This window comes from Polaribacter aestuariivivens (assembly GCF_005885675.1).
GTDB classification, from domain to species: Bacteria; Bacteroidota; Bacteroidia; order Flavobacteriales; family Flavobacteriaceae; genus Polaribacter; species Polaribacter aestuariivivens.
Map to the genome: position 1 here is coordinate 634,386 of NZ_VANR01000001.1, position 57,671 is coordinate 692,056.

58 protein-coding genes (2 of these 58 cut by a window edge) are annotated in these 57,671 nt (G+C 28.7%); 20 read left to right on the forward strand and 38 right to left on the reverse strand.

Annotated elements, in window-relative coordinates; all coding sequences use genetic code 11:
- On the forward strand, window positions 1-1,332 hold the final stretch of the coding sequence (locus FDT66_RS02845; RefSeq protein WP_138534627.1) for an efflux RND transporter permease subunit. The gene continues 2,166 nt to the left of window position 1, outside the view; 1,332 of the gene's 3,498 nt are visible here — the last part of the coding sequence; its start codon lies off the left edge, out of view; the stop codon is at window positions 1,330-1,332.
- Window positions 1,333-1,398: 66 nt separating this feature from the next.
- Here the strand turns inward: FDT66_RS02845 and FDT66_RS02850 are convergent, their stop codons facing one another.
- Entirely contained in the window at window positions 1,399-2,049 is a 651-nt protein-coding gene (locus FDT66_RS02850; protein ID WP_138534628.1) for a hypothetical protein, read from the reverse strand.
- Between the two features lie 100 nt (window positions 2,050-2,149).
- Between FDT66_RS02850 and FDT66_RS02855 the strand changes: the two genes are divergently transcribed.
- Window positions 2,150-2,620 (forward strand): regulatory protein RecX, encoded by a 471-nt coding sequence (locus tag FDT66_RS02855; RefSeq protein ID WP_138534629.1) that lies wholly within the window; start codon window positions 2,150-2,152, stop codon window positions 2,618-2,620.
- A 199-nt stretch (window positions 2,621-2,819) separates the two neighbouring features.
- Here the strand turns inward: FDT66_RS02855 and FDT66_RS02860 are convergent, their stop codons facing one another.
- Entirely contained in the window at window positions 2,820-3,332 is a 513-nt protein-coding gene (locus FDT66_RS02860; protein ID WP_138534630.1) for a nuclear transport factor 2 family protein, read from the reverse strand.
- Between the two features lie 2 nt (window positions 3,333-3,334).
- Complete coding sequence (locus FDT66_RS02865) at window positions 3,335-3,964, reverse strand: hypothetical protein (protein ID WP_138534631.1); 630 nt, start codon at window positions 3,962-3,964, stop codon at window positions 3,335-3,337.
- A gap of 175 nt (window positions 3,965-4,139) precedes the next feature.
- Between FDT66_RS02865 and FDT66_RS02870 the strand changes: the two genes are divergently transcribed.
- From FDT66_RS02870 to FDT66_RS02885, 4 genes are all read left to right on the forward strand, one after another.
- Window positions 4,140-5,081 (forward strand): NAD-dependent epimerase/dehydratase family protein, encoded by a 942-nt coding sequence (locus FDT66_RS02870; protein ID WP_138534632.1) that lies wholly within the window; start codon window positions 4,140-4,142, stop codon window positions 5,079-5,081.
- Between the two features lie 60 nt (window positions 5,082-5,141).
- Complete coding sequence (locus FDT66_RS02875) at window positions 5,142-5,753, forward strand: thioredoxin family protein (RefSeq protein WP_138534633.1); 612 nt, start codon at window positions 5,142-5,144, stop codon at window positions 5,751-5,753.
- A 92-nt stretch (window positions 5,754-5,845) separates the two neighbouring features.
- Window positions 5,846-6,334, forward strand: coding sequence for an ABC transporter ATPase (locus FDT66_RS02880; RefSeq protein WP_138534634.1), 489 nt, complete (start codon window positions 5,846-5,848; stop codon window positions 6,332-6,334).
- The gene (locus tag FDT66_RS02885) at window positions 6,334-7,503 is read left to right on the forward strand and encodes a lycopene cyclase family protein (RefSeq protein ID WP_138534635.1); all 1,170 of its coding nucleotides are present in this window, start codon (window positions 6,334-6,336) and stop codon (window positions 7,501-7,503) included. The genes FDT66_RS02880 and FDT66_RS02885 overlap by 1 nt, the downstream gene beginning before the upstream one ends.
- A gap of 40 nt (window positions 7,504-7,543) precedes the next feature.
- Here FDT66_RS02885 and FDT66_RS02890 read toward each other — a convergent pair whose 3' ends face one another.
- The 8 genes from FDT66_RS02890 to FDT66_RS02925 form a co-directional block, all read right to left on the reverse strand.
- Complete coding sequence (locus tag FDT66_RS02890; RefSeq protein WP_138534636.1) at window positions 7,544-8,017, reverse strand: hypothetical protein; 474 nt, start codon at window positions 8,015-8,017, stop codon at window positions 7,544-7,546.
- A 170-nt stretch (window positions 8,018-8,187) separates the two neighbouring features.
- The gene (locus tag FDT66_RS02895) at window positions 8,188-8,850 is read right to left on the reverse strand and encodes a hypothetical protein (RefSeq protein WP_138534637.1); all 663 of its coding nucleotides are present in this window, start codon (window positions 8,848-8,850) and stop codon (window positions 8,188-8,190) included.
- 181 nt (window positions 8,851-9,031) lie between these two features.
- On the reverse strand, window positions 9,032-9,721 hold the full coding sequence (gene truB / locus FDT66_RS02900; RefSeq protein WP_138534638.1) for a tRNA pseudouridine(55) synthase TruB: 690 nt from the start codon (window positions 9,719-9,721) through the stop codon (window positions 9,032-9,034).
- A gap of 18 nt (window positions 9,722-9,739) precedes the next feature.
- A complete protein-coding gene (locus FDT66_RS02905; protein ID WP_138534639.1) occupies window positions 9,740-10,534 on the reverse strand; it encodes an undecaprenyl-diphosphate phosphatase in 795 nt (264 codons plus the stop codon).
- Between the two features lie 4 nt (window positions 10,535-10,538).
- The gene (locus FDT66_RS02910; protein ID WP_138534640.1) at window positions 10,539-10,781 is read right to left on the reverse strand and encodes a DUF3098 domain-containing protein; all 243 of its coding nucleotides are present in this window, start codon (window positions 10,779-10,781) and stop codon (window positions 10,539-10,541) included.
- A 4-nt stretch (window positions 10,782-10,785) separates the two neighbouring features.
- Complete coding sequence (locus FDT66_RS02915) at window positions 10,786-11,664, reverse strand: cell division protein FtsX (RefSeq protein ID WP_138534641.1); 879 nt, start codon at window positions 11,662-11,664, stop codon at window positions 10,786-10,788.
- 70 nt (window positions 11,665-11,734) lie between these two features.
- Window positions 11,735-12,136, reverse strand: coding sequence for a methylmalonyl-CoA epimerase (gene mce, locus FDT66_RS02920; RefSeq protein ID WP_138534642.1), 402 nt, complete (start codon window positions 12,134-12,136; stop codon window positions 11,735-11,737).
- Window positions 12,137-12,184: 48 nt separating this feature from the next.
- A complete protein-coding gene (locus tag FDT66_RS02925; protein ID WP_138534643.1) occupies window positions 12,185-12,589 on the reverse strand; it encodes a hypothetical protein in 405 nt (134 codons plus the stop codon).
- Window positions 12,590-13,059: 470 nt separating this feature from the next.
- On the opposite strand from FDT66_RS02925, the gene FDT66_RS02930 reads away from it, so the two are divergent.
- The 3 genes from FDT66_RS02930 to FDT66_RS02940 all read left to right on the forward strand — a co-directional run bounded on the left by FDT66_RS02930 (window position 13,060) and on the right by FDT66_RS02940 (window position 15,695).
- Complete coding sequence (locus tag FDT66_RS02930) at window positions 13,060-13,677, forward strand: hypothetical protein (RefSeq protein WP_138534644.1); 618 nt, start codon at window positions 13,060-13,062, stop codon at window positions 13,675-13,677.
- 624 nt (window positions 13,678-14,301) lie between these two features.
- Entirely contained in the window at window positions 14,302-15,054 is a 753-nt protein-coding gene (locus FDT66_RS02935; RefSeq protein WP_138534645.1) for a sensor histidine kinase, read from the forward strand.
- Window positions 15,051-15,695: a response regulator transcription factor gene (locus FDT66_RS02940; RefSeq protein WP_138534646.1), complete on the forward strand. Its 645-nt coding sequence runs from the start codon at window positions 15,051-15,053 to the stop codon at window positions 15,693-15,695. Before FDT66_RS02935 ends, FDT66_RS02940 begins: the two co-directional genes overlap by 4 nt.
- A gap of 75 nt (window positions 15,696-15,770) precedes the next feature.
- Here FDT66_RS02940 and FDT66_RS02945 read toward each other — a convergent pair whose 3' ends face one another.
- Window positions 15,771-17,183 (reverse strand): DUF5689 domain-containing protein, encoded by a 1,413-nt coding sequence (locus FDT66_RS02945; RefSeq protein WP_138534647.1) that lies wholly within the window; start codon window positions 17,181-17,183, stop codon window positions 15,771-15,773.
- A 15-nt stretch (window positions 17,184-17,198) separates the two neighbouring features.
- Window positions 17,199-19,949: a carboxypeptidase-like regulatory domain-containing protein gene (locus FDT66_RS02950; protein WP_138534648.1), complete on the reverse strand. Its 2,751-nt coding sequence runs from the start codon at window positions 19,947-19,949 to the stop codon at window positions 17,199-17,201.
- A gap of 142 nt (window positions 19,950-20,091) precedes the next feature.
- On the opposite strand from FDT66_RS02950, the gene FDT66_RS02955 reads away from it, so the two are divergent.
- A complete protein-coding gene (locus FDT66_RS02955; protein ID WP_138534649.1) occupies window positions 20,092-21,147 on the forward strand; it encodes an endonuclease/exonuclease/phosphatase family protein in 1,056 nt (351 codons plus the stop codon).
- A gap of 95 nt (window positions 21,148-21,242) precedes the next feature.
- On the opposite strand, the gene FDT66_RS02960 is transcribed toward FDT66_RS02955, so the two are convergent.
- Together FDT66_RS02960 and FDT66_RS02965 are read right to left on the reverse strand one after the other, a co-directional pair.
- Window positions 21,243-22,772, reverse strand: a complete 1,530-nt coding sequence (locus FDT66_RS02960; protein ID WP_138534650.1) for an Rne/Rng family ribonuclease — start codon at window positions 22,770-22,772, stop codon at window positions 21,243-21,245.
- 315 nt (window positions 22,773-23,087) lie between these two features.
- Window positions 23,088-23,378, reverse strand: a complete 291-nt coding sequence (locus tag FDT66_RS02965; protein ID WP_087521132.1) for an HU family DNA-binding protein — start codon at window positions 23,376-23,378, stop codon at window positions 23,088-23,090.
- A gap of 141 nt (window positions 23,379-23,519) precedes the next feature.
- Here FDT66_RS02965 and mutY point away from each other — a divergent pair, with 141 nt between their 5' ends.
- From mutY to FDT66_RS02990, 5 genes are all read left to right on the forward strand, one after another.
- The gene (gene mutY / locus FDT66_RS02970) at window positions 23,520-24,563 is read left to right on the forward strand and encodes an A/G-specific adenine glycosylase (RefSeq protein WP_138534715.1); all 1,044 of its coding nucleotides are present in this window, start codon (window positions 23,520-23,522) and stop codon (window positions 24,561-24,563) included.
- Between the two features lie 116 nt (window positions 24,564-24,679).
- The gene (locus FDT66_RS02975; protein ID WP_138534651.1) at window positions 24,680-25,114 is read left to right on the forward strand and encodes a single-stranded DNA-binding protein; all 435 of its coding nucleotides are present in this window, start codon (window positions 24,680-24,682) and stop codon (window positions 25,112-25,114) included.
- An 18-nt stretch (window positions 25,115-25,132) separates the two neighbouring features.
- Complete coding sequence (locus tag FDT66_RS02980) at window positions 25,133-26,461, forward strand: gliding motility-associated protein GldE (RefSeq protein WP_138534652.1); 1,329 nt, start codon at window positions 25,133-25,135, stop codon at window positions 26,459-26,461.
- On the forward strand, window positions 26,454-27,005 hold the full coding sequence (gldD, locus tag FDT66_RS02985) for a gliding motility lipoprotein GldD (protein ID WP_138534653.1): 552 nt from the start codon (window positions 26,454-26,456) through the stop codon (window positions 27,003-27,005). Before FDT66_RS02980 ends, gldD begins: the two co-directional genes overlap by 8 nt.
- Window positions 27,006-27,112: 107 nt before the next feature.
- Entirely contained in the window at window positions 27,113-28,669 is a 1,557-nt protein-coding gene (locus FDT66_RS02990; RefSeq protein WP_138534654.1) for a hypothetical protein, read from the forward strand.
- A gap of 47 nt (window positions 28,670-28,716) precedes the next feature.
- On the opposite strand, the gene FDT66_RS02995 is transcribed toward FDT66_RS02990, so the two are convergent.
- The 19 genes from FDT66_RS02995 to rplU all read right to left on the reverse strand — a co-directional run bounded on the left by FDT66_RS02995 (window position 28,717) and on the right by rplU (window position 44,024).
- Entirely contained in the window at window positions 28,717-30,486 is a 1,770-nt protein-coding gene (locus tag FDT66_RS02995; protein WP_138534655.1) for a MutS-related protein, read from the reverse strand.
- Window positions 30,487-30,491: 5 nt separating this feature from the next.
- Window positions 30,492-31,583, reverse strand: a complete 1,092-nt coding sequence (locus tag FDT66_RS03000; RefSeq protein WP_138534656.1) for a HesA/MoeB/ThiF family protein — start codon at window positions 31,581-31,583, stop codon at window positions 30,492-30,494.
- A 176-nt stretch (window positions 31,584-31,759) separates the two neighbouring features.
- Window positions 31,760-32,134 carry a c-type cytochrome gene (locus FDT66_RS13970; RefSeq protein ID WP_171032280.1) on the reverse strand — a complete coding sequence of 125 codons (375 nt, stop codon included), beginning with the start codon at window positions 32,132-32,134 and terminating at the stop codon, window positions 31,760-31,762.
- On the reverse strand, window positions 32,127-33,263 hold the full coding sequence (locus FDT66_RS03010; RefSeq protein WP_138534657.1) for an NTP transferase domain-containing protein: 1,137 nt from the start codon (window positions 33,261-33,263) through the stop codon (window positions 32,127-32,129). Before FDT66_RS03010 ends, FDT66_RS13970 begins: the two co-directional genes overlap by 8 nt.
- A gap of 81 nt (window positions 33,264-33,344) precedes the next feature.
- On the reverse strand, window positions 33,345-33,818 hold the full coding sequence (gene moaC / locus FDT66_RS03015) for a cyclic pyranopterin monophosphate synthase MoaC (RefSeq protein ID WP_138534658.1): 474 nt from the start codon (window positions 33,816-33,818) through the stop codon (window positions 33,345-33,347).
- Window positions 33,815-34,093 carry a hypothetical protein gene (locus FDT66_RS03020; protein ID WP_138534659.1) on the reverse strand — a complete coding sequence of 93 codons (279 nt, stop codon included), beginning with the start codon at window positions 34,091-34,093 and terminating at the stop codon, window positions 33,815-33,817. The genes moaC and FDT66_RS03020 overlap by 4 nt, the downstream gene beginning before the upstream one ends.
- A gap of 7 nt (window positions 34,094-34,100) precedes the next feature.
- Window positions 34,101-35,363: a molybdopterin molybdotransferase MoeA gene (locus tag FDT66_RS03025; RefSeq protein ID WP_138534660.1), complete on the reverse strand. Its 1,263-nt coding sequence runs from the start codon at window positions 35,361-35,363 to the stop codon at window positions 34,101-34,103.
- A gap of 1 nt (window position 35,364) precedes the next feature.
- Window positions 35,365-35,538, reverse strand: a complete 174-nt coding sequence (locus FDT66_RS13975) for a hypothetical protein (RefSeq protein WP_171032298.1) — start codon at window positions 35,536-35,538, stop codon at window positions 35,365-35,367.
- Window positions 35,539-35,832 carry a type II toxin-antitoxin system RelE/ParE family toxin gene (locus FDT66_RS03030; protein ID WP_138534661.1) on the reverse strand — a complete coding sequence of 98 codons (294 nt, stop codon included), beginning with the start codon at window positions 35,830-35,832 and terminating at the stop codon, window positions 35,539-35,541. It abuts the gene before it with no gap.
- The gene (locus FDT66_RS03035; protein WP_138534662.1) at window positions 35,819-36,061 is read right to left on the reverse strand and encodes a type II toxin-antitoxin system ParD family antitoxin; all 243 of its coding nucleotides are present in this window, start codon (window positions 36,059-36,061) and stop codon (window positions 35,819-35,821) included. The genes FDT66_RS03030 and FDT66_RS03035 overlap by 14 nt, the downstream gene beginning before the upstream one ends.
- 136 nt (window positions 36,062-36,197) lie before the next feature.
- Window positions 36,198-37,190, reverse strand: coding sequence for a GTP 3',8-cyclase MoaA (gene moaA, locus FDT66_RS03040; protein WP_138534663.1), 993 nt, complete (start codon window positions 37,188-37,190; stop codon window positions 36,198-36,200).
- A complete protein-coding gene (locus tag FDT66_RS03045; protein ID WP_138534664.1) occupies window positions 37,190-37,600 on the reverse strand; it encodes a hypothetical protein in 411 nt (136 codons plus the stop codon). Before FDT66_RS03045 ends, moaA begins: the two co-directional genes overlap by 1 nt.
- Window positions 37,600-38,013, reverse strand: coding sequence for a YeeE/YedE thiosulfate transporter family protein (locus tag FDT66_RS03050; protein ID WP_138534665.1), 414 nt, complete (start codon window positions 38,011-38,013; stop codon window positions 37,600-37,602). The genes FDT66_RS03045 and FDT66_RS03050 overlap by 1 nt, the downstream gene beginning before the upstream one ends.
- Before the next feature lie 93 nt (window positions 38,014-38,106).
- The gene (locus FDT66_RS03055; protein ID WP_138534666.1) at window positions 38,107-38,664 is read right to left on the reverse strand and encodes a YeeE/YedE family protein; all 558 of its coding nucleotides are present in this window, start codon (window positions 38,662-38,664) and stop codon (window positions 38,107-38,109) included.
- A gap of 46 nt (window positions 38,665-38,710) precedes the next feature.
- A complete protein-coding gene (locus FDT66_RS03060) occupies window positions 38,711-39,943 on the reverse strand; it encodes a 3-deoxy-D-manno-octulosonic acid transferase (protein ID WP_138534667.1) in 1,233 nt (410 codons plus the stop codon).
- Between the two features lie 233 nt (window positions 39,944-40,176).
- Window positions 40,177-40,899: a LytR/AlgR family response regulator transcription factor gene (locus FDT66_RS03065; RefSeq protein WP_138534668.1), complete on the reverse strand. Its 723-nt coding sequence runs from the start codon at window positions 40,897-40,899 to the stop codon at window positions 40,177-40,179.
- A 93-nt stretch (window positions 40,900-40,992) separates the two neighbouring features.
- Window positions 40,993-42,909, reverse strand: coding sequence for a sensor histidine kinase (locus FDT66_RS03070; protein WP_138534669.1), 1,917 nt, complete (start codon window positions 42,907-42,909; stop codon window positions 40,993-40,995).
- 124 nt (window positions 42,910-43,033) lie between these two features.
- On the reverse strand, window positions 43,034-43,294 hold the full coding sequence (gene rpmA, locus FDT66_RS03075) for a 50S ribosomal protein L27 (RefSeq protein ID WP_015481656.1): 261 nt from the start codon (window positions 43,292-43,294) through the stop codon (window positions 43,034-43,036).
- A gap of 40 nt (window positions 43,295-43,334) precedes the next feature.
- On the reverse strand, window positions 43,335-44,024 hold the full coding sequence (rplU, locus tag FDT66_RS03080) for a 50S ribosomal protein L21 (RefSeq protein WP_138534670.1): 690 nt from the start codon (window positions 44,022-44,024) through the stop codon (window positions 43,335-43,337).
- A 267-nt stretch (window positions 44,025-44,291) separates the two neighbouring features.
- On the opposite strand from rplU, the gene FDT66_RS03085 reads away from it, so the two are divergent.
- Both FDT66_RS03085 and FDT66_RS03090 read left to right on the forward strand, forming a co-directional pair.
- A complete protein-coding gene (locus FDT66_RS03085) occupies window positions 44,292-45,614 on the forward strand; it encodes a M16 family metallopeptidase (RefSeq protein WP_138534671.1) in 1,323 nt (440 codons plus the stop codon).
- An 18-nt stretch (window positions 45,615-45,632) separates the two neighbouring features.
- Window positions 45,633-47,681 (forward strand): M16 family metallopeptidase, encoded by a 2,049-nt coding sequence (locus FDT66_RS03090; RefSeq protein ID WP_138534672.1) that lies wholly within the window; start codon window positions 45,633-45,635, stop codon window positions 47,679-47,681.
- A gap of 106 nt (window positions 47,682-47,787) precedes the next feature.
- Here the strand turns inward: FDT66_RS03090 and FDT66_RS03095 are convergent, their stop codons facing one another.
- On the reverse strand, window positions 47,788-48,663 hold the full coding sequence (locus FDT66_RS03095; RefSeq protein WP_138534673.1) for a DMT family transporter: 876 nt from the start codon (window positions 48,661-48,663) through the stop codon (window positions 47,788-47,790).
- Between the two features lie 94 nt (window positions 48,664-48,757).
- Between FDT66_RS03095 and FDT66_RS03100 the strand changes: the two genes are divergently transcribed.
- The gene (locus tag FDT66_RS03100) at window positions 48,758-49,183 is read left to right on the forward strand and encodes a cation transporter (protein ID WP_138534674.1); all 426 of its coding nucleotides are present in this window, start codon (window positions 48,758-48,760) and stop codon (window positions 49,181-49,183) included.
- 68 nt (window positions 49,184-49,251) lie between these two features.
- Here the strand turns inward: FDT66_RS03100 and FDT66_RS03105 are convergent, their stop codons facing one another.
- Together FDT66_RS03105 and FDT66_RS03110 are read right to left on the reverse strand one after the other, a co-directional pair.
- Window positions 49,252-50,427, reverse strand: a complete 1,176-nt coding sequence (locus FDT66_RS03105; protein ID WP_138534675.1) for a hypothetical protein — start codon at window positions 50,425-50,427, stop codon at window positions 49,252-49,254.
- Window positions 50,428-50,541: 114 nt separating this feature from the next.
- Window positions 50,542-53,256 (reverse strand): TonB-dependent receptor, encoded by a 2,715-nt coding sequence (locus tag FDT66_RS03110; RefSeq protein ID WP_138534676.1) that lies wholly within the window; start codon window positions 53,254-53,256, stop codon window positions 50,542-50,544.
- A 450-nt stretch (window positions 53,257-53,706) separates the two neighbouring features.
- On the opposite strand from FDT66_RS03110, the gene FDT66_RS13980 reads away from it, so the two are divergent.
- Both FDT66_RS13980 and FDT66_RS03115 read left to right on the forward strand, forming a co-directional pair.
- Complete coding sequence (locus FDT66_RS13980) at window positions 53,707-53,877, forward strand: hypothetical protein (RefSeq protein ID WP_171032299.1); 171 nt, start codon at window positions 53,707-53,709, stop codon at window positions 53,875-53,877.
- A gap of 196 nt (window positions 53,878-54,073) precedes the next feature.
- Window positions 54,074-56,326, forward strand: coding sequence for an inorganic phosphate transporter (locus FDT66_RS03115; protein ID WP_138534677.1), 2,253 nt, complete (start codon window positions 54,074-54,076; stop codon window positions 56,324-56,326).
- A 42-nt stretch (window positions 56,327-56,368) separates the two neighbouring features.
- Here FDT66_RS03115 and FDT66_RS03120 read toward each other — a convergent pair whose 3' ends face one another.
- Window positions 56,369-57,671: the 3' portion of a patatin-like phospholipase family protein gene (locus FDT66_RS03120; protein ID WP_138534678.1), read on the reverse strand. Its footprint extends 899 nt past the window's final position; 1,303 of the gene's 2,202 nt are visible here — the last part of the coding sequence; its start codon lies off the right edge, out of view; its stop codon occupies window positions 56,369-56,371.

Below are 57,671 nucleotides of genomic sequence, written 5' to 3' on the forward strand. Positions count from 1 at the left end.
CTGCGTCAAAAAGTGCAAGAAGCATTAGTTGGTATTTATCCTGGAGTTTTAATTTCTGTTGAAAAAGATGCGAATGGACCACCTGCTGGAGCTCCAATTAATATTGAATTGAATGGTGAGGATTACGAAGAGTTAATTTTTACAGCAGAAAGAATGCGCGATTTTTTAAATACCCAAAGTATTTCTGGTGTAGATGAATTAAAGATAGATGTAAATAAATCAAAACCAGGAATGCAGGTTTTGGTAGATCGAAAAAAAGCAGGAGAATTAGGTGTTTCAACTGGTCAAGTTGGGCAACAATTAAGAGCTGCTATTTTTGGAAATAAAGCAGGTATTTATAAAGAAAATGGAGAAGATTATGATATTTACGTTCGTTTTAACGAAGATGATAGATATGACAAAAGTGCTGTTTTTAATCAGAAAATAACGTTTAGAGATCCTGCATCTGGTCAAATTAAAGAAATTCCTGTTTCTGCAGTTGCATCACAAACCAACAGTTCTGGTTTTAGTGCTATAAAACACAAAGATGTAAAAAGAGTTGTAACTGTATACTCTGCACTTTCTCCAGGTGAAACAGATGCTGGAGCAGTTGTGGCAAGAATACAGCAAGCCATGAAAAGTTTTAAAAATTTGCCTAAAGGAATTAAAATTGATTATACAGGTCAAATTGAAGAGCAAAATAAACAAATGGCATTTCTAATGGGTGCATTTTTTACGGGTTTAATGTTAATTTTCTTCATTTTAATTTTTCAATTTAATTCGGTTTCAAAACCAGGAATTATCATGTTAGCCATCTTTTTAAGTTTTATTGGTGTTTTTGGCGGATTGGTAATTACTGGAGCTCCTTTTGTAATTATGATGACCATGGTTGGTATTATTTCATTGGCAGGAATTGTAGTAAACAATGGAGTTGTATTGTTAGATTATGCTCAATTATTAATTGATAGAAGAAAAATAAAAGAAAATGTTGATGACGAAGATTATTTACCTTTAGATAGTTTATATGAAACTGTTGTAAAAGCAGGTAAAGCACGTTTAAGACCTGTTTTGTTAACTGCAATTACCACTATTTTAGGTTTAATTCCTTTAGCAATAGGTTTAAACATTAATTTCTTTACGTTATTTAGTGAGTTTGATGCAAATATTTATATGGGTGGAGATAATGTTGTTTTTTGGGGACCTTTAGCAAAAACCGTAATTTATGGATTGTTAATAGCAACCTTTTTAACGCTAATTGTTGTTCCTATTTTATTCTTTTTAATTACAAAATTAAAAATGAGAATTAAAGGACAGTTACCACATCAATTAAAGAAAAAAATAGAAACTGCTTAAATTTTATTAGCAAACATTTTAAATTAAAAAAGAGATAAAATTACTATGGTTTTATCTCTTTTTTATTTATAAATATCCATTTTTACTACCAATCCAAATATTACCTAATTTTTGGTAATAAGTAATTACTCCTTCTTCATTTGTAAACGTTCTGTAAGACGTTTTTCTTTTTTGTTTATACCATTTTAAAATATCACTTACTTCTCCATCATCTACCATTTCTATTTCAAATTTTACATCTTCTTCTGTAAAATAGCCTTCTTCATGAGCATAAATCCAATTAAATTCTGATAGTTTTTCTGATAATTTACCAAAATTTTGCAACGGAATTTCCTTTTGATTTTTAGGTCTGTAAAAAGAAATTTTATAGAAATCTAACAAACCATCAATAGCACAAACCACTTGCGATCTTTCTAAATTATTTTCAAACAACCATAAAACTAAATGGTAAGGCTTGTTTAATGTTTTTAGTTTTGCGTCCCAAGCATCATAAATTTCAATAAAACTATCTATAATTTTACTTCTAATTTTTCCTTTTGGTGTAGGAATTTCTGACCCCAAAACAGCAATATCACAAAAAGGATTTACCCAAAATTTACAATAGTTTCTTTTGGCTTTATCTAAATATTCTAAATCTAAATCTTTGTTATAATTTTTCCAATCTTCTATATCTTTTAATATTCTATTGTGACCTCTTATTTTTTTATATTTTATCATGTTTTTAAGTCAGTATTTTTTTCTGTAAAATCAAATATATTTTAAATTATTTAAAAAGAACATCAATATAAAAATTGATGCCTTTTTGTATGTTTGTAATATGACAAAAAAATCATTTACTATTGATGAAATTAAACGCAAGATAGAGCAATATTGCGTATATCAAGATCGATGTCATAAAGAAGTAGAGCAAAAAATACGCGATTACAACTTGATTCCAGAAGCTAGAGAAATGATTCTTTTGAGTTTAATGAAAGATAATTTTTTAAATGAAGAACGTTTTTCTAAAAGTTTTGCAAGAGGTAAATTTCGAATAAAAAGCTGGGGAAAACAACGAATTGTAAGAGAATTAAAATTCAGAGATATATCTGCCTACAATATTAAAACTGCTTTAAAAGAAATTGATGAAAGTGAATATATTGAAACCGTTTACAGAATTACAGAAAACAGAAATGAAGTAATTTCTGAACCCAATATTTACAAAAGAAAGAAAAAATTAATCGATTTTTTAATGCGAAAAGGTTATGAAAATGAGTTGATTTACAAGGTTGTAAATGAAATAGTTTCTTAATGTGTAATTATGTGTAATAACTCCAAAAAGTTAGCAAATAAGTTTAGCCCAGATTGAGTGGTTTGTTTGAGCTCTTTTTTATGCTGAACTCGATTCAGTATCTGTTACTCTAATTCATTTACTTTTTTAAAAAAGAAAGATGCTGAAATAAATTCAGCAAAAAAAAGCGAGTAACGAAAGCTGGAAATAGCTTCAAAAATTATTCATTAAATTTCTTTAAAAAAATAGCATCGTTTTTTTTCTTGGCATCAATAACTTTCTGAATATCGTCATTTGGAATTGTAACAGATAAAACGTAATGTTTAATTTTCCAAGAATCGTTCGTTTTTTCTAAAACTCCAGAACCTCTACAAGTTCCCATCCAAGTATTTAACAACTCATCAAACCAAACAATATTTCCTGTTTTGTGTACGTAAATATTACGCTGTAAAGTAGTAAAACTCCAAGCTTTTCCTCTATCAAAATAAGGTTTACTAAAAGCTGCGAATTGCTCTTTGGTCCAGACTTCTTCAGCAGCAGTTCCAATATAAATTGAAGTATTATCCAAAGCTCCAAAATAGTTTTCGAAATTTGCTTCTGAAGCTGCTTTGTGCCAATTTATCAAAAATGTATTTACTTCATTTTTTATAGATATTGTGTTAACCACTTTTTTTGAAGTTGCACAATTGCTAAAAAATAAAATCGTAAAAAATAAAATGCTTACTTTTTTCATAGTTATTGCCCTGTTTTCTTTAAACCGTCATCTAATACGTCTTTTTTTCTAAGTTTTTCTTCTAACCTTAAATCTATTGATTTTTTAGATATATCATCCATTTTTGTGGTATCTAATCCAATAAAATCTACTTTTACATCAATTTCATCTTCAAATCTTTTTTTGGCTAAAATGGTATTTATTTTTGTGTTTACGCCTGAAAAAGCAAGTATCGTTTTATCAACTTGAGCATTTACTTCAGAAGCTTTTATTGCAGGAATAAGCGTTAAATCTGCCAAACGTAAACTTTCATTTTCTAAAATATTTACACGTGCTTTAAAAGCAGGCACATCAAATAAAACCGGTATCACACTATCTTTTAAACTTTTCACCAAATCTTTTAATTCTAATGCATTACTCAACGCTTCATTTGGAGAAATTTTTTCAAATTTTACGAAAAAAGAGTCTATCGCTTTTAACTCTTGCCAATCTTCTACTTCTTTCAAAAAAATTGGACGCACTTTGGTTGCAGACTTATGCTCTTTCACTACACTCATTAAAGGTTTTGGCTTTTGAGCAGCAGCAGTTTCTTGCTTATTGTTACCGCAAGAAATAATAAAAAAACTAAATAATAGTAAGATGAAATATTTCACAATAATAATTAAAATGTAAAAATACGTAATTTAAAAGTACACTAAAACATTTTAAGAAAATACTAATAAACTAAAAAAACTAACTTTAAAATTTAAGTAATAATTAGTGAAACGAATATTTTTTACGAATAATTAAATAATTACCTTTGTTATTGATTTTAATTGAATTGTAAACATGAGTGAAACCATCTTAATTTTAGGTGCAAGTGGGCAAATTGGAAATGAATTAACCCAAAAACTACGTGCTATATATGGAAACGATAATGTAATTGCTTCCGATATTAGAGAAGGTAATAAGGAAATGATGGACTCTGGTCCGTTTGAAATTATTGATGCAACAGACAAAGAAACCATTTTAAAAAACATACAAAAACATAAAGTTTCGCAAGTTTACTTACTTGCTGCAATGCTATCTGCAACTGCTGAACAATTTCCACAAAAAGCGTGGCATTTAAACATGACATCGCTTTTGGCTGTTTTAGATTTAGCAAAAGAAAAACATATTAAGCAAGTATACTGGCCTAGTTCTATTGCTGTTTTTGGTCCAACTACTCCAAAAGAAAATACACCACAAAAAACAATTATGGAACCAAGTACGGTTTATGGAATTAGTAAAATTTCTGGTGAGTTTTGGTGTAATTATTATCACGAAAAATTTGGAGTAGATGTTAGAAGCTTGCGTTATCCAGGTATTATTTCTTGGAAAACAAAACCAGGTGGTGGTACCACAGATTACGCTGTAGATATTTATTTTAAAGCATTGGAGCAAGGTAATTACGAGTGCTTTTTATCAGAAGAAACACGTTTACCAATGATGTATATGAACGATGCTGTAAACGCAACAATACAATTAATGCAAGCAAAAACTGAAGACATTAAAATAAGAACTTCTTATAATTTGGCAGCAATAGATTTTACTCCAAAAGAAATTGCTTTAGAAATTAAAAAGCATATTTCTAATTTTGAAATTACTTATCAGCCAGATTTTAGACAAAAAATTGCTGATAGCTGGCCTTCATCCATAAACGATTCTGAAGCTAGAAAAGATTGGAACTGGAAACATGAATTTGATTTAGCTTCTATGACAACAGACATTTTAAAGAATTTAAAAGCGTAAAAAATGCTCGTAAGTTTGAGGAAATTATCCGTCTAAAAACTTGAATTTAGTGAATTTATTATGAAAAATATTATAGAAAAAAGCTTAGAAAATAGCATTTCTTATTTAGAATACAGACTTTTAGTAAGCAATTTATTGTTAGAAAATAAAGCTACAGGTCCAGAGCAATCTGAAGCTTTAACAAATTATAGTTTGTTGAATGACAAAAGAATGAAGCGTTTAGATAAAACTATAAAAATTACTGAAGAAACCATTCAAGAATTTCAAAAAATTACAGAACCACAAACATGGTTGGTAATAACAGAAGGTTGGTGTGGTGATGCTGCTCAAAATTTGCCTGTAATTTCTAAAATTGCAGACATTAATTCTAAAATTAATTTAAAAATTGTTTTAAGAGACGAAAACTTAGAATTAATGGATTTGTTTTTAACAAATGGAGGAAGAAGTATACCAAAGTTAATTGCTTTAGATACTGAAAACAATATATTATTTACTTGGGGTCCAAGACCAACTGTTGCTACAAATATGGTAATAGATTACAAAGCAAAAAACGGAAGTTTAGACGCTCAATTTAAACAAGACCTTCAAGTTTGGTATAATAAAGACAAAGGTAAAAGCGTACAAAAAGACTTTACAGACCTAGTAAAAAACACCATTTTAAATACCATTTAAAACAAAAGAAATAAAGCAGTAAAAAACCGTAAGTTTATAATGAGCTTACGGTTTTTCTTTTGGTTATATTTGTAATTCTAAAACTCAAACAAATGCTTGTAGATTTTGATTCAATTCCTGAAGACGCAAAAGTGTGGATTTATCCCTCTAGCAGAAAATTTTACGCCAACGAAATTGATGAAGTAACTCAAAAAGTAAAAAACTTTGTTGAAAACTGGAAAGAAGAAGATAACACCTTTAAAGCTTCCTACAAAATACTGTACAATCGTTTTATTATTATCACTGCAGATGATATTGATTCCACAATTTCTAATAAAGATATTGATAGTTCCATTGCTTTTATATTAGAACTACAACAAACATATAACGTTGTACTTTTAGATAAAATGAATGTTTGTTTTAAGCAAGGAGAATTTGTACAGTACAAAGAATTAAAAGATTTTAAAAAATTACTAAAAAATAAAGCTGTTACAGCAAAAACAATTGTTTTTGATAATTTGGTAACTACTAAGCATGAGTTCGAAAATTATTGGGAAATTGCTATTGAAGATAGTTGGTATAGCAGATTTTTAAAAAAATAATGGAAAAATACGACTACATAATTGCGGGTTCTGGTTGTGCAGGTTTGAGTCTTTTGTACAGGATACTACTAGAACCAACATTACAAAATAAAAGCATTTTAGTTGTAGATAAAGACCATAAAAAAAATAACGACAGAACTTGGTGTTACTGGGAGAAAAAACCTGGTTTATTCGAAAAAATTGTACACGCAAAATGGAATACTTTAGAGTTTCTCTCAACAAATTTTGAGGAACAATTAGACTTGGGTGCTTACACTTATAAAATGATCCAAGGAATTGATTTTTATGACTTTGTACTTGATTTTGCAAAAAAATTTAAAAACGTAGTTTTTAAATATGAAAACATTGTTGCTATTTCATCAGAAAGTGAAACTACAACTCTAAAAACTACTAAAAATTCTTATAAAAGTAACTTCATATTTAATTCAACAAATATTTTTCAACCTAAAATCACTAAAGAAAACTCACTTTTACAACACTTTACAGGTTGGGTTATAAAAACAGAAAAACCAGTTTTTGATCCTAAAGTTGGAAGATTAATGGATTTTAGAGTTTCTCAAAAAAATGGCACTACATTTATGTATGTGCTACCCACTTCGAATACAGAAGCTTTGGTTGAATACACATTATTTAGCCCAGAAATTTTAGAAAAGGAAACTTATAATTTGGCATTAGAAAATTACATAAAAAACGAATTAAAAATTTCAAATTATAGTATCAAGCACAAAGAATTTGGAGTCATACCTATGTCATTGGCAAAATTTGAAAAAAATCCTAAAAAAAATATCATCAATATTGGAACTTCAGGTGGTTTTACCAAAGCAAGTAGTGGGTATACTTTTCAATTTATTCAAAAAGACGTTGCCGAAATCGTAAAAAATTTAAAAGAAAATAAAAGTCCAATTTCTAAAATTTCTTTTAGAGAAAAAATTTACAATTGGTATGATGCTACGTTGATAGATGTTTTATTGTCAGAAAAACTAACAGGAAAAGCAATTTTTACAAAAATGTTTCAAAGCATTTCTACAGAAAAAATATTAGCTTTTTTAGGTAATGAGAGTTCTCTAAAAGACGATTTTTTAATTATGAAAAAACTACCTATAAAACCATTTTTAACTTCCGGTTTAAGACAATTTAAAAATAATTTAAAAAAATATAAAAAGGGATAGTTTCGCTGAAACTATCCTTTTTTTTAGTGCTTTTTTTTATTTATGATGTATAATCTTCTATTGTTTCATTTAATTCTTCACGCAAATCATCAAACTTTTCAATAAGTTCCTCTAAATTTTGTTTTACGTTTTTTACTGGTTCATTTTTTTCTTTTAATAGCTTTTGATAATCTTTTTGAACATCATCAATATCTTCCAAAACTTCTTCCGTTTTTAACCATGAAGGTATGGTGTTTTCTAAACTAGCTATGGAGTTACCAAGTGCACTAATACGTGCTGTTGTAGTTTCTAAGTTTAAATTTTCGATATCTTTTAATTCTTTATTTGCGGTATTAAATTCATTCCAATCATCAAAAGATAAAAGTCCGTTTGTGTTTATGTTGTATGTTACAGTTTGTCCGTTTTCTAACTTTACCTCTACTGTTTTTGCTTCCTTCTCAGAGTTTTTATCACATGAAGTAAATAGTAAACCTGAAATTGCTAATGATAGTGTAATTTTTTTGAGAGTTTTCATCATTTTTGTTTTTTGATTAAATTCTAGTACAAATTTAAATTAGTTTCAAATTTTTAATTATCTCAATTAAACCGATTTTTAACTCTTTTAACTATATTATTTTATATTAAAAAAGACAGGTCAAAAAAACCTGTCTTCTCTTAAAATATGTAAATAGAAAAAATAAATTGTTACTCTTTTTCTATCATCTTGTCTAATTTTTTAATTTCTTCATTATACTCTTCTATAGCAGCTTCAATTTTTCCTTTTTTAATTTCTTCATTAAATTCTTCAATTGCATCTGCATGAATTTCTGTATATTTTTTTACAGTTTCGTTTAATTCTTCTCTTAAATCGTCAAACTGCTCAGAGAGTTCTTCTAGATTTTCTTTTACTTCATCTTCAGAAGCATCTGCATCTTCAATTAATTCTTTATATTCTTTCTGAATATCTGCAACATCTTCCATTACTTCTTCTGTTTTTAACCAAGCTGGAATTGAGTTTCCTAAATTGGCAATTCTGTAATTCATGTTTTTGATACGCTGAGAAATTGTTGCTTCTTGTGAATTTCTTATTTCTGCCAACTCGTAATTTACTACAGTATAATCATTCCAATCATCAAAACCAACAATACCTTTAGAGTCTAAATTGTAAACAATTATTTTACCATCTTTCATTTTGTAGGTACGTGTTTTAATTTCATCTGTAGGTTTTTCGTTGTCTTCCATTTTAGAAGCAACTTTTTCTGTTGTTTCATCTACATTTTCTGTTGTTTTTTTATTTCCATTGTCACAAGAAACTAACATAAAACTTGATACTGTTAATGCTGTTACAAATAATTTTATTGATTTCATTTTCGTATTTTTCATAATGTTAATTTTGATTGAGTTACAAAACTAAAGGAAAAGGAAGGCAGTAATTAACGCAAATAATTTTTATTTGAACTGTATAACAAGTTTGCTAATGTAGTTTTGGTTAAAAAATAGCTTTGTTATTACAAAAACCAATATTTAAGATAAAGGTCTAAAAAAGAGGTTAATTTTTTAAACTTTGAATAAATTCTTCTACAGAAAGAGCATTTTCCACAGAAAAATTTCCAATTTTTGTTCTTCTTAATACTGATAAATGAGCGCCAGAATTTAAGGCTTTTCCAAAGTCGAATGCTAAAGATCTAATATAAGTTCCTTTGCTGCAAACAATTCTAAAATCTACTTTTGGTAAGTTAATATTAGTGATTTCAAATTCTAAGACAGATACAGTTCTTGCTTTAATTTCGGTAGTTTCTCCTTTTCTTGCTAATTCGTACAAACGTTTTCCGTCTTTTTTAATGGCAGAAAAAATAGGTGGTTTTTGCTGGATTTCGCCAATAAACTGTTTTGTTGTTTCTTCTAATAACTCTTTAGAAATATGTTCTGTTGGAAACGTTTCGTTTATTGCTGTTTCTAAATCGTAACTTGGTGTGGTTGCACCTACAGTAAAAGTACCTGTATATTCTTTAATTTGACCTTGATACGTATCAATTTGTTTGGTTTGTTTTCCAGTACAAATAATTAATAACCCAGTTGCTAAAGGATCTAAAGTACCTGCATGACCTACTTTAATTTTTTTGAGTTTAAAGCGTTGTTTAATTTCCCAACGTAATTTATTTACTACTTGAAAAGAAGTCCAAGTTAGTGGTTTATCAATCAATAAAACTTGACCATTTTTGAAATCTTCTTCTGTCATTTTTGTAAAAAATCAGCGTTAATTCAGAAGCGCATAACCAATAGCAATACTACCTACAATGGCACAATAAATTGAAAAATAAGAAAGTTTGCTCTTCTTTACTAATGAAATCATCCATTTACAAGCTATTAAACCTGCTAAAAAAGCTGCAAAAAATCCTGCTGAAATGGCAATCATTTCTGAAGACTGAAAACTCAAATCACCACTTACAACATCTTTACCAATTTTACCAAATATTAATGGAACTACCATTAAAAATGAAAAACGTGCAGCTCTTGTTCTATCAATACCTAATAAAACGGATGTAGAAATGGTTGCTCCAGATCTTGAAATTCCTGGTAACATTGCTATTGCCTGAGAAATTCCAATAATTACAGAGTTCCAAAAAGAAACTTTTTTATTGGTTTCTTTTGCTTTATCTGCTAATAAAAGTAATAATGCTGTTAAAATTAACATGCAACCAACTAACAATATTTTTCCTCCGAAAAACGATTCTAATTCTTCTTCAAAAAGTAAACCTACAACTACTGCAGGAATCATTGAAATGATAATTTTTAGTGAAAATTTAAACTCGTCATTCCATTTGAACTGAAACAGTCCTTTAATAATTTCTAGAATTTCTTGTCTAAAAATTACAATCGTGCTCAATGCAGTTGCAAAATGTAAAACAACAGTAAATGTTAAGCTTTCTTCTGGTACAGAAGTGTCACCTAAAATGGCTTTTACCAACTCTAAATGTCCACTAGAAGAAACTGGTAAAAACTCTGTTAATCCTTGTATAATTCCAAGAATAATAGCTTCTAAAATATCCATAGAATTATTTTTTAGGATTTGCTAAAATTGCATAAATTTCAATTCCTAAACCAATAATAACTAAAGTTGGTGCCAAACGAATTCGTTGCCAGTTGTAAATTTCTTCATTAAAAACTTCTGGATTGTCGCTTCCACCACCTGCCATAAATATAAAACCTAAAGCAATGAAGATAATTCCAACCACCATGATGATGTAGTTTTTCTTTCCGAATAAAAATTCTGGTTGTTGCGTTTGTTTGTTTTCCATATTATTAATAATAAAGTTCGTCTGTTTGTAAGTTTAAAAAACGTTGTGTTGCAAAAAATGTACTTAACCAAGTAATTAAAAATGAAGCTAATAAAACACCACTAACTAAATATGCTAATGATACATAATCTTTTAATAAACCCAAACTTGGTGCAAATTTATCTGCATAATAAATAATTACAGCCAAACCAGCTAACGCTAATAATGCCCCAATAAAACCTAATTTTATACTTCGCCAAATAAATGGTTTTCTTATAAAGCTTTTTGTTGCACCTACCATTTGCATGGTTTTTATATTAAATCTTTTTGAGTAAATAGATAATCTTATAGAACTGTTAATTAAAATAATTGCAACTAAACCAAAAAAACCACTTAAAACCAACAACCAAAAACTAAATCTTTTAATGTTTTTTGTAAGCAAACTAATTAATAATTTATCATAAGAAACATCAGCTACAAATGCATTTTTTAAAAACTTTGTTTCTAATTCTTGCATTTTTTCTGGTGTAATAAATTCCGCTTTTAAATAAATATCAATTCCGTTTTTTAAAGGATTTTCACCAACAAATTTCATAAAATCTTCACCAATTTCTTTACTATATTGCTTCGCAGCTTGTGCTTTGGATGTATAAATTATTCTTTTTGTAAAAGCTTCTTCTTGCAAAGAGGCTTTGAAGCTATTAATTTGTTTACTACTTACATTGTCTTTTAAAAATAATGTAATGGCTACTTTTTCTTTTACACGATTAGCAACTAGAGTAGATTTTAATAGAACCAACCCTAAAACGCCTACCATAAAAAGCACCAAAGCAATACTTATTACAACTGATATGTAAGAAGATACTAAGCGTCTTTTTTGATATGAATCAAATTTTGATGACATTTTTACTAATTTTTAAGTCGCAAGATAATAATTAGTGAGCAGTTGACAGTATTCGTTAGCAGTATTTTAACTAATCTATTTCTTGGCATAACTCAATTAAAACACCGTTTGTAGATTTTGGATGTAAAAAAGCAACTAATTTGTTATCTGCACCTTTTTTGGGAACTTCATTTAAAACAATAAAACCTTCGTTTTGAAGTCTTTTTATTTCAGCCTTAATATCAGAAACAGCAAATGCAATGTGGTGAATTCCTTCTCCTTTTTTATCAATAAATTTAGCAATTGCACTCTCTGAACTTGTTGCTTGAAGTAACTCTATTTTATTTGGTCCAGATTCAAAAAAAGAAGTTTTTACATTTTCGGATGCAACTTCTTCAATTTTATAATGTGGTTTACCTAAAAGAGCTGCAAATAATGTATTGGAAACCTCCAAATCTTTTACTGCAATACCAATATGTTCTATTTTTTTCATATTGTAAAAATAAAAAAAACACCTCAAATAAAATCGAGGTGTTGAGTTTTAACAGTAAATATTTACTGTTCCTTTTTCTTTTAAAAAGCTTTTTGATTCGTATTTATTTAAAAAAGACATTTCTTTATTAAAAGTTTTCAAAAAATCTTTTGAAGTTAGTTTTTCCGGAATATTGATTTTTCCTTTTTCGAAAATGAATTTTCTTTTTCTTTTTCGAAAATTATGATTAACATTTACTAGAATTTCTTGACCATTCTTTGTTTCATCATTAAAATTCGCCAAACCAAAAGTGTATTTTCTATTACCACAATCTCCACCACCAGAAACTTCTACACTTCCTGTAAAATCATTAATACTTACTCCACTAAAACCTACTGAATAATCGATTGTTCCAATAATTCTAAACTTACATCCATCATTTGATTTCCATTCAAAATTTACTTTACTTTTCATAACTTACTTTTTACAACACCTACTCTATTTAAAATTGGCTTTTCGGTTTTCGTCTTTTGTACTTCGAAATAACAAAGCCAAAATTGCGAAATAATAACAAACTAAGTTAGAGGAGATTCACTGAAAAAAAAATAGAAAAACTGACACTTTAAAGAGTGTATTTCCTGTAAACTAAATAAAAATAAAAAACACCTCAAATAAAATCGAGGTGTTTTAAGCAATTTTCCCTAAATAATAAAAACTCTTTTTAAAGATTTTTTACTCTACAAAAGTGATTTTATTTTTTTAAGAAACATAAAGGATAAATCTTTTAATTTTTACAGGAAAAACACCCTTTTCTTTTATCAATAAACTTTTATTTAATTTTTAAAATATTGAAAAACAATTAATTGTATTAAATATCCTGTTTTATTTATTTCGCTTTATTTAAAATTTGTACTTTGTAACTTATTAACTAACCTTTATATTTTATGAAAAATATTTTTAGAACTTCAATTGTACTTTTATTATTAATACTATTAAATAGCTGCAATGAAATATGTAATCATGAAGATCATGCTGTAAATAATACTAGACCTTCAAATGCAATTACTTATAAAGAAATGGCTGCCATGTTTCATCAATATGATGTTGGACAAAAGAAAGTTTTAGATAAATATAGAGGTGATTTTACTGCAAATAAAAATGATACTATTGAAAGTGTTTCTCACTATTACGAGATTAATCAACTAAAACAATACATTGCTTATTTAGAAAAGATATCTAAAGATAAAGAAATTACATTAACGGGAATTCGTATTTTTTCTGCAGCTTATCCAAAAAATTATAAAGATAAATCTTTAAGTGGAAGATATACGTTGATATTTATGCCTACTGCAGAAATAGAAGGTAATAAAAGCGTTGCTTTTGAACCTTTGTATTCTAAAACGAAAACACCAATTAAATTTACTGAATTTTTAAATAAATACAGTAGTGAAGAAACAAAACAGGTTATGAGAGCATCTTTTTTCTCATTTTTACAAGATTCAAGTGGAGATGATTTAGAGAGTTCAGGTGCAAATAAGCTAAAGCCAACTCCTCCAATGTAGTATGTTACTAAATATTGCTTACATTTCCTCATTTATATCTGCATTGATATACATAATTGTTTATTTTAAAAATTATTATGAAATAAACTTGAGGTATTTTGCTGGGTACTTATTTTGTGTATTTTTTTTTGAAATTATTGCTAGTTACATTCCTTATGAAAATGGTAACTTATTAGTATACCACATTCTTATTTTTTTTGAATTTAATTTATTACTACTTTTTTTTAGAGATCTTTTAGAGTCGGAAAAATCTAAGAAAATTATTCTTAAGCTTTTTATAATCTTTAATATTGTAAATGTTATAGCGAATTTATATTACTATTTTTCAGGTATTTATTTTTTAGAGTACAATGCAATATCCTCTAATTTTGGAGCTGTTTTAATAGTAATTGCTTTGTTTTTGTATTACAAAGAGTTTTTAGCGTCTAATAAAATTTTAAATTACAAGAAAATACTTTCATTTTGGATTGCCTTTGGTTTACTGTTGTATTATGTAGGTTTTATTCCATTCACAGCAATTATAAACTCTTTAAAAAACCTTAGTTACGAACTAAAAATTAATTTATTTAAAATCGCTTACTGCTTAACCATTATTATGCATAGTTGTTTTATATTCGGAGCCTTATGGAGTCAGAAGAAAGTCAAATAGTTCTATATATAACAACAATTGTAATTATATTGTTTGTTGTACTTATTGTATTGTTATTCAGTTTTTTTCAAAAAAGAAAAAATGTATTATTACAAGAACAAGAAAATAACAAAAAACGCTTTGAACGTGAAATTGCTGAAACTCAAATAGAAATTAGAGAAGAAACTCTGAGAAATATCAGTTGGGAATTGCATGATAATATTGGGCAATTGCTAACTTTAGCTAAAATACAATTACAAAACACCTCTACCGAAAATATTAAAGAAGTTTCTGACACCATTACTAAAAGTTTAAATGAAGTACGTGCTTTATCTAAACTAATTAACCCTGAAGCAATTAAAAACATACAATTAAAAGAGGCTATTCAGTTAGAAATTAATCGTTTTAATCGATTAAACTTCATCAAATCAACATTAGTTGTTAAAGGTAAAGAAGTTGCTATTGATAAGAAAGCTAGTATTATAATGTTTCGAATTTTACAAGAATTTTTTTCAAACACAATTAAACATTCAAAAGCATCTGAACTAACTGTTGTTTTAAATTTTAAAGAAGAACTAATGATTATTTCTGCTTCAGACAATGGTATTGGTTTTTCTTCCTCTGAAGATTCACCAAAAGGAATTGGCCTTTTAAATATTGTGAATAGGGCAAAGTTAATTGGAGCAACAGCTAAATTATCATCTGAAATAAATAAAGGAACAACCCTTTTAATAGAATATAAATTATGATTAAAAACTCTGTAGTAATTGTAGATGATCACACGTTACTTTCGCAAGCAATTGCTGGTATGGTAAATACTTTTAATAAATTTAAAGTACTTTATACCTGTAAAAACGGACAAGAATTGGTTGATAAATTTAATGCTTCTCCACAAAATATTCCTGATGTTGTTCTTATGGACATTAATATGCCTATAATGAATGGTATAGAAACTACTGAGTGGATTGAAAAAAACTATAGTTACGTAAATGTAATGGCTTTGTCTGTAGAAGATGAAGATGCTACAATTATTAAAATGCTTAAAGCTGGCGCTATTGGTTATTTATTAAAAGATACCGAAAAAACAGAATTGGAACATGCCTTAAATGAAATTGTTGAAAATGGTTTTTTTCACACGAAAAATGTAACTAATTTATTAATGAACTCTATTTCTGGAAAAAACGATCATTCAATTACTTTTAAAGAAAGAGAAATAACATTTATGAAGTTAGCTTGTACAGAATTAACGTATAAAGAAATTGCAGAAAAAATGTGCCTTAGCCCAAAAACAATTGATGGTTATAGAGATGTTTTATTTACTAAACTAAACGTTAAAAACAGAGTTGGTTTGGTAACTTATGCTATTAAAAATAAAATTTACACATTGTAATTGCACCAATTTTAAGGAATAAAAAAACCAGTAAAGTTTCCTTTACTGGTTTTTTTTATGAGATATTTTTAGTTATTATTTCCCTAATATTTTAAAATCGTCAATCATATAAGCACCATCTAAGTCTGTATCTGTTCCAGAACCAGTGTATTTATAACCTACATATAAAGTACCTGAGTAAGAAGATAAATCTACCAAACCAGCATCTTTAAATGCATACCATGAATCGCTCATATTTGCTAAGTTAGCACTCACTGGTTGCCAAGTTGCAGTTGCAGCATTTGACCCATTAAAGTCTGTAGAAACAAAAACTTCTAAAGTATTGTCTGCTGAATCTAAATGGTGTTGTGCTGATTTGAAGCTTAAAAATACGTTACTACTAGCGCTCATATCTACAGCTGGAGAAATTAACCAACCTACATTTACAGCATCACCTGTTCTAAAACCACTAAATTCTGCATATCCATTTCCGCTAAATAATTGCTCTGTCCAAAGTTCACTTCCTTCAGTTGCAACATTGGTCCAACCTGGAAAATTTAAGTTTGTGTTATCAGTTCCTGCATCAAAGTTTTCTTCAACTAAAACTGTAAAGTCTGCAATGTTTAATGGAGTACATTTAGGGCCTTCCATCATAACATCTTTAAAGTCATTTAAAGCCAATACTAAATCACTTCCATTAAAAGTTTTAGATACAACTGCTGAAATACTTCCTCCACCTGAAGGTAATACTGCGAATTTAAAACTTGCAAAAGCACTTGTTTCTAATATAAAGTTAGTATATCCAAAACCATCGCAAGCTTCCAACATTCTTTGAGTGTCAAATCTATCATCTGGATCTACATAAGTTTTTCCAGCTAAACTATTTGGAAACTGAGCGTTGTTCACTTTTACAAATAAACCAATATGACTGTCGTTAATTTCTGAAAAAGTAATATCTAAACCAACTAATTCTTCGGTATTTCCGTTTCTTAATACCAATTCATCTACTTGGTTTAATGACATGTTTTCAACTTCATTATCGTCATTTTTAGAACCTCCTATAGTAATTACACCATCTCCAGACCTTGTTTCGCCAATAAATAAACCTTTTAAGTTTACATACACTTCTCTTCCTAAGTTGTATTTATTATAAGAATCTGTTAACTCAATTGCTAATTTAATAGCTGCAGTTGGGTTACTTGGAGCGTCTTGAATAAAAAGCTCTTTGTAAAAATTACCAGAATTATCTGACGAAGTTACGTAGCCTTTTACAACTAAATCTGATGTAATTTCTGTTGCTTGATTTCTAACGAATAAACCTTTTAAGTTTGAAATTGAAATTTCTTGTAAAGTTCCTGCTGATACTGCTTCTTTTATTTTTGTTACAGCTGCACTTTCCTCAGCACCTAAATTTTGTGGTACAGTAAAGTCTCCATCTTCTACACAAGAGGTAAAAGAAATACTAGTTATAAAAGCTAGTACTAAGATGATTATTTTATTTGTTTTCATTTTAATTTCTTTTTTTTAGAATGATATATTTACGTTTAAAAAGTATGTAGTACCTCTACCATACCAGTATTTATTGCCAAAAACTGGCGTCTCTAGAGATTTATCGTCTCTTAATTGTCTGTAATTAGCGTTTCTACCTTGCTCAAAACCTCCAGTTTTATATTCTTCACCTAGTAAGTTATTTACTGTAGCAAAAAGGCTAATATAATATTCGTCTATTTTCCATGATTTACCACCTATTAAATTCACGGACATATAATCGTCAAATTTTTCTTGTTGCAATAGTTCTCTAGCCAATTCTGGGTCATAATCTGCAAATGGCAAACCGTCTGAGTCTTCATAAAAATTAGCAGAACGGTTTAATGGAGCGACATCTACATAGATATTTGAGAAAAAGTTTGTTGTTGCTCCAATCCACCAATAATCTGGGTCTCTGTATTCAAAACCTACAGAATATGCATTTTGTGGTCCTGAAGCTAACTTATAATTTTCTAGTTGTGACACATAGTCTTTAGATCTAAAATCACTATCAAAACCACCATTATCTGCAACATCAGAAGTTAAATATAAATCTGGATTGTTGCCATATGTAAATTGGCCAACAGAGGCAGCTCCTTTTAATTTAATAGTTGGTGTAACTTGTGCTTCTATACCAAACTCTATTCCTATGTGCCTTCTTTCTATATTAGACAGCACTTCTTGTACAAAGGCAGTATTATCTCCACCAACACCATCTGCAAAGTAGAAAGATATTTCTGTTGCATCTTGAACATTGGTATAATAAGCAGTTAATCTAGAGGTAATTATTGGACTTCTTACAATGTAGCTAAAATCTGATGAAAATACTTTTTCACTCTGTAAATTATCTACAGTTGAGTTATTTTCTCTTGAGTTTGAAAAGCTATTTCTAATAGTAGGTGCATTTGTTAAATATGCAACATTTGCATCTATTAAATGACGACCTGTAATTTTATAAGTTGCACCAGCTTTTACACCAAAATTAGTGAAATCTAATTTTTTAGATTTTCCTAAAGAATTATTTTGAAATCTACCATTTTGATATAAACCTTCTCTTTGATGAGTAGTGTTTGATAAACTAAAGCTTGTATAAAAATCTACCTTTTTATATTTAAATTGAGCTTGTGCAAATGCATTTATAAAATCGGAGTTTAAATTATAATTATACCTAAACATATCTCCTTCTCCAACAACTCTATTTGGATTTAATAAGTTGTTTTGCATTTTACTTTCTGTATCTGCAAAAGGGTTAATGTCTAAATACCCATTGCCTCCTAATAAATCTACTACTTCTGCAAAGTTATGAGAACGTAAACGTTTATATTCTAATTTACCATTTAAAGTAATGTTATTATTAATGCTTGAATTAAAGATAGTATTTACAGTTAATTGTTTGTCGTCATTTCTATCTTCATACAAAACGTAGGCATTATTTAAACCTCCATTTGCGTTGGTAATGTTTGCATCAAAAATTCTTTCCCAATCTACTTGTCCGTCATTTTGAAAATTCTCTCTTGCAGTGTATGCACCTGCTAAATCATCATTTCTAACAAAAAAGCTTGGTAAGTATTGGTAATAAGTTGGACTTGGGTTTGCTCCTCCATTAAAATCTAAACGACTATTTCCTATTTTACCAAATTGATATGCTACGTTTGTTTGTAAACTTGAGTTTTCTGATAAATCCCAATAGTGATTTAACATTAATATAGGCTCTTCTACCTCTTTAATTCTGGAGTTTACTTTTCTTCCATTTAAATATCCCCAATATTCATTGTATTCAATTCCTTTTAAATCAAAAACCTCTTGAGTATTTGGTGAAGATTTACCTCTTCTGTTTGGTGTAAAAATAGAAGTGAAACCAATACTATGATTTTCATTAATTTTCTTTTCAACAGCAGCAAAAAGAGAATAAGCATTATAGGTTGTACCTTCGTTAAAACCTTCATTTCCTGCTCTTCTACTTCCAGAAAAGGTCATGGACCAACCGTCTTCTAAAATTCCTGAAGAATAGGTTGCCATTAATCTGTGTTCGTAACTTCTGTTTGATGAAGAGTATGAAATTCTTGTTCCTGGTCTTTGTTGTGATGCTCTAGTATTGATGTTTGTAGAACCTAAAACACCTCCAAAAGTAAAAGCAGATGGAGATAATCCATTGCTAAATTCTTGGTTTCTTAGTACATCATTTAAACCACCCCAATTACTCCATTGTGCTCTTCCGTCGTAAATTTTATTCATCTCTACACCATTAATAAGCACTTTTCCATTTCCAGAATCTAACCCTTTAATTCTAAAAAATGAAGAACTAAATTCAAAAGCTGCTGATCTTAAAAAAACATCTTGTGTTGCTTGTAGCAATCCAGAAATATTATCTGCTGCACTAGCATCATCATTTAATTCGTCATCTGTAATGGTAATTAAACTTAAGTCTTGATCTTCTGTAATGTCTCTAAAAAACAAAATTGTACCTAAATCTACAACGTTACCAGAAAGTTCTACAGGAAAGTTTTGTGTTTCGTAACCTGCTAATTTAAGCTCTACAATATATTTGCCATTCGTAACACCTGTAATATTAAATACTCCATTTACATTTGTAACTTTGTTAACGGTTGTATTTTTTACATTTACCAAGACACCTTGTAGAGGGTTTTCAGAATTGCTATCTACAACAATTCCCTTCACAACATTCTGAGCTTTTATAAATGCTGTACAGCATAAAAGCAAAAACATTGATAGAAAAATTTTTCTCATAAAAGTTTGTTTGAATTTATTTATTTTTACATTAAAATGTGCGCAAAATTAACAATTTTTAACAAATACTAATGTTAAAATAACATTATATAATCTTTGGCCTAAATTTTGTTTTATATGTTTGCAAAAAATACGAAACGTAATGAATAAAAAAATAATTATTTTCTTAGCACTTTTTTTAAGTGTTTCAACTACTTTTTCTCAAAAAAAAGGTAAGAAATATAATATTAGAACGATTGCTTTTTACAATTTAGAAAATCTTTTTGACACCATAAATGACACTTCTATTAATGACGAAGCAAGTCCAATGATGGAGTTAAAATCAAACAGATCCAAAGTATATTGGGACAAGATTGATAAACTAGGAAGTACTATTGCTCAAATTGGTTTAGACAAAGCAAATACAAGTCCTGCAATTATTGGAGTTTCTGAAGTTGAAAATTTAAGTGTTTTAGAAGATTTGGTAAAATCGAAACATTTGGCTAGTAAACATTATGGTATTATACATTATGATTCGCCTGATAAAAGAGGAATAGATGTTGCCCTATTATATCAAAAAAGATATTTTAAACCAGTATATCATGAGGCTTTTAACCCAAATATTTATAGAGAAAACAGAAAAGTATACACAAGAGATCAATTGTTAGTTTCTGGTTATTTAGATGATGAGTTGATTCATTTAATTGTAAATCACTGGCCTTCTAGAAGTGGTGGAGAAGCTAAAAGTAGACCTTTGAGAGAAAAAGCAGCTTTTCAAAACACTAAAATAATTGCTCAAATAAGAGATAAAGAACCGAATGCAAAAATTTTAATAATGGGCGATTTTAACGATGATCCTATAAACTCTAGTTTTAAAGAAGTTTTAAAAACGAAAAGTAGAAAAAGAGATGTTGAAAAAAACGATATATACAATCCGTATGAAGATTTACACAGAAGAGGATTTAACACCTTAGCATACAGAGATAATTTAAATCTTTTTGACATGATTTTAATCTCATCACCTTTACTGGATAAAGGCAAAAAAGATTTTTCTACTTATAAAATGTTTCAAGCAAATATTTTTAACAAGCGTTTTTTAAGTCAGAAAAAAGGAAAATACAAAGGATACCCTTTCAGAAGTTTTTCTAATGGAGCTTATACTGGTGGTTACTCAGACCACTTTCCAGTGTATATGTATTTGATTAAAGAACAGCAATAATACTGTATCATTAAAAATGATAAAATAAAAAACCCGAAACTTTATAGTTTCGGGTTTTTTTTGATAAAAAATTATTGCCTTTTACATTTATAAATTTACTCTTTTACAGATTTAAAAGTATAATGTAAGTATGTGTAAGCATCTCTAGGTATAATAGTAATCCACTTTTTGTATTTTAAATACCATTTAAAACGTATAGAATTTACGCCTTTTAATAAATAAGCAGCTATAAAAGGATGCAAGTGTAATTGTATCTTTTTATTTTTTGGATTAGAAATAAATTTTTCTAAATCTGCTTCAATTTTGTCTAATAAGACAATTGGCGCTTCTACTTCTCCATTTTTATTTGGATTGGTTTCGGTAGTTTTTATACTTAACTCTGGTCTTACCCTTTGTCTTGTAATTTGTACCAAACCAAATTTACTTGGAGGTAATATTTTATGCTTTGTTCTATCCAAAGCCATCTGTTCTTTCAAATGCTGATACAATTTATTTCTGTTTTCAGCCTTGTGCATATCAATAAAATCAACAACAATAATACCTCCCATATCACGCAATTGCAATTGGCGAGCTATTTCAGTAGCTGAAATTAAATTTACTTCTAATGCAGTGTCTTCTTGAGAACCTGCTTTATTAGAACGGTTTCCGCTATTAACATCAATAACATGTAAGGCTTCTGTATGCTCTATAACTAAATAGGCACCTTTGCTCATGGAAACAGTTTTTCCAAACGATGTTTTAATTTGTCTTTCTATTCCGTATTTTTCAAAAATCGGAGTTTCAGATCTGTGTAGTTTTACAATGTTTTCCTTTTCAGGATAAATTTCTTGTAAATACTCTTTAATTTCTACTTTCAGTGTTTCATCATTTGTTACAATATTTGTAAAAGAATCGTTCATAACATCTCTTAAAATTGAAGATGCTCTGTTTAATTCACTCAATATTTTTGTTGGAGTGTTTGTGTTTGCAATTCGTTTGCACATTGTTTTCCAACGTTCTAATGAGTTTTGCAAATCTTTATCTAACTCTGCTACTTTTTTGCCTTCGGCAACAGTTCTTAGAATTACACCAAAACCCTTAGGTTTAATGCTTTTTGCTAATCTTTTTAAGCGTTCTTTTTCTTTTGGGTCTTCTATTTTTTGTGAAACAGAAACTCTGTTTGAAAAAGGAACTAAAACTAAAAATCTACCAGCTATAGAAAGTTCGGAACTTAATCTTGGCCCTTTTGTAGAAATTGGTTCTTTTACAATTTGTACCAACAGGTTTTGTCCTGTTTTTAATACTTTGTTAATACTACCGTCTTTGTTAATGTCTTCCTCAAATCGGAAGTTTTTTAAAGTGAACTCTTTATACTTACCTGTGCTTACTTTCTTAATGAATGTATTTAATGAATTTACTTGCGCACCCAAATCATGGTAATGTAAAAACCCATCTTTTGGGTAACCTACATTTACGAATGCTGCGTTTAAACCTGTTAACACTTTTCCTATTTTGGCTAAAAAAATATCGCCAACAGAAAATTTATTACCAGTTGTTTCATTATTTAATTCAATAAGTTTTCCATCTCTTAATAAGGCAAAATCAATATCAGATGAATTTGAACGAATTATTAATTCTGTTTTCATACTGAAAATGGTTTTAACACTGCACTTAATTGTGCAGATGGATTAATTTTGATCAGGTATTTTGTAATACCGTGAGAAGATTTACAGCCTTACACTGCTTGCAAACCTTCAAATGTCAATGAACTTTTGTGATTGGTTTTTCTTTTCGCTAAACAATAAACGAAAAAGTAAGCGAATGCTTACTTTTTCTTGTGTCTATTTGCTCTAGCTCTTTTCTTTCTTTTGTGTGTAGAGATTTTTGCTCTCTTTCTTTTTTTACCACTTGGCATAATGCTTGTTGTTTTAAAAACCTAAAAGGTTTTGATTAATGTATTGTTACTTAACAGCTACTTTACTTTTTACACCTTCTGTAAAAGTTTTTGCTGGTTTAAAAGCTGGAATATTATGAGCTGGAATCTTAATAGTTGTATTTTTAGAAATATTTCTACCAGTTTTTTCTGCTCTTGTTTTGATAATGAAACTACCAAAACCTCTTAAATAAACGTTATCGCCATTTTCTAATGCATCTTTAACTTCAGTCATAAATGCTTCAACAGTTGCTAAAACATCTGTTTTTTCGATTCCTGATTTATCTGAAATTTTTGATACGATATCTGCTTTCGTCATGATTCTATTTTTACTATATTTTTATTAATTTACTTTCAAAAATGCGGATGCAAATATATGACAATTAATCAATTCCAAAAAGATTAAGACTTAAATTTATGTGAATTTTAAAATGTAGTTTTGTAATTCTATTTTTTTATGATGAAATTTTATAACAAACTAATATACTGGTATTTAAAAAACAAACGTACACTTCCTTGGCGTGAAACCCAAAACCCATATTTTATTTGGTTGAGCGAAATTATGCTTCAACAAACAAGAGTTGCCCAAGGTTTGTCTTATTATTTAAAATTTACAACCACTTTTCCGACAGTTTTTGACCTCGCAAAAGCAGACGAAAGTACCGTTTTAAAAATGTGGCAAGGTTTGGGGTATTATTCTCGTGCAAGAAACCTTCATTATAGCGCAAAATACATTGTAAATGAACTTAATGGTGTTTTCCCATCAACCTATAAAGAAATTATAAAACTAAAAGGTGTTGGTGATTATACAGCTTCTGCAATTGCTTCTATTTGTTTTAATGAACCTACTGCAGTTGTAGATGGAAATGTTTATAGAGTACTTTCTCGGTATTTTGGAATTTACACAGCAATTAACTCAACTGAAGGAATTAAGGAATTTAAAACCTTAGCACAATCTTTAATTGACAAAAAACAACCAGGAACTTACAACCAAGCAATAATGGATTTTGGTGCAACACAATGCAAACCTCAAAATCCTTTGTGTGAATCGTGTCCTTTTAATGATAGCTGTGTTGCTTTTGAAAAAAATCTTGTTAAAGAACTGCCTGTAAAAGAAAAAAAAATAAAAGTTCGTAAACGATATTTTAATTATTTGGTTATTAAAACAGAAGACCAGAAAACCATTTTATCTGAAAGAAAAGGGAAAGGAATTTGGCAAGGTTTATACCAATTTCCGCTAATTGAGAGTGACAAAAGCATCAATCAAAAAGAAATAGTTAATTCAGAAAAATTTATTGATTTATTTCCTAACGAAACAACAATTTCACTTTACAATAAAAAAGAAATTATACATAAACTATCTCATCAACATTTGTATACTAGTTTTTGGATTGTTGAAACAAAATCACTTAAAAAGGCAACTATTTCTTGGAATAAAATTAAACAATTTCCAGTTCCAGTTTTAGTTGCCAACTTTTTGGAAGAATTTCAACCTAAAAATTAATGATATTTTAGTACATTTGATTATAATTTTACAAACTTTTAAGTTTGTCACCTCGAGCGCAGTCGAGAGGTTGAATTTAGGTCTCGACTGCGCTCGACCTGACAAAATATTAAGCTATGGCAGGTACAATTAACAAAGTAATTTTGATTGGAAATTTGGGTGATGACGTGAAAATGCATTATTTTGATGATCAAAATTGTGTGGGACGTTTCCCAATTGCAACTTCAGAAAGTTATACCAGTAAACAAACTGGAGAAAAAGTAACCAATACAGATTGGCACAATATTGTTGTAAGAAATGGTTTGGCTAAAGTTTGTGAAAAATATTTATCTAAAGGTGATAAAGTATATGTAGAGGGGAAATTAAAAAACAGACAGTGGGAACAAGATGGCGTAAAACGCTATTCTACAGAAGTACAGGTTACTGAAATGACAATGTTAACTACAAAAAAGAATTCTGAAAGTAACAATTATCCACCTCAACAAAACGTAGCAAAACCTTCTGAAACAAAATCAATTGCTCCAGAAGAAAATGACGATTTACCTTTTTAACATTAAAAAAAATTAAAATTGGATCCAGATCCCCAATTATTATTTTACGTTTTAGCTTCTATTGATTTCATTATTTCTTTAAATGGAATTGCACTTCTTTTATTGCTTTTAAGTTCTGCACTTGTTTCTGGTACAGAAGTTGCTTTTTTCTCGCTATCTCAAACAGATCTTAATGAACTTTCTAAAAACGGAAAAGAACAAAATATTGTTGTTACTTTATTAGAAAGACCCAGAAAATTATTAGCAACCATATTAATTACAAATAATTTTATAAATATTTTAATTGTATTACTATTTGCATCTTTAGCAGATACACTCTTTGGAAACTTCAACTATTCATTAAACTTAGGTTTTTTTGAAGTATCTGTTCGTTTTTTCATAGAAATAATTTTAGTAACCTTCTTAATTTTATTATTTGGTGAGGTTTTACCAAAAGTATATGCTTCTAGAAACGCATTACGTTTCTCTAAAGCAATGTCTAAATTTATTCATGTTATAAATTTTATTTTAACCCCATTTACAATGCCATTAATTAGTTTAACAAAATGGATTGAAAAGAAGCTGGGTAGTAAAGGAAGTAATTTTTCGGTAGAAACATTATCACAAGCATTAGAATTAACCTCACAAGGAGCAACCACAAAAGACGAACAAAAAATTTTACAAGGAATCGTAAATTTTGGAAATACAGAAACCGTACAAATTATGAAACCTCGAATTGATATTTTTGCACTTTCAGACGAGGAACCTTATGATGTAGTTTTAGAAAAAATTCTAGAAAATGGGTATTCTAGAAATCCTGTTTATCATGAAAATATAGACAATATTGTGGGCGTTTTGTACGCCAAAGATTTGTTGGCACACCTTTATAAAAAGTCTTTCGAATGGCAAAATTTGGTAAGAGAACCGTTTTTTGTACCAGAAAACAAAAAATTAGACGACTTGTTAGGTGATTTTAGAGCCATTAAAAACCACTTAGCCATTGTTGTTGATGAGTATGGAGGCACAAGTGGTTTAGTTACCTTAGATGATGTTATAGAGGAAATCGTTGGTGATATTAATGATGAATTTGATGATGAAGATTTAGCCTACTCTAAAATAGATGAAAACAATTATATTTTTGAAGGAAAAACTACCATTAAAGATTTTTGTAAAGTTTTAGACGATGAAGATGAAGCCATTTTTGAAGAAGAAAAAGGCGAAAGCGAAACTTTGGCAGGTTTTATATTAGAAATTTCTGGAAAATTTCCAAGAAGAGGAGAAAAAATAAAGTTTAAGAACTATACGTTTACTATTGAAGCGTTAGATAGAAAACGTATTAAACAAGTAAAAGCAACCAGAAATGCGTAACTTTTTTTCAGTCCTTTTTGTATTCATTTTTATTTCTTGTAAAAATGATGTTTTACCAAAACCAAAAGCCTATTTAAGCTTAACATATCCAGCAAAAAAATATAAAAAAATAACTCTTGAAAGACCTTATACTTTTCAAGTTTTAAAAAATACTGATGTAATTGACGAGCCAAATAATTGGCTAAAAATTAAATACCCAAATTTAAAAGCTTCCTTAGATATTACATACAGACCCGTAAATAACAATATAAAAGAATTATTAACAGAGGCTGAAAAATTAGTTTTTAAACACGCTGTAAAAGCAGAACAAATTATTCCTAAAGATTTTGTGAACAGTAAGAAAAAGGTTTTTGGAAGCATGTATGAAATTACCGGAAATGCAGCTTCACAATTACAATTTCATGTTACAGATAGCACAAAAAACTTCATAAAAGGGTCTTTATATTTTTATGCAAAACCAAATTACGATTCTATTTTACCTGCTGTTGCCTACATTAAAGAAGATATTTTTCAACTTATAGAAAGTTTGGAATGGAGGAAGTAACTTTTTAACTTCAAGTAAAAATACCTGTTTTACTAAACAGAAAATAAAACGCTAGAAATTTTCTATGATTTTTAAGTTATTTGGTAGTCTAACCAAACTTAATAATTATGAAAAAAAGATTTATTAATACTACAATTTTAGCAATATCATTTTGCTTATTTTATTCGTGTAATACAAAGGAAAAAGTAATATTAATTCCAGAATATACAATTTCTATAGACTCTATTTCTAACTCAAATGCACCTGCTTTACAATCTTTTTCTCACGGAATTTCAGGTGATAATTGGTTACTTTTTGCAGGAAGAACAAATAAAAAAGCAGACGATGGTGGCTTGCATGATATGAGAAAAAATAGTGACTATGCAGAAGAATCTTTTCCTCCAACTTCTTTTAACGAAAGTATTTATGTGTATAATCCATCTACAAATGCAGTACCTGAAAGTATTACAATTAATGAAATGATAGCTGCTGTAGCAGAAAACTTCGCATCTTATAACTTAGAGACACTCACAAAATATACTACTGTTTTTAGAAACACAAATGCATTGGTAAAACAAGTTGAAGACTATTTATTTATTGTTGGTGGTTTTGGTCCACTAGATTTTGAAAACCCTAAAAACGGATATACAACTTACAATCAAGTTGCTCGAATTCACATTCCATCTATGATTCATTTAGTAAAAAAAGAATATGCTAAAGTTGTAGAATCAGAACTATTTGCGTTTACTGAAAATGAAAACCTAATTAGTACTGGAGGAGAATTGCATTATATTGGAGGAAGTGAGATTAACAATGGTACTTTTTATTTAGTTGGAGGTCATAATTTTGGAAAAAGTGCTCCATTGTTTTCTAATGGTCAAAAATATGTTGATGCAGTGTATCCTTTTTCTGTTGCTAATGCTGCAGAACCATCATCTTTAAGTGTTACTGTAAATGCTCCAATTTCTGATATTAGTGACCCAAAAGGAGTTTCTTCTGATGATAACTCAATTTTTAGAAGAAGAGATGGCCCAATTACGCCTTCTTTATATTACAATACTTTAAATCAAGAATTAGAAGAAAGTATTGCAATTTATGCTGGAGTTTTTAAACCTGGTGAAGATTTACAAGCCTGGAATGACGCTATTTACGTGCATCCAAATTGGGCAAATAGTAACAATAAATTATATACTTATGACAAAGCATATAACCAAAAAAACTTAAATGTATACTCTGCTCCAAATATAGTAGCTTATGATGCTTCTACTAAAATTTTACATACTTTTTTATTAGGAGGAATTGGAGATGGAAACACAAGTAAAGAAGTGCGTTTATCTGGATTTACAAACACAGGAACACATATTAAGTTATTTGTAGAAAGCAATCCGTTAACAAGTACAAATAGTACTTTTAGTCAAAACTTATTTGCAAATAATAATACCAATTCGAAACCTTTTTATGGTGCAGAAGCCATTTTCTTTCCATCTAATAATTTTCAAAGCACATCAGTATCTCCAGATATTTTAGACACAAATACCGTTTTTGGAGAAACAAAAACAAGTGTAGAAATTGGATACGTTTTTGGTGGCATAGAGGCTTTTGCTTCACATCCAGGAACTTATGGTGTAACAAAATCTAGAGCTTCTAACAAAGTTTGGAAAGTAACTTTAACCAAAAAGTTTTAATTGATAAGAGATTTAGAAAAAGAGGTTTAATTAATTTTAGACCTCTTTTATATAATCTCCATTTTCTTTAATAAAAAAGAAGCATTCATATTTTTACAAATTCCGTTTTTTAATGTATAATCAAAATGCAACTCATTATTAATAATTTCTGCATCGAAAAAATAATTTTTTATGTCTTTAAATTCATTTTCTAACTCACATAAACTTACATCATGTGTTGCAATGATTCCTGTAGATTTAGATTTTGACAGTTTTTCAACGAATTTTTTAGAGCCAACTGCCTTGTCTTTACTATTCGTTCCTTTTAAAATTTCATCTAAAATGATAAAGTAATCTTCATTTTCAATTTCATCAACAATAAATTTTAAACGCTTTAATTCTGAATAAAAATACGATTCATCTTCTGTTAAAGAATCTGAAGTTCGCATACTAGTAATCAGTTTTATAGGATGATATTGAAAACTTTTTGCACAAACTGGCAAACCACAATTTGCCATCACAATAGATAAAGAAACCGTTCTTAAAAATGTACTTTTTCCAGCCATATTTGCACCTGTAACAATAAAAAACTCTTCTTTATTGATGTTGAAGTCATTATCAACTCTTTTTTCTGAATTCAATAAAGGATGCCCTAAATTGGTAGCTCTAATCACTTTTTTTTCTGAAGTAATTTCAGGAAAAATAAATTTTGGATGATTGAATACAAAATTTGCCAACGAATTTTGAGCATCAAAAAAAGTAACCACTTCAAACCAATTTTCGACTGTGTGTTTGTAGGTTGAAATCCATTTTTCGACTTTACAAACATTGTAAATTTCTGTCAAAAACAACCCATTTCCAAAAACTGCGATAATAACATTGTTTCTCTGATCGAAAGTATCTAAAATTCTGGCAAATTCTTTAAAAATAGCAGAGGCTTTTTTGTTTTCTGAATTGATAATTTGTTGTTTCTCTTTTAATATTTTTGAAGTAAATACTTCTTTCTCAATTTCATTTAATAAATAATGATATTGCGTAAATGTGTCTCTTGCTTTACTTGCTTCTGTATATAAATGATTTATTTTTAGCACAAATCTGCCCGTAATAAAAAGTCCTATAAAAAACCAAATAACAATAAAAGTGAAAGAAATTTGCCTAAAGGAAACCAACCCAATTAACACCAAAGAAACAATTGTAAAAATAATTTGGAGTGTTTTAAAAAATTTTGGAAAGACAGTTTTGTAATTAGAAATCCAACTAACAATTACGTTTGAAGTAGTATTTACAGAAACCAAACTTGCCAAAGCAGAAAAATGTTGACGCCATTTTATTTTGCCAGAAAGTTCTTTTAAAGTTTCTTGTTTCTCTAAAATAGTAGCTGTACTGTTTTCTGTTAAGTAGTTTGCTAAAACTACTTTTCCGTCTTTTGTTTTTGTTCTATTTATATATTGAAAGAAAGAACCATTTCCAAATAAATCGATATCATTGCTATAAAAATGTGTAGGATTTATAAATGCTGAACCTGTTTCCAAATGATGAAAATGGCTATTTAAAACTTCAACTTCAACAGTATTAATTTTAATTTTTTCTGCAAGAATATTTCTTTTTCTTTTAAGATTTACATGTTTTACAACTAAGAAACTAAATAATAAAAAACCTAAAAAAGCGATGATTAAAACATCTGGATATTTTCCGAAAGTTAAATAGACTAAAAAACAAGTCGCTAAAAAAAAAGCAAATCTAAATACACTTAAATTGGCTGATTTCTTTTTAAGCGCATTGGCTTTTGTTTCTAATTCGGATTTATGATTTATGTAAAATTCTACTGGGTTTTTCATGTATTTTATTTGTAACTCGAAATTCCTCCAGTTAAATTCAACACTTCTAAATCTGGATATTTATTTTTTAATTTTACAGTGGCTCTGTAACTGTTAAAACCACGCTGACAAACCATTACATAGGTTTTACTTTTATCAACCGTAATTTTATCTGCATCGAAACTATTAATATGAATTGTTTGTTGCACATCAAAAGGGAGTTTTAAATTGTTTAAAACTGCAATAATTTCGAGATTTCTCGACTCCGCTCGAAATGACAGACGTTTTTTTAACTCTTCTGGAGCTATTTGCCAATCAGGATTCTGACCAGCACATGCTGCATCAATATAGGTTTGCACTTTAAAAATTTTTGCAATTTTATCTTTCAAAAAAGTAGGTTTTAACTTCATTTTTAACTCAGTGTTTTGCAAGGTATTATATATACGAAGTTGATTTGTTAATGGTTTTCCAATGCTTGTAACCAATTTTAAAACTTCATTTACTTGTTGCATTGCAATCATGCCTACAATTGCATTTAACGTTCCAGCTTCTTCGCAATTAGGAATGTCTGTTGCCATTTCTGGAAACGCATCTCTTAAATTTGCGGAATAACTTCCGTCTTTTTGCAAGACGTTAAAAGTTGCCACATAGCCATCAAATTTATACAGAGAACCATAAACTAATGGTTTGTTTTTAACAACACAAGCATCGTTTAACAAGTATTTTGTTGGTAGGGAATCTGTTCCATCTACAATAACGTCTACTTTTTCAATCATCTCAAAAACAGTTGACTTTGTAATTGGGTTGTTAGAAAAAGTTACTTCTGTAAAAGGTGCTCTTTTTTTAATAAATGCAGATAAAATTGCTGCTTTTGGTTGATCTACATCTTCTAAAGTATAAAAAACTTGTCTGTGAAGATTGGTTACATCCACAGTATCGAAATCTACTAAATGCAATTTTCCAATACCACTTGATGCTAAATACACTGCAATTGGACTTCCTAAACCTCCACAACCAACCACCAAAACAGATGCGTTTTGTAGTTTTTCTTGCCCAATTTTTCCAATTTCTTGTAAAGTTATTTGACGTTTGAAAAGTTCGTTTTTTGTTAGTTTCATTATTATGCTGAACTTGTTTCAGTATTTTTTTTATACTACATACAGTTTGTCACCCTGAAAGGGTCTTACCAATGAGTGAGCAACAAAGCGTTGAGATTCCTTCGGAATGACAAACTGTGTTGGAATTTTTAGTTTTTTATAGTTGATTCTTTATCAAAATTATATTGATAATTTTTTTAATTATTCAAATATAAAAGTATTTCGTTCGTGTTTTGAATAGATAATTGTTTAAAATTTGGCTTATGATAATTATTAGTAATTGTATCTTTTATAACTATATAATTAAAAAATGAAATTGAATCTCTTTTTATTCCACCTAAAGCTGGTCCAATAAGTTTTTTATCTAATTTGTGACAAGAAGCACAAAGAATTTTGAATAATTTTCTCCCTTCTTTTTGGTTTTCGTCTAAAGTATTTCCACAAATACTTATAAAATCTGGTGTTCCACAAACCATAGTTTCTTCTTCAAATCTATTAGAAGATATAAAAACAGCAACTGCAATTATAAAAATCATAAAGAATGAAACTTTTATCCTGTTTTTATTATCCATTTATCTCCTTTTTAGCCATCTCAAACTCTTCAGGAGTGTTTACATTTCTAATAAAAGAGTCATCAATTTCTACAATTTCCACGTCAGAATTAATTAGCATTTTACGCGGACAAGAATAACCTTGTGCTAAATATTGTAATAAAATTGCATATGCTTTTGGTTCGTAAATGGTAATTAAAGGCTCTACAAACTCTTTGTTTTTTCCTTTAATTGCTGTAGCAACTTTACTCGGATTTCTATGTTTTAGTAATTGCTGAATAACTTTGTCATTTACAAAAGGAACATCTGTTGCCAAAACCAACCAAGCTGAATTTGGGTCTTTTTGAAATGCAGAACAAATTCCTCCAAAAGGGCCAAGGTTTAGAAAAACATCTGGAATTTCGTTAGTAAATTGAGACTTCTCGACTGCGCTCGAAGAAACAGAAGATTCATTCTGAACAGAATAATACGTTTCAAAATTATTGTTTTCTAATAATTCTTTAGCGTGTTCTTTTTGAGGTTTTCCAAAATAATTCAATTCAGATTTATCTGTACCCATTCTGGTGCTTTTCCCACCAACTAAAACAAGTCCTTTTATCGGAGCAATTTTCTCTTGGATGAGATTATTGATATGATTTGCGATTTTATCAACTTCATCAATTGTATAACAAAGTTTATTTTTTATGTTTGGAAATTTCTCCACTAAAAAGTTGAAAAATTCCGTTTCTTTTTTCAACTTAACAATAAACTGAATGTTGTCTAATTGCTCCAATCTTTTGAATACGGAAGCTTTTTTTGCTTCGTCTAAAATTAGAATTTGTTTCGCCCCTTGATAATGGTTTCCATTGATAAAAACATAATCGTATTTAGTAAACTGTAAACGTTGTTCAAATTTATTTACGTTTCCAGAAGTTGTTATTTGTAAATTCCCTTCATGATGAAAAGTATATTCAGACAATTTATTTTCTTGAACATCTTTTGCGTGGGAAGCATCAAAATACGCCAATTTATAGTTTGATAATTTTTCTGAAACCTTATGAACCAAATCTGAAATTATCCCACAATTTGTTCCTAAAATAGCGATTTCGTTTGGAGCGAAATTATCATTATTTCTTCTTTCTATATTTGTATGTTTTTTGTGTTTTTTCAAAATTTTATCCTTTTTCACAATATCTATTCAAGCGCAGCCGAGAACTAATTATAACCTCTCGACTGCGCTCGAGGAGACATTCTAATTTTTAATATCCGATTTTCCTCCAGTTTTTTCTACCAACTTTACTTCCTTAATCACCATTTTTTGACTGATGCTTTTACACATATCATAAATAGTTAAACAAGTAATATTTGCACCAGTTAGAGCTTCCATTTCTACACCAGTTTTCCCTGTAATCGTAACTTCACAAAGCACTTCTATGTTTTCTGAATCGATAATTTTAATATCAATATCTACTCCATTAATTAACAATGGATGACACATAGGTATTAGTTCTGAAGTCTTTTTAACACCCTGAATTCCTGCAATAATTGCAGTCTGAAAAACAGGGCCTTTTTTGGTTGATAATTCATTATCAGAAAAATTAGAAATCACTTCTTTTCCTAAAAACATGGTTGCTTTTGCAAGTGCAGTTCTTTTGGTAATTTTCTTATCAAAAACATTTACCATTTTTGGATTTCCTTTTTTGTTTATGTGTGTGAAATTTTTCATTTTAAATAATGGTTATTTTTAGCCGAAGATTTAATTATCTTTCTTAACTCAACAACAATATTAACTTTAGTCTTTTCACAAACTTCAACTTTGAATTCTGCTTCTGAATTAAATTTTAAACGATGTTTATATACAATTTCTTTAATTTGATTCATATCAAATACTTCTCCATTAATAGATACAATACTATCACAATCAACAACAAATTTTAAAACTTTATTTTGATTGTTACAACTAAATAATATTAATAATAAAAAACAAAATATTCTTTTCATATACTTATTACCTATATCTAATTACAGGAAAAACTTCTCCACTTTTAAACTCATTTTTATCATTTGGTAGTTGAATAAAAGCATCTGCATTTACCAAACTAGCTAAATCTCCAGAACCATTTCCTGTAATTGGAATTGCCACTAAATGTCCGAATTTGTAGCTTAATTTTACTTGTAAAAAATAAGTTAAGCTCGGTTTAAAAACAAAATCTTCTGCTAAAATTGCGGTTTCTTCTTCAACTTCTACTCCAACTGATTTATAATACCAAGAATAAAAATACGCCAAACAATTTACAAATGTAGAAATTGGGTTTCCAGGAAATCCAAACACAATTGTCTTTTTATTATTCTTATTTCCTTTTTCATTCTGATAAACATCCTGTTCACTAATACTTAAAGAAGCTGTGCTTCCGAACCAAAAAGGTTTTCCAGGTCTTTGTGCAATTTTATGAAATAATTTTTCTACTCCTAATTCCTCAAAAACTTGGGGTAAAAAATCGAATTTACCTTTGCTGACCGCTCCACTAAAAAGCAAAACGTCATATTCCTGTAAATACGCTTCTATTTTTTGTTTTAAAATGGGTTTATCATCTGTAATATGAGCCGTTTCTGAAGGAATATTTAGTTTTTCTAATAGTGAAACCAATGTAAAAACATTACTTCTTCTTATTTGATGTTCTAAAGGAATTTCATCAACACCAACCAATTCATCACCAGTAGAAACTATCATTACTTTTGGTTGTTTTGCAACTTTTACAAACGATTTTCCAACAGTTGCCAAAACACCAATTTCTGCTGCTGATATTTTTGTGTTTTTTTTGATTAATAAATCGCCAATTTTTTCATCTTTTCCCTTCTGATGAACATTTTGGACGTCTTTAATTTTATCAATATTTATAGTTGCGATTCCATTTTTGATGGTCACATCTTCGTAACGAATTACTGTATTTGTATTATTTGGTAAAACTGCACCAGTCATTACTTCAATACAATTTTCTGTATTTTTTAAAGTTATTTGCTTACTTCCTGCTGGCTGAATTCCTTCAATTTTGAAATTTAATGGTCTGTTCGAGCGCAGTCGAGAACTAAATTCTTGGAAATCTATTGCAATTCCATCCATAGAAACTCTATTAAATGGAGGAAAATCTCTATCTGCTAGAATATCTTCTTTTAAAACTCTACCTACAGATTTTATAAACGGAATTTCTTCAATTCCGAAATTTTGAGTTGAATTTAAAATTATGTTTTTTGCTTCTTTTACTGAAATCATATTAATTCCAACCTTTAAATAAAGTTATAAAGCCTAAAATAATTAAAATTATTCCACCTAAAATTCCTTTTAAAGTAGTTGAATTGTCCCATAAATTATCTTTCTTACTGTGTAATTTTATTGCAAAAAACAAAACTACAACTCCAATTATAAAACAAACCAAGCTATAAATCATCTATAAATGTTGAATAAAATCCATTCGTTTCCCTAAAATTCTGATTACTAAGATTTCATTATTTCCATCGAAAACATAGAAAATGACGTGTGCTTTATATCTGTAAAAAAGTAAATCTTTAGCAAACATAGAAGCATCTCTTGCTAATTCAGGTCTTTCTGATAATTCTTCTAAAAAAAGTTCTAACGATGCAACATATTCTTTTGCTGAATATAAACCAAAAGTTACAATCCCAAATTTATAAATACCAACAACATCATTTGAGGATGCACCAGATAATTTATAGTTGCCCATTATCTACTTCTCTCATTAAATCAGATATTTTTTTTGTACTTACACCACTATTAAAACCAATATCAATGGCGTTTTTTAATTCTAATAATTTAAAATTTTCAGATTGATCTTTTCTTACCAAATCTCTAATATATTCGCTGTCATTGGTAAAATCTCCTTTTTCAATTTGAAGTCGAATCCACTCGTTTTGCTTTTCTGTAAATGTAATAGATTTTCTAACTGTTTCCATAATGAATCATTTTGATGCAATATAGTAATTATTTGCATCATATTTAAAGTATATTAAATAAAAACAAACAAACTTTTAGAGTACTTTAAACACAATAGTGTCTCTTCCCTTTGGGAAGATTAAGATGGGCTTTTTTCTACCCTCCAATAGTACTCATACTTTCAGAAGCTCCACCATCTTTTCTATTTGCCTCTGCTATAAAACCATTTTCAGGTTTATTTTTCACCAAACCTAAAAAAAGGTCTTTTAAATCGTCATTAGATGCTCCTTTTCTTATAAAATCTCGAAGATTAAAAACACCATCATCAAATAAACAATTTTTAAAAGTACCTGTGGAAGTGATTCTAATTCGATTACAATCGTTACAAATTGTTCTTGTAAAGGCAGGAATAATTCCAACAGAACCTAAATGATTTTCAATTTTATAATTTCTTGAAGTTGATGATTTTTCAGATTTAATTTCTTGAACGTCAAATTCTGTTTTTATCTCGCTTAAAATCTTTTTAAATGTCCAATTTTCTTGCATATCACGTTGTCCTGTTCCATTGAAAGGCATTTCTTCTATGAAACGTACAGCAACATTTTTATCTTTTGTTAATCTTACAAAATCTACAATTTCGTCTGTATTAAAACCAGATTGTACAACTACGTTTAATTTTAAATTTAAACTACTTTTCTCTAATAATTCAAATGTTTTATAAACTTCAGGAAAAACATCTCTTCTGGTAATTTTAGCGAATTTTTCTCGCTGCAAACTATCAATACTCAAATTGATGTTTTTTACTTTTTTCAGCTTTTCAATTGTTGGAATATGTTGAGAAATCATTGCTCCATTTGTGGTGATATTTATTGCATCTAACAAATCGTTATAAGACAACATTTCTAAAAAACCGACAAAGTCTTTACGAACAAAAGGCTCACCTCCAGTTAAACGCACTTTTGTTACACCTAATTCTGTTAACACACGAATTAAACGATACATTTCTTTAAAAGAAAGTAACTCTTGTTTAGGCACAATATTTATTCCTTGAGCAGGCATACAGTATTGGCAACGCAAATTACACCTATCTGTAACTGCGAGTCTTACATACTCTATTTGTCGTCCAAAACTATCTATTAATTTGCTCATTAAAATGCAACTAAATCTGGTTGTAAAATATTCTTTTTTGCTTCAGCTGAGGTAAATATATCACTTGAATAATGTGTTCTAAGTATCTCTTTAAAATTGTTTTTTAATTGTGGAAACTCCTCAATAAAATTTTTAAAATCATTAGAAACTGATTTATTTATATAATAACTCATAATTTGTATTGAAGCAAAGGTAATTGTAGCATTAAATTTTGTTTCAGCTTTATATTTTATTGCAAAATCATAAAGTTGATTTTTGTACATTTTCAAAGCTATTTCTTTACCATATTTGTTAATATAAATCCAAGCCAACCGCAAATGTGCTTCGTGAGTAAACCACAAAGGTCTAAACGTATTTTTAGAAAACTTATCTTCAAACTCTTCGTTAGAAAGCTTCCAATGTTTTTCCATTAGTTCGGTAGTTTTTTACTTACTAAACCATATAGAAAAGCACCTAAAAGTGCCCCTACTAATAAAATTAAAGCTGGTAAAAATTTAAAACCGAGAATTACAAAAATTGGTGCTGCACAAGCTCCAGAAATTCCCCAGCCTAAACCGAATAATGTTCCTCCTAAGATAGTGTTTATAAATCCTTTTTTCTTTGGTTTTGGAACAATTTTATTTCCATTCATATCTTTTATTTTTTCGCTTTTAAACAATTGCATAATAATTGCTGAAATTAAAACTGCACCTCCAATAATTCCAAACATGTGAAAAGATTGAAAACGGAACATTTCGTAAAAACGATACCAAGAAATTGCTTGGGTTTTACTTAATACGATTGCGAAAAAAATTCCGAGGATTAAAAATTTTATGTTTTTCATTTTGATAATATTTTAAACTTTCAACTAACTTCTCGACTGCGCTCGAAGAGACATTTTTTGAGTATAATTATTTTTTCTTTTACCAATTATTTATTAAAATAAGATTGGAATTATAAACCAAGCAGCAATAATACCGCCGATAAAAAAGCCAATTACCGCTAATAAAGATGGCAATTGCAAACTACTTAAACCTGTTATTGCGTGTCCAGAAGTACAACCACCTGCATAACGTGTTCCAAAACCAATTAAAACACCTGATAAGATTAATATTAAAAATCCTTTAAGAGAAAACACAACTTCTTCACTAAAAATTTCATCAGGAAAATATTGATTTGCAACATTACTAAAGCCTAAATCTGTTAATTCTTGAACTGTTTTTGGGTTTAAATCTATCTTTTGATTCGGAATTAAATATGTTGCTGAAATAAAACCTCCAATAATTAAACCGACTACAAAAAGCAATGCAAAATCACGTTCTTTCCAGTCTTTTTTAAAATAATCTGACACTTTTCCTGCACCTGCCATCGTACATAAGGTTTCAAAATTTGTAGATGCACCAAAGTTTTTTCCAAAATAAAAATAAAGAAAAAGTGATAGTGCAATTAATGGCCCACCAACAAACCAAGGCCAAGGTTGTAAAATAAAATCCATAGTTTATAAATTTGTATTAGTTCTCGACTGCGCTCGAACAGACATTCTAAATATTATTTTTTATATAATTTATAATTAATTTTGTTGCTCCTAAATTATCTTCAATATATTTTTTGTTGATAATTCCTGTTAGATTTCTAAAACTAATATCTTCTTTTAAATTGATTAAAGTTGAAGTAAATTCTTCTTGATTTTTTACAGAAATACAACCACCAATCTTCACTAGATCTGTTGCTTCTTTAAATTTTTGGTATTTATTTCCAATCACAACTGGAATACCAAAAGTTGCTGGTTCTAGTATATTATGTAAGCCCGTTTTTAAACCTCCTCCAACATATGCAACATTTGCAGCTGCGTATATTTTGGTTAAAATACCAATAGTATCTATTATAAAAACTTGATATTGTTTTAAACTTTCACCTTCTTTTTCAGAAAATAAAACTGTTTTTTTATTGATTGATTTTTGAAGTTCTAAAATTGCATCTGCTTTAATATTGTGTGGTGCAAAAATAAATTTCTCATCTTCTGAAGCTGACTTATTTATGTAATTCACTAATAATTCTTCATCTTCTTTCCAAGTACTTCCTGCAACAATTGTGTATGTGTCGTTTTTAAATTGGTTGATAAATTCTAATGAGTTGTCTTGTTCTAATATTTTTGAAACTCTATCAAAACGAGTATCTCCAGCAACAGTAACATTTTTAAAATTGATGGAATTTAGTAATTTTTCAGAATTTACATCTTGCACAAAAAAGTGATGGAATGCCTCCAAAGATTTTCGCATAAATCCGCCATAACTCTTAAAAAATAATTGCTTCTCTCTTAAAATTCCAGAAACTAAAATAGTATGAACTTTCTTGTTTTTTAATTCATTTAAGAGATTTGGCCAGAACTCATATTTTACAAAAACTACCAGTTCTAAATTTAATTCTTTTACAAATTTTCTTGCGTTCGATTTCGAATCTATTGGTAAATAGCAAACAACATCTGCTAAATTGTAGTTTTTTCTAATTTCATACCCTGAAGGTGAAAAAAAAGTAACTAAAATCTTATATTTTTTAGCTTTCTTTTTTAGTTCTTCAATAATGGGTCTTGCTTGTTCAAATTCCCCTAAAGAGGCTGCATGAAACCAAATAACTTTCTCATTTTTTAAGGCTTCAATTTTTGAAAAAGTTTCTTTTCTACCTTCAACAAAAAGTTTAATTTTCTTATTGAAGATGCTCACTATTGGCAACAATAGTGAAACTAAAAAAACTGTAAAGTCATACAAGAATTTCATCTTGTAAAAGTACAAAATAGATGTTAGTCTATTCCTTAAAAAAAGCACATAAAAAAAGCCATCTTTTAAAGATGGCTTTCTTTTATTGTAATTAGAAGCTTATGTAAAACATTAACATTCCCCCGAAAAAAATGTTTTACAATTTGCTTGCATGATGTAAATGTATAATTAAAAAAGTTCTTTTTGAGAAAAATGTTCTAAACTATATAAATAATGTTCTAAAAATAAGTTTGTTACACTAAATTTAGTCTTTTTACAATGGCTTCTCTGTATTTTTTTCCTATTGGAAGTTCTTCATTGTTAATTTTCACAAACGTATGGTTTATTTGCTCTAAGTATTTTGTATTAATAATATAACCTCTATGAATACGAACAAATTTATCGTTTAATCTTTGTAAAATATCATTTAAGCTTGTTCTTACAACGTGTTTCGTGCCATTTTTCAAGATCATTTCAATATAAACATGTGCACTTTTCATGTAAAGAATTTCATCAAAACTTATTTTTATATAAAAACCTTTTTCTTTGATGAATATAGAATCTTTAATTATTAAATTTTCATCACTCATATGTCCAATTTTCATTGAAAAATTATGCAATGCAATTTCTATGGAACTATACAACTCTTCTTTAGAAAAGGGTTTTATTAAATATGCTGGAGGCATTACTTCTTTTGCTTGATTTACCGTAAAAGCATCCGAATTTGAAGTAAGAAATATAAATGGGAAATTGTATTTTTCTTTAATTTTTTTTGCAATATCTATACCTGTTTTTTTTCCAGAAAGCTGAATATCTAATATGGCAATATCTGGTTTTTCTGATTCTATGGTAGCTAAAGCTTCAGTGTAATTTATTGCTGGCTCAGTAGTTTCATAACCTAAATCGTTTAACGTGTCACAAATATTATCTGCAATAATAAGCTCATCTTCAACTACTAAAATTTTTATTTTACTCATTAATTTACAATTTGTGCTAATTTAATTATTAAAGAGTAAAAAATCAAAAAATCAAAAAAATGTTCTGAATGCAACTTTTGCAAAAGTAGAATATTAGTTTATTAGTTGTCTTGTATTAAAATCTTTGAATGAAATTTCAAACTTTGCCCCATTTTTATTTGTTTGGTTTAAAGAGCCTTGTAATTGTTTTACCAATCTGTTTATGAGACGTAAACCTAAACTTTTTGCTTTTTTGATATCAAAATCATTAGATAATCCTGGTCCATTGTCTTCAATTACTAGTTGGTAATCATTATCTTTATTTTTATTAATAGCAATAGAAAGTTTGTTATTCTTATTGTTTCTAAAAGCATATTTATAAGAGTTTGTAATAATTTCATTAATAATTAAACCTAATGGAATTGCAGTATCTACATCAAAACTCATGTTTTCTGAAGAAATGGAAGTTTCTACCTGATTATCAGCACCATACATTACACTTAATTCTTTAACCAATAGTTGAATATATTCGTCAAAATTAACCAAACCTGTTTCGTTTTGATACAATTTTTGATGTATCAATGCCATTGATTTTATTCTGTTTTTACCTTCATTCGCAAGTTCTTTTGCTTTTTCGTCTTCAATTCCTCTACTTTGTAACTCTAGTAAGCTTGATACAATTTGAAAATTATTTTTTACTCTATGGTGTACTTCTTTAACCAAAAGTTCTTTTTCTTTTAGAGTTTGTTTTATAATTTTATTTTTTTGTGACAGCTCTTTAGATTGTTTTCTTATTTTTCGCAAAACTAAAAGAGCTATCAATAATAATACAATTGCTAAAACAGCTATGATTGCATATAATGATGTTTTTTCTTTTTCGTAAGCAATTTCCTGTTCTTTCACTTTTACTGCTTGTTCTGTCTTATAGTCTGCTAAAGAATTGGACAAATCTTCAGAATAAATTTTTCGTGTAAGAAATAATGCTTTGTCTTTATACCTTATTGCTTCTTGATAATATTCATTTTTTTCTAGTGCGTGAGCTCCTTCATTTAGAATATGAAAAAAATCATTCGGATTTAAATCTTTTCCTAATACTTCAATTTTCTTAACAAATTCAACAACATTACTGACTTCAAATTTATTTAAGATTTCTTGTTTTAAAGGAGAATTGTTATCTAATCTCGAAATAAGTTTTGCGTATAATGAGTAAGTTTGAATTTTTGTAGATTCATTCAAATACAATTTATCCAACAGTTCTGTAACCCTTTTATTATTATCTCCTTTGTAAATGTAAGCGTCTATTAAATGTTGAATTATACTAAAATAATAAGGTGAATGTTCAGGTAACTCGTTTTCTAATTGTAAACTTTTTTCACTTACATCTATATATTCTTGTAGTTTACCTTCGATAATAAGAAAATCTGTTAAATGATATAAAAATACAATTTGAAGTTTTTTATCACCAAGTTTTTCTGCCTTTTCCAAGCTTTCCAAACATAACTTTTTACCATTTTTAACATCTTGCTGAATTTGGTACATTACAATTGGGTGTGTTGTAATTCTAATTTTTTCTTTTTGCACATCAACATTAGAAGCATCAAAACTATTTACATAGTTTTCTAAATCTTTCTGAAGTTGAGATGCTTTCTCTAAACTTACCTCATCTCTTAGCTTAGAAACATGCGTCCATTGTAAAAAAACATAATCTGAATTAATTTTTTTTCTATTCTCAGGTTCTTGTAAATTTTCATTTAAATAGTTAGACACTTTTTCAAATCTTACAGATTGCCTATTACTAACTTGCGTAAAAAACTTATACTGCTCTGCATAACTAAGGCTTTTGCCATTAACAATTTTTTCAAGGAGAGCTGTATAATTATTTTCTGAAACCTTGTTTAAATATATTGAAGCAGAGTCTAGTTTTTTATCAAGAATTAACTCTTCTATTTTATGTATGCTATCAATTTTATTTTCTTGGGAAAAAATAGTGATACTAAAAACAAAAATTATAATCTGTAATAAAGGTTTCATGATTTTTTTTATTTGGAGTTAAAATTACATAAACAATTCATAAGATTAAATAATAATGTTCTAAAAACAAAAACGCTCAAACAATATATTGTTTGAGCGTTTAATATTTTTTAAAACTTAAATTTTAAGCTTCAAATGGAGTAACAGAAACGTAAGATCTGTTATCTCTTTTCTTTTGAAATTCTACAATTCCATCAACTTTTGCATGTAAAGTATGATCTTTACCCATGTAAACGTTTTCTCCTGGATTATGTGTAGTTCCTCTTTGACGAACGATAATGTTACCTGCAATTGCAGCTTGACCACCAAAAATTTTAACGCCTAAACGTTTCGATTCTGATTCTCTACCGTTTTTTGAACTACCTACACCTTTTTTATGTGCCATTTTATTGAGTTTTTATAGGTTAAAGTTAAATTATTAATGGTTATTTTTCAATACCACCATCTAATCTATCTTGTAATTCTTTTAATTCATCCCATTTACCTTCTGCAGCTAAACCAGCTTGTTTTGGCCAAGTATCAGTCACAATGTGCGATAATCTTGAACTTGCTTCAGATAAAATTTCGCTTAATTTAGAAGCGTCTGTTTTTGCTACTTTCGCAAAAGTATCAATTCCTGCAGCAACTAAAGCTTCAGCAGCTTTAGGGCCAGCACCTTCTATTTTCTTTAAATCATCTCCTTTTTTTGAAGATTTTTTTGGAGCAGCTTTTTTAGTTTCCTTTTTTGGAGTTTCTACTTTAGTTGCTTCCTTCTTTGGAGCAGCTTTTTTAGCTTCTGTTTTCTTGGTTGCTTTTTTAGCACCAGAAGCAGTGATAGATTCTATTTGAATCTCACTTAAAGCTTGTCTGTGTCCATTTTTCTTTTGGTAACCTTTTCTTCTTTTCTTTTTGAAAACGATTACTTTATCACCTTTTAAGTGACTTAAAATTTGAGCCGTTACAGATGCTCCTTCTATAGCTGGGGCGCCAACTGATACAGTTCCAGCGTCGTCAAGTAAAAGAACGTTATCAAAAGTTACTTTTGATCCTTCTTCTCCTTGTAAACGGTGAACGTATACTTTTTGGTCTTTTGCTACTTTAAACTGCTGCCCTGCTATCTCTACGATTGCGTACATACTATTTGTTTTGCGTATTTATACTTATTAGTTTGCATTGACTTACTGAAAATGCGGATGCAAATATACATCTTTTTTACAATATCACAATATTGTTTTTAATAAAATAATTACATCAAAATCAACCGAATAAAACCCTTTATTATTCTATTATTTGACGAATTATTTATAATTTTGAATACTTTGCAATTTGCACCTAAAATTTTATGTAACAAATAGAAAATAGTTGCGACAAACAATAAATTAATATTAATTAAATAAAAATCAATGAAAAAAAGTATTTTATCTCTTGCTTCAGCGATGTTGCTTGCATTTAGTGCAAATGCACAAAAAGTTGAATTTGAAGAGTACAATTTAGATAACGGAATGCATGTAATTTTACATCAAGACAATTCTGCGCCTGTTGTTACTGTTGGTGTAATGTATAATGTAGGATCTGTTGATGAAATTGATGGTAAAACAGGTATGGCTCATTTTTATGAACACTTATTGTTTACAGGCACAAAAAATATTGAACGTGGAAAATGGAGTGAAATACAATCTTCAAGAGGTGGAAGTGGAAACGCAAACACAAATTGGGACAGAACCTATTATTACGGAACTTTTCCTTCTAATGAATTAAAGTTAGGTTTATGGATGGAGTCTGAAAGACTTTTACACCCAATTGTAGATCAAAAAGCGGTAGATACTCAAAATGAAGTTGTAAAAGAAGAGAAAAGACAGCGTATGGACAATGCACCTTATGGTAAAATCCAATACGGAATGATTTACAAGCACATTTTTGACAAACATAATTATGGAAGACCTTTAATTGGTTATATTGAAGATTTGGATAACGCTAAATTAGAAGAATTTAAAGCGTTTTATGACAAGTGGTATATGCCTAACAATGCTGTGTTAGTTGTTGCTGGTGATTTTGAGAAAAAAGAAACAAAATCTTTAATAAAAAATTACTTTGGAACAATACCTGCAAGAACAACTCCTAAAAAAGTTAAAATTGTAGAACCGGAAAGAACTGAAGAAAAAAGAGTAACAGAATATGACTCTAACATTCAGTTACCAGCAATTGTTTTAGCATATAAAACACCTTCTATGAGAGATAGAGAGGCAAAAGTTTTAGATGTAATTTCTACCATTTTAAGTGATGGAAAAAGTTCTAGATTGCAAAAGAAGTTAGTGGAAGACAAAAAGAAAGCACTAGCAGTTTTTTCTTTTGGAAGACCTTTAGTAGATTATAGTGTTTACACAATAGGTGCAATTCCTTTAGGAGAAACTTCTTTAGATGATTTAATTAAAGAAATGGATGAAGAAATCTTAAAATTACAAACAGAATTAGTTTCTGATGAAGATTTACAAAAAGTAAGAAATAAGTTTGAGAATAGCTATGTAGCTGCTAACTCAAGTGTACAAGGTATTGCTTCATCTTTAGTAACTAACTACTTGTTAATGGGAGATACTAAAAGAATTAATACCGATATAGAAATTATAAACTCTATTACTAAAGAAGAAATTAGAGAGGTTGCTAAAAAGTATTTAGCTAAAAACAGAAGAGTTGTAATAGATTATTTGCCAGAATCTCAAAAGAAATAATAAAATAAAAGAAGAAAAATGAAAACTAAGATATTTTCAATAATAACATTATTATTCATATCAATAAATGTCTCTGCACAGATTGATAGAACAAAAATGCCAGAATCTGGACCAGCTCCAAAAATTAATATAGGAACTCCTAAAAAATTTACACTCAAAAATGGTTTACAAGTTTTGGTTGTAGAAAATCATAAACTACCAAGAGTTTCTGTTACATTAGATATAGATAACAAACCAATGGCTTTTGGAGATAAAGCCGGAATTGAAGGTTTTGTTGGCGGACTTTTAGGAACTGGGTCTACCAATATTTCTAAAGATGACTTTGATAAAGAAGTAGATTATTTAGGAGCTAACATTGGTTTTGGAGCACAAAGCGCTTATGCAAGTTCACTATCTAAATACTTTCCAAGAGTTTTAGAATTAATGGCAGATGCTGCATTTAACCCAGTTTTTTCGCAAGAAGAATTTGACAAACAAATGAAGCAAGCTTTAGATGGTATAAAATCTAGTCAAAATAGTGTTGCTGCAATTGCAGGTCAAGTAGATAGAGCTTTAACTTATGGTAAAGATCATCCTTATGGAGAAATCACTACAGAAACAACTCTAAACAACATCTCATTACAAGATGTTAAAGATTTATATGCAAAAATTTTCAAACCTAATAATGCTTACTTAGTTGTTATAGGTGATGTAGAGTTTGCTGATGTAAAAAAACAAATTACTCAACTATTTAGTGATTGGCAACCTGCTGTTATGACTCCTGTTACATTGCCTGAAGTAACAAATCCAGCAACTACAGAAATTAACTTCATAAACATGCCAAATGCTGTACAATCTGAAGTAGCAATTATTAGTGTTGTAGATTTAAAAATGACTGATAAAGATTATTATGCAACACTTTTAGCAAACCAAATTCTTGGTGGTGGTGGAACTGGTAGATTGTATAAAAATTTACGTGAAGACAAAGGATACACTTATGGTGCTTATTCTGGTGTTGGAGCAAGCAGGTATGCAAGTAGATTTAAAGCGTCTGCCTCTGTAAGAAACATGGTTACAGACAGTGCAGTTGTAGAAGCAATGAAAGAAATTAATACAATTCGTTACCAAAAAGCAACACAACAAGAGTTAGACATTGCAAAAGCAAAATACTTAGGAAACTTTGTAAAAGCTGTTGAAAGACCAAGTACAATTGCTAGTTACGCATTAAGCATTCTTCAAAATAATTTACCTGAAGATTATTATGAAAACTATTTAAAAAACATAAATGCTGTTACTTTAGATGACGTTCAAAACGCTGCAATTAAATATTTTAGAGGTGATAAAGCAAGAATTGTTATTACAGGAAAAGGAATTGATGTTCTTAAAAACTTAGAAAAAACTGATTACGTAATCAAGTATTTTGATAAGGAAGGTAATCCTACAGACAAGCCTGCAATGACATTACCAATTCCTGATGGAATGACTGCAGAAAAAGTAGTAAATAAGTATATAGAAGCTATTGGTGGTAAAGACAAAGTTATGGATGTAAAAACCACTTTAACGATTGCAAATGCAACTATACAAGGTACACCTTTAGTTATGACTATGAAGGCATCTTCTCCAAACAAATCTTCGCAAGAAATTGCTGTGATGGGTAATGTAATGCAAAAAACAGTTTTTGACGGTACTAAAGGATATTCCGAAGCTAGAGGTCAAAAAATGGAAATGCAACCAGACCAAATTGCAGAAGCAAAAAGCGGAAATGCTATTTTTAGTGATTTAGCATACACAACTGGAGAATTAGTAAGAATTGAGCCTTTAGAAGGTAAAAATGCAATTGTTTTAAAATACAATGATACTGAAGTATTTTACGATATGGCTTCTGGTTTAAAAGTAAAAGAAGTAAAAACAGTAAAAACTCCAGATGGTAAAGAAATAAAAACACCAACTGTATTTTCTGATTACAAAGCAGTAAATGGTATTATGTTTCCTCATTCAATTATGATAAAATCTGGACCAATGAACTTAGATTTTGTTATTAAAGAAATTAAGGTAAATGAAGGTGTTTCTGATGCAGATTTTAAATAATTAAAACAGAAACCTACTTAATTATTAAAGAGCCAAAACAAATTGTTTTGGCTCTTTTTTTATAAATTTATATTTTAAGGTTTCAGAAAATAAAACTTTAAAAATATTATTTTTTCTTGTTCACTAAATAAACACCCAATAAAATAATAATTCCAGCAAATATTTGTAGTAAACTTAATTTTTCTCCATCTAACATACCCCAAAAAATAGCTACTATAGGTATTAAATAAGTTACAGATGACGAAAAAACTGGATCTGAAATATGTACCATTTTATTATAAATAGTTTTTGCAATACCAGTTCCTACAATTGCTAAAACTGCAACATATCCTAAAGAATTCATTAACCCCTCATCTTGTAAACTAAATGTGGTGAAAAAATCTGTAAAAGATAATACCACAAACGCAGGAACAATTAATAACAAAAAATTACCTGTAACTATAGAAAGCGCATTTAAATCATTTAAATATTTTTTAACCATATTTGCGTTAAACGCATACCCAACAGAAGCAACAATTATTAATAAAGCATACCAATAATTTTGATCTGGATTTAAAACTGCTCCTTTTAAAATTAAAATTAACGTACCCACCAAACCAATTAAAATACCATATAATTGCTGTTTTTTAAAACCAAAGCCAAATATAATTGCTCCTAAAATTAAGGTGTTAAATGGAGTTAATGAATTTAATATGGAAACTATGGAACTATCTATACTTGTAATTGCAAAAGCAAATAAAAAACCTGGAACAAAAGTTCCAGCAATAGCCGTATAAACAATATACTTATAATGTTTTTTTTGAATTTTTTTTAATGATTTTGGCGCAACAGAAAGTAGAAAAATTGCTGTAAAAATCATTCTAAGCGCACCTAATTGAATTGGTGTAACACCTAAAAGTGCTTTTTTCATTAGAATAAAAGAACTTCCCCAAACTAAGGAGAGTAAAATTAAGTACAACCATTTTTGTTGTTGATTATTCATGTGATATTTTTTTCTATTTGCAAAAGTGTAACAATTATTAAGATATCAAATTGATTATTGATAAATTTGCAACATAATTTAATCACTAAATATTATGACAATCAAAAAAATATTCTTTTCAATAACAATAGCGCTTTTTGTACTAACTAGCTGTAATGAAAACAAGGAAGTAAAAAAAGAAAATATTTCTTTAGCTATTTCTGGTATGACTTGTGAAATAGGTTGTGCAAAAACCATTCAATCTAAATTATCTAAAAAAGAAGGTGTTTTAGATGCTAAAGTAATTTTTAATGATAGTATTGCAAACATTGAATTTGATGCAAACACAACGTCAAAAAAAAACTTAATTGCTTTTGTTGATGGAATTGCTGGTGGAGATTTATACAAAGCTTCTGAAACAGCTACAAAAAAACATTCTTGTACAGAAAACTGTAAGAAAGATTGTGAGCATAAAATGGCCAAAAAAATGGAGTGTAAAGAAGATTGTAAAATGGCTTGTTGCGCAGACAAAACTGAATAAGAAATTATTATATATAAAAAAATCAGGCTTTAAGCCTGATTTTTTTTGAGTTTTCTTTTCTTAAGCTATTAAAATTGATAACCTGTCCAACCAAAAACAGAAGTATCTGCACCTCCAGAAGTAGCTGCGGTTAAATTGATTTTTGCATTACCAGTAGTTGTATTTTTTACATCTGTAATATCTAAACCATTAGCAGTATTTGCTGTACCAGTAATATCGGTGTTATCATTTGCACTTCCTTTTCCATCTTGTAAATCTACTACATCAGAATATGTTGCATTTGCACCTAAAGCTATGTAAGCGTTAGTTATTATAGCAGTTGCACCTCTTCTAACTTTAATCGCATCAGACATATCTACACCTGCTGCATTATTTATTATGGTAATTTTGTTTATCGTAAAATTAGATTGATTGATATCTGTTGGTGTATTACCATCTAAATTACCATCTGCTTCAATTCCTCTTGGATCTGAAGTAACAGCTGTGTAACCATTTTCTCTTACACCATATAAATTTGTACAAGTTCCTGTATAACCCTGTGTAAAATCGAACATATCATCTTTTGCATTTACCACTAAAATATTTGTAGCATTTACAGTTCCTCCAAAAAATTCGATTGCATCATCATCACCATTTAAAATAGCAATATTTGAAATGGTTGTTCCAGAACCAACTCCATTTAAAGTTAAACCATTGTGTTCTGCCTCGTCATCAATTCTTGCTCCAGAATATTCAATTTTTACATAATTTAAGATTCCTGAATTATCATCTGAAATATTTCCTCCGTATAAAATACCCGTGTTTACTTCAGATGCAGAATTACTATCAGATCCATTTTGTCTACTTAAAGGTGCTTTTCCGTTCAAAATAATTCCTCCCCAATCACCAGCCTGAGGGTTTGTAGCATTTGAAGTAAATACAATTGGTGCATTTTCTGTTCCGTTTGCAATAAGCTTACCTCCTTTTTCTACTAAAATATATACATCAGTTCCTCCTGCTAAAGCGTTTATTCTAGTTCCTGCATCTATAGTTAATGTTGCTCCATCTTTTACTAAAAGTGCCCCTGTTAAATTGTGTGCAATACCAGATGTTAATCTTAAGTCTGAAGTTAGGTTTCCTGCTAAGTTTTGCGAAGTCACTTCTCCTCCAATAGCTCCTCCTCCAATTTCGTCATCGTTATCTAAAGAACAGTTAGAGAACAAAATTGTTGTTGCTGCTAACATTAATACAAATAATTTTTTCATTTTTTAATTGTTTAGTTTTTATGTTTGTTTTATTTATTGTTACAAATTTGCAACTGTAATGTTTCTTTATCTTTTTTTTAATCTTAAAGAAATGTTACCTTATTACTTGTTTATTTAAAATTCGTAAGAAACTCCTAAACTTAGGTTAACACCTTTTTTATAGTTACTTAACACTACATTATTTCCTGCAGCACTATCTCTACTTAACTGAAAAGAAGGATTTAATAAATTGGTTGCTTTTAAACTGAAATTATATTTATTGTTAATTTTGTAAGAAGAAACCAAATCTAAGGTTGGTATTCCTTTTTCGATGATGTTTTCGAAACCTCTGGTTCCAATAGAATATACTCTGTCGCTAAAATAGTTTAATACAATAGTTGACGTTAATTCGCTTTTTTCGTATTTTTTATTAAAAGATACATCTGCATTCATTAAAAAAGGTGTTGCCCCCTCTAATTCTGATGATGACTGTTGAAACTGAGCAATTGAACCACTATCTAAGTTTACTTTAGAATATAAATAAGAAGCATTTAAACCAGCATCTAAAGAAAATTCATTTGCTGCTGTATCATCATTTTTTAAAATATTTTTTCTTGCTTCAAATTCGATTCCAAAAATAGACGCATCATCTCCAACGTTTAAATAAGTTAAGGTGTTTCCTGCACTAGAAATTTCACTTCTAGAAATAGGGTTTAAAATGTATTTATAAAAACCTGTTACGGAAATTAATTCACTAGAAGAAAAATAACGTTCAAATTTTAAATCCACATTATAATTATCTGAAGGTCTTAAATCTGGATTTCCTTGACTTGCAAAATTGATGTCTTGATATTTGAAAGGAGCTGTTTCTTTAAACTGAGGATATGTATACGTTTGGCTTGCTGCAAAACGCAAAATATTATCATCATTAATACTATACTTTATATTTAAACTTGGTAAAAGATAAGATTTACTAATAAATGAAGGACCATCTACAATACTCTTTCCAATATTAGTTGCGTAAGTAACTCTTTGTTCTGCTTTCTCAAATTTTAAACCTCCAGAAACAAACAAATTGTCATTAAATTGATATACCAAATTTGTAAAAGCGCCACTAACCAATCTTTTTCCTCTGTAAGTGAATGGTACAATTTCATTTGGATTTGCTGCTTTAACATTTAAAGATGTTAATGAGAAAATATTAGTATCTATAGAGTTCTGATTAAAAATGGCATCTGGATCGTTTATAGAAATTAATGGTCCATTTCCAGTAAATCTATGATTAAAAATAGTTGCAGAAAATAAACGTTCTGTATATCTATAATCTACACCAAAATCTATGGTACTCTTATCTTCTTCGTTTTCCTTTAATTTGTAAGATATTATTGCTTTGGCTGCATAGTCATTTTCTTGAAGTTTAGAAAAATAACGTTCGTTTGTACCGTCGGAATTTGTGTTAGGTCTTGTTTCTCCGTTTCTAATTAAATACTCATTAGACCTTCTATCTGGTTCATTACCTCTAATAAAATTTAAAGCACCTTTTGCCTCAAAATCTAAACGTTCAGTAAGTTTATAATTTCCAATAAATTGATTTACATACAACTCGTTATTATTGGTTTGCTGTCTTCTTTGAAAAGACAAATCGCCTTCTTGTTGCGGATCATCTTTACCCAAATAATCTCCAATAGATTGTTTATTATTATGGATAAATAAATGATTGTAAGCTAAACTAAATACATCTGATTTGTACTTTATGTTACCCATAAGTAATTGAGATACATTATAATTATATTTAGAAAATTCTTGATCTCTAAAAACTAAACCTCCATTTGTATTTTGTTTAATGTTTCCTTCTTCATAATTATATTTGGCATCTGAACCACCAACAAAGAAAAAACTAAAAGTATTTTCTCCAACATCATATTTTTTACCATATTTGAATGAAAAACTATTATTTAATTGAAAATTTTGACCATTAGGATTGAAGGAATTTTGAAAATTATAAACTGAAAAATCTGTAATTGAATGATTCAGTTTTTGTGTACCAACTTTATTGGTTCCATCTATTGTTAAAAACTCTTTAAAAGCTGTTTGTGAGTTTACTCCTAAACCAAAACTTATACTTGCTTCTTGTTTTTTAATTAATTCTTTAGATTCAATATCAATATTTGCACCACCAACATCTCCTGAAATATCAGCAGTAAAAACTTTATTTATACCCACATTTTTAATAATGTTGGTATCAAAAAAATCTAAAGATATATTTTTATATTCTGGATCTTCAGAAGGTAACGGTAAACCATTTAATGTTGTAGAATTATAACGATCTCCTAAACCTCTTACCACAACATTTTTAGATCCTTTAGAAACACCAGCTGTTTTTGTAACTGCACCTTCTGCATCAGAAACTCCTTTTACAGATAATTCTTGCGCACCAATAGTTGTTTTAATAGAAACTGCTTTCTTTTGCTCTAGAATTAATGCACTAATTTTTTCTTTACTAGTGGAAGATCTTACAATAATTTCATCCAAACCAACTCCTTCTTCAGCGGTCATTAATTGATTTATTGTAACGGTTTCACCAGCTTTAATTGTAAATGTTTTTTCTACAGTTTTATATCCTAAAAAGCTGAACGATATAATATGTGTTCCTGCTTCTACTTTAAAAGTATAAAGCCCATCAAAATCTGTAGTTGCTCCAATTGTGGTTCCTTTAATAAATACATTTGCAAATGGCAAAGGATCGTTATTAGATTCTTTATCGGTTAATAAACCTTTTACAGTTCCTTTGTTTTGTGCAATTAAAACCTGACTTAAAGCTATAAAAGCAACGCATAAAAATTTCTTCATTATTTGTGAATTTTACTTATGCAAAAGTCTAGTTGTTTTGTAAACTATATGTTAGCTGTAAATTATGCTTGGGTTAGTATAGTATTAACTGAATGTTAATTTTAATTAATTTATTAACCGTTTGTTAATTTTAAACAAACATTAAAGTGAACAAGTAAAAATTATTTTTTCATTTTTTTAAACGATAATTACAATTAGTCAAGGCTTTTTTTTTTAAATGGAATAATGCTGGATATTTTGTTTTGTGGTTTGAACAAATAAAATTAACTGGTAAAAGAGAGCTTGTTATATCTTCAACAAACACAACACAAGTAAATTGCTCATTATTGAATAGTAGATTTAATATAGACAGAGATTAATGCTATAAGAAATAGAAGTAACAAAAGTACTTACATTTTAAATAATACTGGTTTTTATTCAACAAATATATCTACGCTTTTTATAGATGCAATGTACAAACACAAAGGGTTTTCATTTATGGGAGAATATGCAAACAGAAACGCACACGATGCCATTACAAAAAATTCTGACGAAACTTTAATAGGTGATATTGTACAAGTAGAAAATGATTTAAATTTACAAACTAGATTTTTTTTAAAAACCATAGAACCTTCCCTATAATATACAAATGTTACATTTAGTAAAAAATATTATTATAAAAGGTGATGAAAATTAATATATTTTAGGAATATCTAAATATATTGCAGGTCATAAATTAAAAGTAGGCGTATATTTTTTACGCAATTAACATAACATAAACATAACATTTACAAATTTTTGTGTTTGTAAATTTGCAGAACTAAATTTTAAGGAAAAAATGGGAGATCCATATATTTTAATGCTTGTTGCTTTAGCAGTTTTAGCTATTGTAGACCTTGTTGTAGGAGTTAGTAATGATGCTGTTAATTTTTTAAATTCAGCAATTGGTTCAAAAGCTATTTCAGTAAAAAACATTATGATAATTGCCAGTTTAGGAGTATTCTTTGGAGCAATTACCTCTAATGGAATGATGGAAGTTGCTAGAAAAGGTATTTTTAACCCAAGCATGTTCATGTTTCAAGATATCATGTTCATTTTTATGGCAGTTATGATTACTGATATTCTTTTGTTAGATATTTTCAACTCTCTTGGAATGCCAACATCAACCACAGTTTCAATTGTATTTGAATTGTTAGGAGCTGCAGTTTGTATTTCGCTTTTAAAAATATCAGCAAACGATGGACAATCTGTTTCAGATATTTTAAATTATATCAATTATAAAAAAGCATTAGAAATTATAAACGGAATACTACTCTCTGTAGTAGTAGCATTTTCTGTTGGAGCATTAGTACAATTTGTTTCTAGGTTAATTTATTCTTTTAATTTCGAAAAAAGAGCAACCTACATAAACGCCCTTTTTGGAGGTTTTGCAATTACTGCAATTACTTATTTTATTATTATAAAAGGAATGAAAGGAACTCCTTTTTACAACGATGTAAAGTTTTTAATTGAAGGAAATACCTATACTATTATTGGAGGAAGTTTTGTGGTTTGGTCTATAATTTCTCAACTATTAATTCAAGTTTTTAAAATAAATATCTTGAAATTAATTATTGGAGTTGGAACCTTTTCTTTAGCAATGGCTTTCTCTGGAAACGATTTGGTAAACTTTGTTGGTGTACCAATTGCGGCTTGGAACTCTTATCAAGCTTGGGAAGTTTCTGGCGTTGCTGCAGATAGTTTTTCTATGGAAATTTTAGCTGAGAAGGTACCTTCTAACGTTTGGTTATTATTGGTAGCTGGTGCTATTATGGTAATTACTTTATGGACTTCTAGCAAAGCTCAAAACGTAATTAAAACTGGTATTGATTTATCTAGACAAGGAGAAGGGCATGAGAAATTTCAACCAAATCCATTATCTAGAATTGTTGTAAGAGCTGCTATGGCAATTAACACTGGTATTAGTTATATAGTACCAAAATCTACGATAGCTTTTGTGGACTCTAAATTTCAAAAACCAGTAATTTCTCTTACAAAAGATAAAACTTACGAATTACCTGCTTTTGATTTGGTAAGAGCTTCAGTAAATTTAATTGTAGCAGGAATTTTAATTTCTATTGCTACATCTATGAAATTACCATTATCTACAACCTATGTTACATTTATGGTTGCCATGGGTACATCTTTAGCAGACAGAGCTTGGGGGCGTGAAAGTGCAGTATATAGAGTTGCAGGTGTTTTAAATGTAATTGGTGGTTGGTTTTTAACAGCTTTAACAGCATTTTTATCAGCAGCATTAGTTGCCTATTTAATTAGTTTTGATATGGTTATGATTCCTATTTTATTAGCAGTTGTTGCTTTTTTAATTGGACGAAACACATTAATTCATAGAAATAAATCTAAAGAAGTTAAAAAACAAGAATATATAGAAAGAGCTGAATTAATTACTATAAATGGAGTAATTGAAGAAAGTGCTGATCACATATCTGAAGTTGCTACTCGAGTAAATAAACTATATACAAATGTTGTAAACGATTTAGCAAATCACGATTTAAATAAATTACGTAAAACCGACAAACATGTTGGTAAACTTAATGATGAAATTGACGGTTTAAAAGATGGCGTTTTCTACTTTATAAAGTCTTTAGATGACACCTCTGTACAAGCAAGTAGGTTTTATATTATGGTTTTAGGTTATTTACAAGATGCTGCACAATCTATTAGTTATATTTCTAGAGCGAGCTACAAGCACGTAAATAACAATCATAAAAACTTAAAGAAAGGGCAATTAAAAGATTTAAAAGAAATTGATGTAGAATTAACTTCTTTACTACAAAAGGTAAACGATGTTTTCCAAAAAAGAAGTTTTGACGATTTAACATCTATCTTAATTGAAAAGCAAGAGTTATTTAAAAATGTTTCTTTGTCAATTGAAAAGCAAGTAGAAAGAATTAGAACTGATGAAACAAGTCCTAAAAACACTACTTTATACTTTAGTGTTTTATTAGAAACGAAAGATTTAATTAATGCTTTAATGAATCTTTTAAATACTTATGAAGAGTTTTATTTAAGTACTAAAGCAAATAAATAACCTACAAAAGGCTTTATTTTAAAACAAAATTTAGGTTTTTGGTTAAAACCAAAAACCTAAATTAAAAAGCCATGTACTTTTATTAATATCTGGCGTCCAAGCATATTTTAATTCTATTGGACCAATAAAAGAATTATAACTATAACCTACAGCATAACCAGATTTAATATTTTTAAATAAATCGATATTTTTAAACACATTATCGTCTAAACGTGCATAATTAGCAATTACAGAAAAGTAATGTTTTGGTAAAAATTGATAACGCACATTAAATTCTGATTTCACAAAAGAATCATCACCTAAAGCTGCAAATTCATAACCATATAAAGAAACAAAATTGTTGATGTAATTTTGGTTATTTCCACCCAAGTAAAAATCAAAAACACCAGATTCTACTTGATCTAAAGAAAAACCAGCTTCTCCAGTATATTGGAAGGTAAATTTGTTCCAAAAAGAGGTTGCAAAACCTATTTTACCTTTTGCTTGGGCATATCTTTCGAAATTATCAGAAAAATCACTAGAAAATAAATACCACTTAAAGCCTAAATCTGCAAAAACACCTTTGGTTGGAAAGTATTTTTTATTGTAAGTATCTAATTTTAAATAGCCAGAAGTATTAAAATAAAAACTATCGTCAGAAATATTGCTGTTATTTATTGGTATTATATTTTCTGTTTTAGCCTCAATTCTTTTTACTTCTGCTCCAATACCAATTGCAAATCTTCTACCAAAAGTAGTTTGTAAAAAAACTTCGTTTGTAAAATCTGAGTATCTTAAATTAACACTGCTAATGTTTGGTGAAGATGGGTTATCATAAGGTACTTGAGAGCGAAAATGATTATATCTAGAACGAAAACCAAAACTGGTATAGAATCCATTATCTACAAAATAAGTAAAATTATACCTTAAATTGTCTCCCAGAATTAAATCTAGAGCAAGCATGTCATTTTTTGTTAAAACACCTTTGTGATTGTAGTTTGCTAAAATGCTAGATTTGTATAAATAATCATAGTGAAGTCCTATTCTTAAATTTGCATTTAAGTCACTTTCTTGTATTGAAAACGTTAATCTATTTCCGGTTTTTGTTGGCTCTACATAATATAAAATTCTTTCAAAGTTATTTGTTGATGATAAGTTTGCAATTTTTTCGACAATAACTTTATGAGAAATACTATCACCTTCTAAAATATTTAATTTTCCTAAAATAAAAGCTCTTGTATATTTTTCATTGCCAAATAATTTAATATCTGTTACTTTAAATTTTTTGCTTAAATCTTTTAAGTTTAGTTTTTTAGATTCTTCTTTTCTTTTTACTTTTTGTAATGCTGCTATTTTTTTAAAAGCT

Bases quoted from the DNA above. Each gene is read 5' to 3' on its own strand.
- FDT66_RS02850 (WP_138534628.1), bottom strand. From the start codon at position 2,049: ATGATAAAATATAAAAAAATAAGAGGTCACAATAGAATATTAAAAGAT.
- FDT66_RS02855 (WP_138534629.1), top strand. From the start codon at position 2,150: ATGACAAAAAAATCATTTACTATTGATGAAATTAAACGCAAGATAGAG.
- FDT66_RS02860 (WP_138534630.1), bottom strand. From the start codon at position 3,332: ATGAAAAAAGTAAGCATTTTATTTTTTACGATTTTATTTTTTAGCAAT.
- FDT66_RS02870 (WP_138534632.1), top strand. From the start codon at position 4,140: ATGAGTGAAACCATCTTAATTTTAGGTGCAAGTGGGCAAATTGGAAAT.
- FDT66_RS02875 (WP_138534633.1), top strand. From the start codon at position 5,142: ATGAAAAATATTATAGAAAAAAGCTTAGAAAATAGCATTTCTTATTTA.
- FDT66_RS02880 (WP_138534634.1), top strand. From the start codon at position 5,846: ATGCTTGTAGATTTTGATTCAATTCCTGAAGACGCAAAAGTGTGGATT.
- FDT66_RS02885 (WP_138534635.1), top strand. From the start codon at position 6,334: ATGGAAAAATACGACTACATAATTGCGGGTTCTGGTTGTGCAGGTTTG.
- FDT66_RS02890 (WP_138534636.1), bottom strand. From the start codon at position 8,017: ATGAAAACTCTCAAAAAAATTACACTATCATTAGCAATTTCAGGTTTA.
- FDT66_RS02895 (WP_138534637.1), bottom strand. From the start codon at position 8,850: ATGAAATCAATAAAATTATTTGTAACAGCATTAACAGTATCAAGTTTT.
- truB (WP_138534638.1), bottom strand. From the start codon at position 9,721: ATGACAGAAGAAGATTTCAAAAATGGTCAAGTTTTATTGATTGATAAA.
- FDT66_RS02905 (WP_138534639.1), bottom strand. From the start codon at position 10,534: ATGGATATTTTAGAAGCTATTATTCTTGGAATTATACAAGGATTAACA.
- FDT66_RS02910 (WP_138534640.1), bottom strand. From the start codon at position 10,781: ATGGAAAACAAACAAACGCAACAACCAGAATTTTTATTCGGAAAGAAA.
- FDT66_RS02915 (WP_138534641.1), bottom strand. From the start codon at position 11,664: ATGTCATCAAAATTTGATTCATATCAAAAAAGACGCTTAGTATCTTCT.
- mce (WP_138534642.1), bottom strand. From the start codon at position 12,136: ATGAAAAAAATAGAACATATTGGTATTGCAGTAAAAGATTTGGAGGTT.
- FDT66_RS02925 (WP_138534643.1), bottom strand. From the start codon at position 12,589: ATGAAAAGTAAAGTAAATTTTGAATGGAAATCAAATGATGGATGTAAG.
- FDT66_RS02930 (WP_138534644.1), top strand. From the start codon at position 13,060: ATGAAAAATATTTTTAGAACTTCAATTGTACTTTTATTATTAATACTA.
- FDT66_RS02935 (WP_138534645.1), top strand. From the start codon at position 14,302: ATGGAGTCAGAAGAAAGTCAAATAGTTCTATATATAACAACAATTGTA.
- FDT66_RS02940 (WP_138534646.1), top strand. From the start codon at position 15,051: ATGATTAAAAACTCTGTAGTAATTGTAGATGATCACACGTTACTTTCG.
- FDT66_RS02945 (WP_138534647.1), bottom strand. From the start codon at position 17,183: ATGAAAACAAATAAAATAATCATCTTAGTACTAGCTTTTATAACTAGT.
- FDT66_RS02950 (WP_138534648.1), bottom strand. From the start codon at position 19,949: ATGAGAAAAATTTTTCTATCAATGTTTTTGCTTTTATGCTGTACAGCA.
- FDT66_RS02955 (WP_138534649.1), top strand. From the start codon at position 20,092: ATGAATAAAAAAATAATTATTTTCTTAGCACTTTTTTTAAGTGTTTCA.
- FDT66_RS02960 (WP_138534650.1), bottom strand. From the start codon at position 22,772: ATGAAAACAGAATTAATAATTCGTTCAAATTCATCTGATATTGATTTT.
- FDT66_RS02965 (WP_087521132.1), bottom strand. From the start codon at position 23,378: ATGACGAAAGCAGATATCGTATCAAAAATTTCAGATAAATCAGGAATC.
- mutY (WP_138534715.1), top strand. From the start codon at position 23,520: ATGAAATTTTATAACAAACTAATATACTGGTATTTAAAAAACAAACGT.
- FDT66_RS02975 (WP_138534651.1), top strand. From the start codon at position 24,680: ATGGCAGGTACAATTAACAAAGTAATTTTGATTGGAAATTTGGGTGAT.
- gldD (WP_138534653.1), top strand. From the start codon at position 26,454: ATGCGTAACTTTTTTTCAGTCCTTTTTGTATTCATTTTTATTTCTTGT.
- FDT66_RS02990 (WP_138534654.1), top strand. From the start codon at position 27,113: ATGAAAAAAAGATTTATTAATACTACAATTTTAGCAATATCATTTTGC.
- FDT66_RS02995 (WP_138534655.1), bottom strand. From the start codon at position 30,486: ATGAAAAACCCAGTAGAATTTTACATAAATCATAAATCCGAATTAGAA.
- FDT66_RS03000 (WP_138534656.1), bottom strand. From the start codon at position 31,583: ATGAAACTAACAAAAAACGAACTTTTCAAACGTCAAATAACTTTACAA.
- FDT66_RS13970 (WP_171032280.1), bottom strand. From the start codon at position 32,134: ATGGATAATAAAAACAGGATAAAAGTTTCATTCTTTATGATTTTTATA.
- moaC (WP_138534658.1), bottom strand. From the start codon at position 33,818: ATGAAAAATTTCACACACATAAACAAAAAAGGAAATCCAAAAATGGTA.
- FDT66_RS03020 (WP_138534659.1), bottom strand. From the start codon at position 34,093: ATGAAAAGAATATTTTGTTTTTTATTATTAATATTATTTAGTTGTAAC.
- FDT66_RS03025 (WP_138534660.1), bottom strand. From the start codon at position 35,363: ATGATTTCAGTAAAAGAAGCAAAAAACATAATTTTAAATTCAACTCAA.
- FDT66_RS13975 (WP_171032298.1), bottom strand. From the start codon at position 35,538: ATGATTTATAGCTTGGTTTGTTTTATAATTGGAGTTGTAGTTTTGTTT.
- FDT66_RS03030 (WP_138534661.1), bottom strand. From the start codon at position 35,832: ATGGGCAACTATAAATTATCTGGTGCATCCTCAAATGATGTTGTTGGT.
- FDT66_RS03035 (WP_138534662.1), bottom strand. From the start codon at position 36,061: ATGGAAACAGTTAGAAAATCTATTACATTTACAGAAAAGCAAAACGAG.
- moaA (WP_138534663.1), bottom strand. From the start codon at position 37,190: ATGAGCAAATTAATAGATAGTTTTGGACGACAAATAGAGTATGTAAGA.
- FDT66_RS03045 (WP_138534664.1), bottom strand. From the start codon at position 37,600: ATGGAAAAACATTGGAAGCTTTCTAACGAAGAGTTTGAAGATAAGTTT.
- FDT66_RS03050 (WP_138534665.1), bottom strand. From the start codon at position 38,013: ATGAAAAACATAAAATTTTTAATCCTCGGAATTTTTTTCGCAATCGTA.
- FDT66_RS03055 (WP_138534666.1), bottom strand. From the start codon at position 38,664: ATGGATTTTATTTTACAACCTTGGCCTTGGTTTGTTGGTGGGCCATTA.
- FDT66_RS03060 (WP_138534667.1), bottom strand. From the start codon at position 39,943: ATGAAATTCTTGTATGACTTTACAGTTTTTTTAGTTTCACTATTGTTG.
- FDT66_RS03065 (WP_138534668.1), bottom strand. From the start codon at position 40,899: ATGAGTAAAATAAAAATTTTAGTAGTTGAAGATGAGCTTATTATTGCA.
- FDT66_RS03070 (WP_138534669.1), bottom strand. From the start codon at position 42,909: ATGAAACCTTTATTACAGATTATAATTTTTGTTTTTAGTATCACTATT.
- rpmA (WP_015481656.1), bottom strand. From the start codon at position 43,294: ATGGCACATAAAAAAGGTGTAGGTAGTTCAAAAAACGGTAGAGAATCA.
- rplU (WP_138534670.1), bottom strand. From the start codon at position 44,024: ATGTACGCAATCGTAGAGATAGCAGGGCAGCAGTTTAAAGTAGCAAAA.
- FDT66_RS03085 (WP_138534671.1), top strand. From the start codon at position 44,292: ATGAAAAAAAGTATTTTATCTCTTGCTTCAGCGATGTTGCTTGCATTT.
- FDT66_RS03090 (WP_138534672.1), top strand. From the start codon at position 45,633: ATGAAAACTAAGATATTTTCAATAATAACATTATTATTCATATCAATA.
- FDT66_RS03095 (WP_138534673.1), bottom strand. From the start codon at position 48,663: ATGAATAATCAACAACAAAAATGGTTGTACTTAATTTTACTCTCCTTA.
- FDT66_RS03100 (WP_138534674.1), top strand. From the start codon at position 48,758: ATGACAATCAAAAAAATATTCTTTTCAATAACAATAGCGCTTTTTGTA.
- FDT66_RS03105 (WP_138534675.1), bottom strand. From the start codon at position 50,427: ATGAAAAAATTATTTGTATTAATGTTAGCAGCAACAACAATTTTGTTC.
- FDT66_RS03110 (WP_138534676.1), bottom strand. From the start codon at position 53,256: ATGAAGAAATTTTTATGCGTTGCTTTTATAGCTTTAAGTCAGGTTTTA.
- FDT66_RS13980 (WP_171032299.1), top strand. From the start codon at position 53,707: ATGTACAAACACAAAGGGTTTTCATTTATGGGAGAATATGCAAACAGA.
- FDT66_RS03115 (WP_138534677.1), top strand. From the start codon at position 54,074: ATGGGAGATCCATATATTTTAATGCTTGTTGCTTTAGCAGTTTTAGCT.